Here is a 43942-nt window from a genome sequence, read left to right on the forward strand (position 1 = left end):
TGGTTTGGGCGGGCAGGATGCCCACCCCACAAGATTTTTCAGAGTTTGAGAGAGATTTTTTTGGGACTCAATTCTGGTTTGGGCGGGCAAGATGCCCACCCCACAAGATTTTTCAGAGTTTGAGAGAGATTTTTTTGGGACTCAATTCTGGTTTGGGCGGGCAAGATGCCCACCCCACAAGATTTTTCAGAGTTTGAGAGAGATTTTTTTGGGACTCAATTCTGGTTTGGGCGGGCAAGATGCCCACCCCACAAGATTTTTATTTTATAATAAAGCCCGTACGTCGGCAATTTCCCCTTTTATGGCGGCGGTGGCTACCATAGCCGGACTCATGAGTAAGGTACGACCGGAGGATGATCCTTGTCTACCTTTGAAGTTGCGGTTGGAGGAGGAGGCGCTGATTTGTCTCCCTTGGAGTTTGTCGGGGTTCATGGCTAAACACATGGAACACCCTGGTTCTCTCCATTCAAAACCGGCTTTAACAAAGATTTTATCTAGTCCTTCGGCTTCGGCTTCTTTTTTGACTCTTTCTGAACCGGGGACAACAAAGGCTTTGACTCCCGCAGCAACTTGCCGACCTTGGGCGATTTTGGCGGCTTCTCTTAGGTCGCTTATACGTCCGTTGGTACAGCTACCTATGAAGCAAACATCTATTTTTGTTCCTTGGATGGGTTGTCCGGGATATAGATTCATGTAAGAATATGCTTCTTCGGCTATTAAGCGGTCTTCTTCTAGCAGTTCTGCGGCTGTGGGAATTTTTTCATCTACGCCAATTCCTTGACCGGGTGTAATTCCCCATGTGACTGTGGGGGGGATAGCTTCGGCATTAAATACTACGATATCGTCATATTCTGCATCGGGATTACTACTCAGGGATTGCCACCAATTTAGGGCTTTTTCCCAGTCTGCACCTTTAGGGGCAAAGTCTCTATTTTGTAAATAATCATAAGTAATTTCATCGGGGTTGACGTATCCGCATCGCGCCCCACCTTCGATGGCCATGTTACAAACGGTCATCCTTTCTTCCATGTTCATTTGGGCAAAGGTTGTACCAGCAAATTCATAAGCGTAGCCTACACCTCCTTTAACCCCTAGGGTACGGATAATATGTAATACTACGTCTTTGGCGTAAACTCCGGGTTTTAAGTTACCGTTAACTTCGATTTTGCGGACTTTTAATTTTGATAGTGATAGGGTTTGGGAGGCTAAAACGTCTCTAACTTGGCTTGTACCTATACCAAAAGCGATCGCTCCAAACGCGCCATGACTTGACGTATGACTATCACCGCAAGCGATGGTCATGCCCGGTTGAGTTAGTCCCAATTCGGGAGCAATGACATGAACTATACCTTGATTCCCTGAACCAATATTGTAAAATGTTATGTCATGTTCTTGACAATTCTTTTCTAATGCTTGGATCATTTCCTCGGCCATGTTATCCACGAAGGGACGGGCTTGGTTTTCGGTGGGAACAATATGATCTACTGTGGCTATGGTTCGCTGCGGAAATAATACTTTTAAATCCCTTCCTTTCAGCATGGAAAAGGCCTGGGGACTGGTAACTTCATGAATAAGATGTAGTCCAATAAATAGTTGTGTTAATCCTGATGGTAGTGTACCAACAGTATGTAAATCCCAAACTTTGTCAAATAGAGTACCCTTGCTCATAGATCAATTTATATTAAAGGAGTCGAATTTTTGATTGTATCAGAAAATAGACTGCTTCAAGATCCTATAAAATTAGATAATTTTTTAGGTAATTTTTCAGAACTTAGGGCGCGTTTACAAGCTTCAAAACATATCTGGGTAAACGCTATGATGTTTAATCAAATAGGCATTCTTGGAGGTGCTGTTTTCCACATTAAATCAATTTCTTCTGCTGTGAGTTGATAAGCTTGATTAATTAAATCAGAAAGACGCTGTTCTAATTTTACAGTTTCGTTTTTGCGGCTGTTAATTTCGGGAACATAATCATTATATGCTTGACGTAAAGCTGTAAAAGCTGGTATACTTAAAGGGTCTGAAGATTTTTTGGCGTTTTTTTGTTTGGGCATTCTTTTTCTCACTTCGTCTACAAAGTCTGGAAATTCCAAAGTAGCAAAATCTTCTAATTTATTGCCCAGTTTCTCAATTTTGTATTCTATTTGCAACCAGTCGAGAACATCTTTATAAACTTGTCTGTTGAGTTTGGTAATTTCAATTAACCGGGTGACAATTGCTTCTACTTCTGCGCGAGTTTCTTCTGTGGGTTGGGCAATAGGTAGGGTTTCCATTAAATAACCAACAGGGTTTAAAGCCTCATCTTTCATGTGTGGTAAATATCTCCAATTATGCCACCATATAAGGGGGGAATTTAGACTAGCTAATACCCATAAATCAGAGGTAGGTAATATAGAAACTGCATTATTGCTGTACATTGAATCAGTGTCAAAGCTAAACCTTGAATGAAATGCAATTCCTTGTATAAATATCTTTGCTTGTTCAAATTTTTCATAAAAAGCACATGATCGTAATTCCCACCAGTAATGACCTTTATCTGAACGCTTACAGAGTTTATCTTCAAATTGTTTTAGGTGTTCATATAAGGACGGGAAATGGAGGTTAAAATTTTCTTCTGCTGTATGTTGATCTTGACTCCATAACCATGTAAAATCACTACTAGACTTAAGTAATATAATCCATAAATTTTGATAATCTGCAACCCATCTACTAATATCCTGACCTCTTAAATAAGGCTTAATAATCTCTGCACATTTTGGGTCAGCTTGAATTAACTTGTTCCTAGTAGCATTATCTATTAAAAAAGCTTCATTAAAACCTGTTTTTATTCCACATATCGGTTTAACTCCAGCAAACTCCTTTAAGGGAACTCCTACCCGTTGAATTTTCCGCATTAAATCATCAACCGCAGGAGGTTCTAAACTCCAAGCATGAGCAGAAAACCGCGACCAAGGAATAGTAAAACTGTTTTCTGGATTTTGCACATATTGAATGAGGTTAATATTTTTCAACTCCCCACGAGGAACAGCACAAACTAAAACTGATTTATTCTCATTGTCTGTATTTGAAACTTCAGATTTCCTCGCAGCAATAATACAGGGAAATGTATCCGCGTCTTCAAAAATTGGTGCGTGTCCAAAATCAATAATTTGTTCAAACACACTGGACTGACAAAAAAACCGTCGCAAAGATTCACCATAACCAGAACGTAACCATTTATTAGTGACAATATAAGAAATAATTCCTGCTGGTTTAAGCAGATTTAAACCTTTTTCATAGAAATAAATATAAATATCTGCAACTCCGTCATAAGTTTGATAATTTTCCTGTAAATAAGGTTTAAATGGTGATAATAACTCCTGACGAATATAGGGAGGATTTCCAATAACAACATCAAAACCACCGTCAGCAAAGATTTGAGAAAATTCACTTTCCCAATTAAATGGTAAATCTGTGATTTTTGCATCATTAATGATGGAATTACCGATTTTAATATTATCATCCAAATAAGTTAGAGTTTTTCCCTGAGTTGCGGTTTTTAACCACAAAGATAACTTAGTAATTTCTACCGACTCAGGAGATAAATCAACCCCAAATAGATTATTACTAAGAATAGTCTTATCTAATTCAATATTTTCTAAAGTCTCATATTTTAAAAATCGCAAATTATCATTAACTCGTTGATATTGACCTGCAAAATAATCAAAAGCAGCAATTAAAAACGCACCAGAACCACAAGCAGGGTCAAGAACTCGCGTTTTTACTAATACCTCATCTCGGTAACTTTGCCAAAATTCAATTTCCCGTTTTTGATTTTCTGCTGTATCTATAAACTCTCCTATTTTTAACCGTTGTCTTAATTCATCTTCGCGTTTTTGTAAATATCCACCAATTGCAACTTCAACAATATATTGAGTAATATAAGCGGGAGTATAAAATACGCCTAATTTTTTCCGTTTACCCTGTTTTTTATCAAATTCCTGTTTAGCAACATCAGCTTTTAATTCTTCTAAATCTGTAATTGACTGCTCAAAAATTCGTCCTAAAATATCTACGGAAACTTCCGAATCAAAATCAAAACGGGTTAATTGTTGCAGTTGACCACACAAAGAATCAGGAATATCTAATAGTTGATCTAAAATCGGATCATGTTGAAATAAACCACCATTATAACCGGGAATTGGGGGATCTTCATTACCTTGGTCAACCCAACGAAAAACGGCCTTATAATTTTCCCAAATTGGTCGAGGATGATAAATATCTTTGTTATTATAGGCTTTGCTAATTGTCTTTTCCGGTAATAATCCCCTATCTTCACAAAAAGCAATAAATAAAATTCTGTCTAATGTTTTTTGTGCTTTCTCAATTAATACTTGATCACGGTTAGGAATATGCAATTTACTACCAAAACGAAACCGGAAATCTTTAACTATATTTAGTCTAACTTGTTTATATTCTTCATAAAGTTGTTTAGTAATGTCCTCTTGTGCTTCTTCAGAAGTTACTAACAACCTGTCAATGGTAGATATATCTTTAATTGGTAAAAAGTTTTCTCGACAAAGCAGTAAATAAAATCTTTTAAATTCTTCAAAATCCGCTAAATTAGTTAATAAAAACTGTTCATAATAAGCGGGAGTTTTATTAGTATGATATAATCGTAATTCTCGATAATTAGAAACGATAATCCAATGACAATCAGGAGTATAATTAGCATAGCGCCAACCCTGATCAACAGCGGATTCTTTTCTCCCAGATGCGGGTCTATCTAAATCATCTTTTGTCCCTTTTAATTCAATTGGTGCAACAACTTTACCCTGTAATTTTACCTTTCCTTTGTTATTTTCTGTTGCGGTAAAAAAGCCCACAGCAGCATCAGCAGAACCCCCACCGTCAGCTATAGTTTGTTCTGCGTGAATTTCCCAAACTTTACCACCACCTGTAATAATGGAAGAGTAACCTAAGACATTTTGAAAGATATCTTTGAGAAAATCACCATGTAAAGAAATCTCTTTGACTTGGTTAAGAGTACCTGAATTTAAAGCCTCAACCCATTTGATGATAATTTGGTGACGTTGTTCTAAATCTGAAGGAAATTTAAACTTAACCAAAGCATTTTTTAATGACTTTTTCTGGAATAAAGCTTTAGAAAGTTGTTGACTCATAACTTTAATTTCTCAATATATATCATCATGTAGATTCCACACTTTCAAGAATCCGGGTATTTGGGTCATCATTTTTGACAAGGGGGTAACATATCAGATAAACGAATTTGTAAATCAGGAAACTCTAAAGCTGAGACTATTCCATCTTCCCCAATAATTATCTCACTTTCATAACCATTCTGAGTTGGGTTTCTAAAAATGTGTAATTCACGTTTTACCACATCTAGTACCCAATAATCTTTAATCCCTGCTAAAGAGTAAGCTTTAGCCTTAGTTTCACAATCTAATTTTAAACTACTATCGGCAACCTCAATAATTAAATAAACTTCTGATGGTGTAGGATGATGATCTGCATAGTCCAAAGGATCAATTTTCACGACGGAAATATCCGGTTCTGGTTCAGACCTATTATTTAACTTTACAGGTTCTTGACTAGATACCCAAGCACGATTTTCTAATCTTTTTTTGAATAAATAGTCTGTTCTTACCACTGCTGAACGGTGCGCTGTTCCTTTTGCAATCATCCAAATAATTCTCCCATTTAAAAGTTCCACTCGTTCATCTGGGGCAAAAATACCCGCTTCATTCATGCGGTGATATTCTTCCACCGTCCACAAACGCAATTCTAGATTTGTTTCTGTACTTTGCATAGCGGCTTTAATCACTTTGAGGTGTTTATGTTCACTTGTATTTAATCTAATTCTATCTTTGAGAATATAAATTCGCAGCAGGTAAGCGGACTCATAAAGTCTGACTTACAAACATCTTACCGCTGTCCGATCTCCAAAATATGGCTGCTGATGATGATTAACAAAAATAAATCTATGACAAGTTGTCATATTTGGCGTTAATTGTATTTAAAATGGGATGAGAACAATAAAAATTATTTCCGAGGACAGAAGTATGAAATCTATAGCAGCAACTTTGCGACGTTTGAGCCTAGCTGTGTTGACAGTTATTGTAATTTTTGGTAGCTTTGCTGTGTTTACCCCCACTGCATCTGCGGAAACATATACAGTTAAGCTGGGTACTGATAAAGGTGCGTTGGCTTTTGAACCCAAGAAATTGACTGTTAAGCCCGGTGATACAATTGAATGGAAGAACAACAAAGTTCCTCCCCACAACGTTGTCTTTGATGCTAACAAGAATCCTGATAAAAGTGCTACTTTAGCAAAATCTTTGTCCCACAAGAAGTTATTAATGAGTCCTGGACAAACCGAAACCACGGTTATTCCTGCTGACGCTACTCCTGGTGATTATACCTTCTATTGTGAACCCCACCGTGGTGCTGGCATGGTTGGTCACATCATTGTTGAAGGCTAATATGTAGCTACAAACCATCCCTGTATATTAACGGGGATGGTAAAAGCAATCCTGATAATAGACAATCAAGACACAAAAATACTTTTATAATTATTGTAGATAAAAATTAGTTGACTTTTAGATCAAAGTTTTTTATTTAATATGAATTTAATTACACAGCCAATTTCTGAAAAAATCGGACAGCAAATTATTAGCCAAGACGATAAAAGTATTTTGGAAATAGACAGAGAAGAAATTATTAGTCTATTTAAAGAATATGGAGTTTTACTATTTAGAGGATTTACTGCTGATACTGAAATATTTAAAGAATTTAGTAATTTATTCAGCAATAATTTTTTAGATTATGCAGGTGGTGCTTTTAATAGAAGGGTAATTAATGATGATAAGACCATTTTAAGTGTTAATGATTTCCAAACAGAGATTAAATTACATGGAGAAATGTACTATCAAAAGAATATTCCCTTGATGTTGTGGTTTTTTTGTGCTAATCCCGCTGCAAAAAATGGTGAAACAACGGTTTGTGATGGTAGACAATTTTTTGCAGAACTCAGTCATTCAACTCAAGAATTATTCAGTCAAAAGCGGCTAAAGTTTACTGCGAAAATGAATAAAGAACAGTGGCAAAAAAAATATAAAATTGATGATATTAATGAATTAGAACAGATGTGTAAAACGAATGATACACACCTGACTATATATGAAGATCAATCAATTCTCTTTGAATATATTTGTCGAGTAGTTATTCCTAGCAGATGTGGAAAATATCAGGTTTTTATTAATAGCCTTTTACCAGCAATGCAGTTAAATCCTGATGTTCTGAAGTTTGATGATGATTCAGAAATTCCTGATGAACTTATGGATGAATTAAATGGAATTGCTGAGAGAATTACTACCAATATTGACTGGAAAAAAGGAGATATTTTAATGATTGATAATACAAGAATAATGCACGGTAGAAGGTCTTTTAAGGATGAAACAAGAGAGATTTATATCCGGTTATGTTCTCCAAATTTTCAATTTTAAAATAATACTCCCCTTCTGACAAAGAAGGGAAAGTTTAGGTATTACTTCATATCATAACCAAACAAGTTAGGGTCAACCTCTCCTAATTGTAAATCAGCTAAACCGTATTCTTGCCAACGTCTTTCCACCATGGCGGCTACACGAGGATCTGACTTTAAGGGTGAACCCCATTCATGTTCGGTTTCTGGAGGGATTTTTGTAGTGGCATCTATACCCATTCTCCCACCTAAACCGAGTTTTTCACTGGCAAAATCTAAGGTATCAAAGGGAGTATTAGGTAAAATAAATACATCTCTGGTAGGATCTACTTTAGAACTAATTGCCCAAACCACTTGACGAGGATCTCTAACATTGATATCCTTATCAACAACAATCACAAATTTCGTGTATGTAAATTGTGGTAACGCACTCCAAAACGCTAAAGCCGCCCGTCGTGCTTGTCCAGGATAAGCTTTGTCTATGGAGATAATCGCAGCTTTATAACTCAAGGCTTCCATGGGTAGGAAGAAATCAACTATTTCTGATACCTGTTGGCGTAAAATCGGGGTGTAAATCCGATTCAGAGCGATCGCCATCATTGCTTCTTCTTTTGGTGGCAGTCCGCTAAAGGTGGTAAGATAAACTGGGTCTTTGCGGTGTGTCATACACTGAAACCGCACCAAAGGGGAATCTTCCACACCGCCATAATATCCCATGTGGTCGCCAAATGGTCCATCAGGTAAAACTTCCCCCGGTGTAATTGTCCCTTCCAAGACAAACTCGGAATCTGCGGGAACTTCCAAATCTACAGTTTTACACCGGGCTAAATTGACCCCAGAACCGCCGTACAATCCAGCAAATAACCACTCTGATAAATCCACAGGAATGGGTGTGGCCGCAGCCATAATGATTAAAGGATCTACACCCAGAGCGATCGCTACCTCTAACTTTTTACCACGTTCTGCGGCTTTGCGCAAGTGTCTCGCCCCTCCCCGTACTGATAACCAATGTACGGTCATTGTATGATGAGATTGTAGCTGTAAACGATACACCCCTACATTGGGGATTCCCGTCTCACAATCCTTAGTAATTACCAATCCTAGCGTAATAATCTTTCCGGCATCTCCCGGATAAGGACGTATTAAAGGTAACTTATTTAAGTCTAAATCCTGGCCTTGAATTACCACCTGTTGACAAGGGGGAAAAAAGTCCCGTCCCGGTTTGGCTTTCACCACGTCAAATAACACCTTACCAAAATCTATGGCTTGGGAAATCTTTTTTGGTGGTTTGGGTTGCTGAAGCATACTCAACTTCTTTCCCAGGGTTTCCAACTCCTCTGGTTTTTCCATGTTCATAGCCCAGCATATCCTTTCCACAGTCCCCATTAAATTGACCGCAACGGGAAAAGACGCGCCTTTGACGTTTTCAAACAGTAACCCTGGACCACCTTTTTGCAGCATACGGTTGGAAATTTCCGCAATTTCCATATCTGGGTCAACTAAAGCCGAAATTCGCTTTAATTGTCCTCTTTCTTCTAGAATTTTTATGAATCCCCGTAAATCTCGCGCCATGGTTTTGTTTTTATGAAGAAGTGTAAAGCTATTTTTATCTTAGTCTTGATTTGGATAAGTTGACTTTTTAGTACAAATATACTATATTGAGGAAAAGAGGGATTTTGCTCACGCACAGACGCAAAGAGAGAAATCCGGTTTTTAATTGATAAAAGTTAGGGGGTTTTATGTTGAAGTTAAATAACAAGATTTCCCTGTTAGAACTTATCCAAATTTTATCAGCATATCGTCAAAATATCATTTTAAATTTACATAATTTAAAGGAAGATTATCAAAGAACTGGTATTAAGAGAGTCAGGGGTATAAGGGATATTAACGGTGATTTGATTACTCCTTATTTAGAAACTCAAGATATCCATGGTGGTGATTTTGTGCAAATGGGTGTATTTGCTATAAATCGCAATACTGCTACTATTAATATGTTGGTAAGGCGGAAAGTTAAGCTGGTAAAAGTTGAGGATAATAGAGATATTATCGAAGTTGGGGGGTTGCTGGCTAATGACTTGGATAATTTTAATAATTATACCATTGTTAAAGATGGAAAACTTCACGTTTCCAGTTTAAATATCAAAATCAGTAACAAGAAAGTATTTGATTTATTGCAAGCTAAAGATGTAATTACTGCTGATAAATTTGATTTCAATTGTGAGTATACAATTAGGTTAGATAATTTACCATTAGTTCCCGTTAATATCAATTTTGGTAATCTTGATGGGTTGTTTAATCAAGTAGCAGAAATCAAAGTTCTTACCAGTATTCTATCTGCTTATTTACGCCATCAATCTGATGTATTTGTCAGTGATCAAATAGAGGAATTAAAACAAAATTATTTGTCAAAAAACCTGTATTTGAACTTCCCGACAACTCAAGAATATGCAAATACAATTGAGACTCATACTAGTTATAAAATTGATTTTGGTAATCAGGATATTCTCAACTTGAGTAAATTATATGCTGCTAACCAATTTTTAGGGAGGAGATATGAAGTTTATGACCAAGAAACTGGAGAGATATTTGCTAAACCAACCTTAGAAATGGGTTTAAATCAAAATATCGCTTTCCGACAAAAAGCCATTACTAGGAGAATGAAACTAACTAAAGTTGATGATTTGATGAAACCGATTTTTGATGACTTTTTGGGAATTAAAATCAATGGGAAAATAGGGGAAATTCTCAATCAAGTCGGTGATGACAGTTTAGCCTTGTTATTATCTGCTAAACATGATGGTAAATTAGTCAATAAAGAAGACTTAATTACAGCAATGACAACAGCTTATAAAAAATTGGTAGCAGTTGTTGAGCAAATTTATCAACAAAATATTTCTTCCTTAGTATTTTATATTGGTGTCACAGGACATTTACCCAATAAAATCACAGCTAAAGCCATGACTGCTGAGGAATTAGCTGCTAAATATCCCCATTTGCAATTTTCCAAACATGAACAAAAAGGAACATTTTACGAAATTGGAAATACCATTATTAGCGTTTATCCGCAAACAGAATATTACAGTAAAAAGTCATTAGCAGTTAGTTAATTGATCTTATAGAATCTCATAGCCAACCCGAATCAGAAGGAATATAAGGTTAATATTTGTCTAATGTATGTTATCATCAATAAATATTGTGAATGTATTGTGACTGTATTGTGACTGTGAGGTTAATAAAGCAATGACACAGGAATTAATAGACCTCAGAAATAGTATTTTAGAACAGCGTTACAGTGACGCTTTAGCTATTGTAGATGAGTTAGAGGGAATGGGTAGACAAGCGATTTTCAGAAACATTCAATCTTTTTTAGTAAGATTGATGATTAATTTAATTAAAAATCATGTAGAAAACCGATTAACTAATTCCTGGTCAAATGCAATTCGCAGTTCAATTAGAGAAATCAAAAAAATCAATCTGCAAGATAATAAAACCTCTTACTATATTAAGATAAATGAGTGGCAGTTAATATTAGAAGATGAATTTGAAGAAGCTATTCGAGAAGCCAGTGATGAAGTAATGAATGGTATTTATAGTCCATTTCAACTAACAGAAATGGTTGATAAAATGCAGATTATCAATCAATCTCAAATTCTGTTAAACTTGACATATAATTACTCAATCAAGGAATTACCAGCAGTGATTGATGATTATTTAACTCAGTTACCTGGTGGTGAAGATTGGAAATTAGGGAAAAGATGATTAATATTCCCGACTTTATTATCAATTGTCAGGTATTGTCAGGTAACGTAAGTAAAGTCACCTGACATCTAAATTTACAACCTTAGCCAAGATAAGAAATTATCCCACCAAGAATTAGAGATATTTCCCATAGATAATTTCATTTTTTGGCGAATATCTTGAATATTCCAGTTGGTAAGTCTAGCTAGATTTTGAGCTTCTTGTTCAAATCTCCGTCTTAAAGAACTTTTATATCTTCTCCCTGCACTACATTTAACCTTACCTGTGAATGGGTGTTGTAAAATATAACGTCCTTGAAAAGAGTCTCTTTGAGCAGTTTCTTGAAAGATCAAATCTTCAGGAAATTTATTTCTAGTATAGCGGACGTGCAAGCGAGTAATGAAAACACTACTACTGGGAAAACGAGAACGAAAACCCGGAGCTATGGGGCTATTACTATCACTATTATCATTCAACCAAAAAACACCGGCTTGTTTTAATTCTTCATTATTGAGTGGTTCAGCAGCACAAGGATCACAAGTACTCATATCCCAAGCATATTCTAAAAATCCGACTTTTTTATCTTCTTTGGTGTAGGAATTTTGGAACATGGATTTATAAAAATCACCAAATTGATTTTTCACAAACACGGGAATATTCACATCTGAAGGAACTTTAACCGTGCGATAATTAGTAATTTCTGCCTGGCCTTTAGGTGAGAGAATATAAATGATTAAATCCTGTTCTTTGGTAGCGTTAACCATTCCTAAACGAATGGGTAACATAAATTTCCGTGATTCGTAGGAAATTTGTAAAGGACGCAGGAATTGATAACCTGATTCGGCAAATTTATCTAAATTGACTTTAGCCACAAAGAATTTCATTGCCGAACGAATGTAGGGTTTGAGTAATTCCTTTGCACCTTGAGGAATTTTATAATTATTGCGATTTAACCAAGTTTCTAAGCCACCAGATTCTTTAGCACTGAGGATAACAATATCATATTCACCAACATTAAATTTGGCTTCAACAGTTACACCCAAACTGCTATCTTTATTCGTACTACTATCTGATCTGGCTGCGTTTTGCATTGGTCGCATCTCGTTTATTTTATAAACTGGGGCGCAGGGGTCAGAATCAAAATATTCTACTAATCTTGGGGCGCTAAAAGCATCTAATCTTTCAATAATTTTTGGTTCAGCTACACGAACTTGTTCTTTTTGTAATACTGTGGGAACAGGAACAACAATCGCAAAATCTTTAACATCACCTTGAAAATCGTTAGCCATGGTTAAAACCGTGCGATTTCCGTCTCTAGCAAGTATGACTTGAGAAGCTTGGTTATAGAGTTTTGTATCGGCTTTAGCCACATAAAACCCACAAAAAGCCCAAGCTGTAGGCGCGAAACACAGCACTGCTAAAAGTGCAGATACTAAGGGCATAAATAGGCGAAGTCTTTTCATTTTGATGCCTTAATTAATTTTCAATTCTGCTTTATTCCACCAAGAAAATCTAGGGCTAAACCAAGATTTATCTAATAAAATAGTCAAGGGTGCAAGGGCAAATAAAGCCCAAAAAACAGCGGTAGAGAGAAAGAAATAATTCCGCAAAATAAACGTTAATAAAGCAATACATACCGCCCAGATTATTCTACTAATACGGGCGTTGGGAATTGAACGAGGATCTGTTACCATAAACAGAGAAAATAACACTAAAGATCCACTCATTAAATGATGAAAATAAACATCCCATGTCCAACCTAACCAAATATTTCTCACGGCTGCTAAGAGGGAATAAGCACCTAGAAAAGCAGCGGTAGTGTCCCAACGACCAACGCGCTGTAAAATCATTCCTCCAGTCCCTGCAAATAATAGCGCGTACCACCATTCTTCCCCCCATTGTCCTGGGGAAACCCAAGCATCATTAGTGAAGCTAAGAACAGCAATAATGCCAAAATTAGCAGGATTAAAAAAATGCTTTTCCCCATATTGAAAGATAAATTTACTTGCTATGGCTGCAAATCCAGCTAAGGCCATGGTTGGCCAATGATCAACCCGTAATAATAAACTTAGTCCCAAAGAGGTAATGAGGGGACTACGAATATTAATTGGTAAAATTCTGCTTTGGGATTTAGTGATCAATGAAAAGATAATTTGTGTTATTATGCAGGAAGCGATCGCTACACCAATAAATTCTGGATGTAATGTCCAGTCTCGCGTGAAAACGCCTAAAATCAGAAATAAACTCAGAAACAGAATTTGATAATCTCGAACATCTTTGAATAATATCATCTTCATTCCACTGATTACTCACAGCTTTTCTTCTAGTTTAAATCACTGTTGTCATAAATTAGGTTGTTGTTACAGTTTTTGTAACAAACGGGATTTATACAGGGGATATGGAATCAACGAACCACTCCAGGGACGCAGAACACAGAGAAATGGGGGGGAGGGATATTTTGCGTAAGTCCTGTAGAAGTCGGGAATCTAAAAATTACGGTTTTAATAATAGATAAAATAATTGTCCATTGCTGACTGTCACCCCCGCTCTTTCTCCCGCAGCTTCACCTGTTCCTAAAAAGTAATCTACCCTCCCTGCTCCTTTAATTGCGCCCCCTGTATCTTGATCTAAAACGTAACGACTCACCAGCCGATATTCGATTTTATTACTATTATTAATATAGGGAAAAGGAGCGCGAATTAATGCTAAAGCCCCTGGAGGCATTAATGATTTATCTGTAGCAATAGAACGCTCTGGAGTTAGTGGTACACTAATAGAACCTTGGGCTGGTTTTCCGTAGGTTTCTCGAAAAAATACAAAACTGCGATCGCGCGGAATATAAATATTCAAATCCTGGGGATATTTGCGGAAATAGTCGAGGATAATTGGCATATTTAACCCTTCTAAAGGTAATTTACCATCATCAACTAACGACCTTCCTAAACTTCTATAATTATAAGCTGTATCACCAGCATAGCCTATGGTTGTTTGTGTTCCATCTGTTAATTTAAGTTTGGCTGAACCTTGAATTTGAATCATATAAGGTTCAAGACGATTTCTCAACCAAAATAATTCTAATCCTTTTAATTTTCCCTTTCCACCTTGTAAACCATCTGCACCTTCTAATTCTAATCTAGTAGGATGGGGTTTAGCCCAAGATTCTAAATCAGCGGGATAGCGATAAACAGGATAACGAAACTCTTTTGTTGGTTGACGACTGGCTAAATATACAGGTTCATAATAAGCGGTAAATAAAACCGTTCCTTTATTATCTCTCCCTACAGATTGATAAAAAACAAATTCTTTTTCGATAGCTGCGTGTAGTTCTTGAGCCGATTTTGTGGAAATCAACAATTGACGAAATCTTTGCAAACTTTGATCAACTCTTTCTCTAGTAATTTCCGATTTTTGATAAGCCATAATCGCCTGTTCTGTTTGCAAATATTTCAGGCTATAATCTATAGACTGTAATAATGCTTTTTTATCATCATAAGTTGCTTGATCTAAACAGGAAATATCCTCTTGACAGCAAGTAACTGGTACTCTAGGAACAAGTACAGGTAACTTATTTGGCTCTGAATTTACTAACGGTGGTAAATTCCATTTTGCTAACCGACATTCGGGGGGACTAAGTTCTTGATTGGGGAGTGGTTTTATCCCCACAATTAAACTGGCCATAAATACAGGTAAACTAATAGTAATATTGGCAAAATGCTGGCTATTCATTCATGTTATGGTAGGTAGCAACCGCAGAAGGTGAAATTCGATTTAAATACCGGAAAATCCAATATTTGAATATAGTATCTAAAATCACGGGAAATGTGGCAATAAATAAGAAAATAAAATCACGATTAGCCGCTAATCCCCAATGTCGTGATATCCCTTCTAAAAGCACTTCCCAACCGTGGGGAGAGTGAAACCCAACAAAAACATCGGTAAATAAAATGATAATAAATGCTTTAGCACTATCACTTAAACCATAGACTACGTTATCAATAAATTCTTTGAGTACAGCAATATCAGATTTACTAATTAGTAACAACACTGTGAAACTAATTACCGCACAAATATCAGCAAATACATTTTTAATTGCATTATCACTTTCTTGACGAAATTCCTCTTTTACTTCCTCTGCTTTCTCTTTGATCTTCTTTTCTAATTCTTCAGATCCCAGAGGAGGTGCATTACTAATTAATGCTTCAAATTTAATTCTTTCTTCAAACCTTTGTAATTTTAATAATCCTTCTTCTTCCATTTCTGCATTTAAGAAAACTTCCACTTTTTCTGCATTGCGGAAATGTTCTACTAATGGTCCAACAATTACAGCTTTGGAAACTTGATGAGTCAGGAGAGGAACGATAATAAGTAGCAGTATAAAGCGAATGGAGATAATACTTCTTTTTTGTGCTTGACGAAAATTTCTAACTACGTCCTGCTCAGAACCCGGATCTAATTCTACTTGTAGTCGAGTGATAGTATTGAAAATTGAGCGGGGTAAAATTCCTGTAGTATTAGCTTTTCCTTTTCTGATATTTTGGTTAAATTTACTTGGTGTTTTGGGTGTGAATGCTTGAGAATTAACTAAATCTGCGGGGACTTTAACCGGTTGAGAATTGGGATTTTCATAATTTTTGTATATATCATTATTATTGTATTTAGAAGTAACTTGGTCAATAAATTCTAGTTTCTCTAAAATTAATGCTGGGCTAGTATATTCTATACCCACTTTCATGGCGGCTTTTTGCTTAGATTCATTAGCCAACCACTGACTCGCTTTAAACTCCGTCAGCCGCATTTGTACCGTTTTTAATAACTTTTGCAAATCTGTCTCAAAATAATCCATGACACTACTACTGTAGGTGGTAGACTCGGAATCTATTTTGTTACCATGGAAATGTTTTTCTTCAATTCCCTGGATTTTTATAGCTGCTTGATAAGCTGCTTCTAAAGAACGCTCTGGTGTCAGTAGATACCATCTGTAAGCAGCTAGTAAAAAAGGGTATATTTTTTGTTTAAACACAGTATTTTTCATTGAGACCATGATCTGGCATTATCTACTAAACTATTAAACTTAAATTAACCTAAAAGATATGGTTTCTTCTATTTGGATTTTTGGTACTAGTCGCAGTGGTAAAACTACTCGCTTGCTAAACCAGTTTAGTGCTTGGTTGCAAATGAAAGACAGTAAGTTGTCCAATTTATTTGACAACCCTATAAATCCAACTGCAAATTTACACCAAAGAGAACTAGGTATTTTATTACTAGCTGCTAATGATGACAACAGACGAGAATTAGCTGATAGAGTTACTACTTTGACCTTGGGAAAACATCCTATTCGCGTCAAAACAGCCTTGGGGTTTTTTCAAGATGAGGTAATTTTATTTTGGCCATTATTAATTGATTTATTGTCAATAAAAGCACAATTTCCGGTCAGATTACATCCAGAAACGGAACAAGAATTAGCGACAAAACTCTGGAGTTCCCATTTAAACTCAGATATTTTGCGGCGTGTCGGTATAAATGAGCATCGTTTAGTTAGACGAATACTGGATTTATGGCAATTAGCAGCTTATGGCGGTGTATCCTGTGAACATATTCCCCAAATATTGCACAGTGGTATAGCAGATAATTCTATCAATTTAGAACCGGAATTTTTGGGTTCTTTACTACTAAATTGGCGAAATTGGTGTTTGGAACGGGGTTTATTGACTTATGGGCTAATTACCGAGCTATATAACCAGAAATTATTAACTCATGGTGACTATCAGCAGCATCTCAAGCAACGTTATCAGGGTATCATAGCAGATGATGTGGATGATTATCCGGCGATCGCTGCTAATTTATTTGAATTTTTGTTAAATACTGGCACTGTGGGAGCATTTAGCTACAATTGTGACGGGGCGGTGCGCTGGGGTTTGGGGGCTGATCCTCAGTATTTATCCAGATTAACTAAATATTGTCAAGTAGAGAATTTAACTAAACCACATCCCCATAGTTTGGGATATTTTCTCACTGATCAAATGGTAGAATTGGTAACACAGCCCATGACAATGTTGAGTTTACCAAGTTCTGTACAGCCTATGCAAACCACTTCCCGCGCCCAGCTATTACGTCAAATAGCCCAGATAATAATTCATGGGGTGAAATCCGGGGAAGTAGGGGCAGATGAAGTAGCAATTATTGCACCGGGACTAGATGCGATCGCTCGTTATACCTTAGTAGAAATATTAACTAAACAAAATATTGCAGTAGAATCACTTAATGAACAACGCCCATTAATTAGTTCCTCGGTTGTGAGAGCTTTACTGACCTTAATAGCTCTAGTTTATCCTGGTTTGGGGCGTTTAGTAGATAGGGACGCTGTGGCGGAAATGTTAGTTGTTTTAAGTCAATATCAAACTCCAGACGGGGAGGAAAAAGAATTTCATCATTCTAGAATAGATCCGGTGCGGGCTGGGTTAATAGCAGATTATTGTTTTGTTCCCCACCCCCACACACCCGATTTATTATCAGTGAAAACCTTTGAACGTTGGGATAGAATTGGTTATATTGCGACTCAGGCTTATGAACAAATATTACAATGGATTGTCCAACAGCGGGAGCAATATCACCGGCGACTTCTCCTCACTCCCATTTTTCTCTTATACAAAGCCATTCAAGACTTTGTGTGTAAGGATAAAAATCCTTCATATCAGGAGTTAGCAGCATTAAGAGAACTAATAGAAACTGCTCAACATTATTGGGAAATAGATACTCGTTTAAAAGAAACCGATTCCCTATTACTTTCACTGCATACGCCAGAAACACTTAGCATGACTATTGCAGAATTTATTCAACTGCTGCAACGAGGAACAATTACTGCAAATCCTTATCCGGTGCGTTCTATCGGTAACAATAGAAAAACTGTAACTTTAGCGACTATCTTTCAATACCGCGCTAGTAAAAAAAATCACCGCTGGCATTTTTGGTTAGATATTGGTTCACCCCTGTGGGCAAAAGGTGGCGCGGCTAGTTTATTTGGTGCTAATTTATTTTTACAGCATAGACTAGGAAAACCTTGGACAGCAGCAGATGAACAATTAGCCGAAGAACAAAGATTACAAAGAATTATCGCCGATTTACTGGCGCGTGTGTCTGATAAACTCTATTTGTGTCACAGTGATTTAGCTGTAAATGGACAGGAGCAAATAGGACTTTTGTTACCTTTGATTTATGCTTGTGAAGTGGTGTAAATAATTAAAACATCACATTTTTACGATAAAATACCGAAATACTAACCTATCCTCCCCAAGTCCTATAATACCATAATTAGCGTACCAGCAACCTCTGTATTTTTAATCGTATCCTTGTTTTATACTTATTTTTGTTTTATTTGTGTATACAGAGTTTATTAGGTTTAATTTAAAAATATTGAAATATATTGAAATCAAATTTACAAGCTAAATTTTGCTGCATTATTATCCTCTAAACTGCTATCTTTACCCGCAGTCGTAGAGTTAAAATTAGCACCATGAATTAATTCTAATTCACTTAATTTCAGATTTATGAATATTTGCTAATCATTGTTTTGACATTTAGTAAGTGTTCTTCAATAATTTCGGGAATTTCGGTATTGGTTTCAATGATTGATTTACCAATGGTTTTATTAGCGATTTCATTGATAGCATCAATTAAGAGATTAGGCGTGGTAATATTAGCTTCAGCGATTTGTTTAATAGTCTCTTGGGGGTTATCTTTCTCCAATATAGCTTTTAAGACTTGGATTTCATCAGCTGGCAGATTTTCTAGTAAATTATCCCATGCTGTGGGTAAATTGTTTGGGTGATCATGTTCCGTATCAATTATATCTATATCTAATGGTTGCAGTAATTCATCAAAGGGAAATAACTCTACATTATTGTCTTGATTATCGGGTAATGTTTCCGAATTAGAATTAATTGTTTCCACTTGGATTAATTCCCAAATTTGATTTTGTAATAAATCCCTTTCCTCTTGTAATAGGGAAATTTGATTTTGCAATTGATTGATTTCAGATTGTTGTTCTAATGTCTTGATTTGTAAAGTATTGATGCTATTTTCTAGATTATTTCTGCTTGTGGTTATTTGTGTTAGTAAATCGTTTTGTTGGTTAATCTCCATCTCTCGATTTTGAAATTCTATTCGCAGTTCATAAAGTTTTTCCTCTAGTTGCGGTTTGAGTCTTTCTAGCAAAATTAGATCATTTTCTAGTTCTTTTTTTTCTTGTTTGAATGTATCAATTTGAGTTTGTATTTGGTTGATTTCCGCGCGAGATACGTTACAATTCAGTTCTAATCTTCGCTTTTCTATACTCAGATTATTGTAACTATTATTCAGTTCTATATGACTATTTTCTAAGTCATTAAATTCATTTTTAAGATTATGAACTTCAGATTCAATTTGCTTCTTTTGAGCAGCAAATGTACCTATATCTCGATGTAAACTATCCCTTTGATTACGACAATCTCCAATTTGGTTTTCTAGTTGTTGAGTTTCTGTATACAATAAAGTTTTATATTCTTCTAATTGCGCTATTTCTCTGAAAATGCGGGATTTTAATGCTTCCAAATCCCGAATACGTCTCTGCAAAGAACCAACTATCTTCAATTCATCAGTTCGTCGGCGTTTATCAACAAGAAATGCGGCTGAATATGTTGCTAAAACTGTTATTATACCGGAGAGAAAAGCTTTAGAAAAATCCCAGTTGGGGACAAGAATTAAACCAAAACTTACACTAAAAGCAGCTATTGCTAGTACGACTTGATGACTCACTATTGCTGGTGGCATTTTGCGAGGTCTTAGTGTAGTCAAATTGTGAGCATGATTAGTAATTAAAGTCATTATTCCTCTTGGTTTGTAAATATACAGTTATAATTTTGCTGAGATTGGATGATTGGAAACCTTGATCATAACTCTGTAATTAGATTTTTATTTTCACCAAATACAGCTAAATCTGCTTTTAAAAAGTCAATAAACTGTCTTGCTGTTCTACCTGAACGTCCATGATGACGAGTTGCCCATTGTAAAGCTTTATATTCTAAATCTTCGGGAGCAATACTGATGTTTTCTGCTAGGTGCTGGACAATTTGTAAATAGGTTTTTTGATCTGCTGCTTCAAAGGTTAATGTGAGACCAAAGCGATCGCTAAAAGACAACTTTTCCTCCATTGTATCCCATCCATGAACTTCATTGTTATCCTTGGGCGCTGGTCTATCCGTGAAAAATTCCCGGATTAAATGCCGACGGTTAGAGGTAGCATATACAACTACATTTTCTGGTCTAGCAGTTACATTTCCTTCTAAAACTACTTTCATCATTTTAAAGGCATCATCTTCTTCTTCGAAGGATAGATCATCGACAAAGATAATGAATTTCTGGGGAACTCCCCGCAACTGTTCGACAATTTTCGGTAAATCTGGTAATTCTGACTTAGAGACTTCTATTAACCGCAGCTTTCTATGACTATACTCATTTAATAAGGCTTTGACTAAAGAAGATTTGCCCGAACCACGACTACCATAAAGTAATACGTGCAGTGCTGTTTCTCCTGACAATAAAAACTCTGTATTTTTCACTAAAGCATCTTTTTGCCATTCGTAACCTACCAAGGTAGACAGTCTCACTGTATCCGCATAAACAATGCCCACTAGCTGACCATTTTGCCAACGAAAAGCATGGTATTGAGCAAATAAACCGCTACCATGTTGCCCATAATAAGCAGCTAAATCTTCTACAGCATCACCCCAATTTTCTAAATGGGAAATAAATGCCATTATATCCGTTTCTATGCCTACTGTTTCCGGTTCTCGATACCAGACCACAGGGGAAATGGGTAAATGAGTGGCAATTTGCACCCACTCGCTTAACACTGCACTGTTACATTCATACAAACTTTGTAATACTTGTAAATCATGACGGACAGCAGCTACTAAAGCTGGAGGTAATTTGCTAAATTCCTGCTGTTGTGCCAATTTACTAAAAGCATTATCCGCCATCAGAATTTGCTTAATTAGGTATTCTTCCCAAGTTTGATGACCGCTGGTTAAAGCTTGGAAATAAATACCGTAGGCTTGCAGGCAATCCCGCCCGTCTGCATCAGTGTAACGGATGGTTTGTAATAAGTTCAGAAAACTTTTGCCTACGTCGCCTTGTAGTACAGATTGGTACAGTAAAAGGGAGGCGGCTTGGCGTTGCAGAAATTGAACTGCTGTATAAGATGTAGTATTTGCGGTCAGCATTGCTAGATGATCCATCAATCAAATGGGTAAATTGTCTCTGACAATGAATTTAAGTATACTACGTAAATAAAATCAGGACTAAGGGAATCTCAAAAAAATAAATTATCCCATTTTGTGGCATGGGCTTCTAGTCCCCCGGTTTTAAAAGTAAGTTAAAATACTCATCAATCACGATACAAAACTTATGCTTACAGGAGGAAAAGTATAACCATTTGTATATTAAAGTAGAAAGTAGGATATTACAGTAAACTAATACTTGTTACCAGTAGGATAAATTGCTAACATATATACAGAAAATATGGACTACTAACAACTGTAAGTAACCGTTGTTTTTCCTGGATATGTATTACCAATTGTTTAGGGAATAGTCATGTTATTATTCAAGCTGCAAAGCTCTACTACAGACATTGTAAATATTTTATAGTTTCTTCCGTAGACTTGAAAGCAAAAATAGCTAATATTGCCATTTTGGCAGGTCTTTATAGCACAGATGGGATATTAGTAGATAGTAGCAATAGTTCGGACATTTTTAGTATTAACGAAAAACTGCTACAGTTATCCCAATCTTGATCGCAGGAATTCTTTGTCCATTTAAATAACTAGGAAATAATTCATGTTATCATCACTATCTTCTCAAAATGTGATCCAATACCTACAACAGGCAGGGCTATGTAGCCCTGATGATGGCAATGTAGATAAGTCTGTATTGCCAGAAAATAACCATAAAAATTGGAATTTACTGGTAATGCTGGCAGATAATCGCCAACTGCTGATTAAACAAGAACGAAAAATTAATCATGATTTTAGTTCTCATGAACTCTTTAATGAGTGGCTATTTCACCAGTTATTAGAAAAATTTCCAGTAATTGGTAATGTTGGTGCGATCGCATCATCATTACTACACTTTGATCAGGAAAATTCTATCCTTGTGCGTAGCTATTTAAGCGAATATGTGGAACTAGAAAGATTTTATCAACACAGTAGTATCTTTCCCACAGAGATTGCCAGCGCGATTGGTACTACGTTAGCAGGGTTACACCGAGCCACGTTCAATAAACTTGAGTATCGTGATTTTATGTCCACTGCTCCCGCAGGACAATTTCGCTATAATTTTTACAATCCCGTTCAAGGACTCCCATCAATAAATCCAGAAACATTTGGTATAATTCCCACTGAAGCGTTACAATTTCATCTTCTTTATCAACGTTACGAAACTTTAGAATTTGCTATTGCTGATTTAGCATATCAATGGCAATCATGTTGTTTAACTCACAACGATTTACAATTAAACAATATTTTGGTTCATTCTCGATCGCAACAACTAGATAATTGTTTAATCAGATTAATTGATTGGGAAGCTTGTGGTTGGGGAGATCCAGCTTTTGATTTAGGAACTCTATTAGCAAGTTATTTAAGAATTTGGTTATCCAGTTTAATAGTAGATCCAACATTAGAGTTAGAAGAATCTTTGAATTTAGCCATGATTCCTCTAGAGGTATTACAACCTTCAATCCTAGCTTTAATCCGGGCTTATCTTCATGCTTTCCCCATGATTTTAGAATATCATCAGGACTTTATTGTCCGGGTAATTAAGTTTGCAGGTTTAGCATTAATTCAACAAATTCAAAACATAATTCAATGCCAAAAATCCTTTGATAATAGGGACTTATGTAGGCTCGAAGTTGCTAAAAGTCTTTTGACTATTCCTGAGCAATCAGTATTAACTATTTTGGGGATATCCGAATCCGAAATTTTTAAATCTTTAGCCAGAATTCAAAAACTCCCTCAACCCCATAAGGAACAAAAATTAGTCCGTCTTTATTACGAAAAAACTCGCCTACGCGGTTGTTAGTAATATTCATCTTTTCTTTTGTTTACAGATATACTTTTCTAAAGTTTGAGGTGCAAAGACAGTTAATGCTCGATGATTCTAATAATCACAATCAAATTGTAAATTCATTATTCGATATTGCCAGTAATATCCAGATTCAACCTAATTTCTGTATTTACCACCCCAATTATCAACCTTTTGCTTTACCCGCTAATATAGCAAATAGGTTTCAACAAAACTCATCTTCTTTAAAACACAAGTATTTGAACATACTTCTCAGAAATTTTCTCTATGGTATTTATTATAATGGTTCACTGCAAACAGTTTTAGCATCTAATAATACTCATAATGATTGCCAATCTCAGCTAAATTTCTCAGAAAATAACAGTTTAGGTGTAGATATAGATTTCTATGAACAACTACATCATAGTAATCATGGTACAGGCCATTATGAACCCAATTGGCAGATTTTGAGAATCGAACCTGATGGCAGTATGGCCGTTAAAAAAGATGGTTTAACACTATATATTGAACCAGACTGTCATCTAAAATCTCCAAGGAAGTCCTCTAAAATTGGTAAATTAATATCAATATGGATGCCTAAAAATCGCCTGCAAAATGGCTGTTATGTAGCAGTAAGTAACTTGGGAATGGCAAACCAAGATAGACAAAATAATGATTTAGGAGTAGGACGAATTTACTTTAATTTTACATCAGCCGGAGCAATCATTTTCATGGAAAGCTTAACACAAGCATTAAATAATGCAGCTATTTGCTTTAGTTTTCATGTTCTTTATAATCCCGCTGTCTATGGGCGTTATGATGCAGGTGTCCTGCATTTTGCACGCCAAAATTACCCCACAATTAGGAATATTCTTCAAGAGATTTATCAAGAACATCAAGCTTATTTTCAGCCAGAAATTCCCCTATTTACTAAATTCCTAGCACCAGGATTAGGGTTAGCAGAAGAACCATATCAAAATCAAAAATTTGCCCCTCAAGAAAGTTTTGGTATGAACCGTTGTCAAATTGTCGCCAATGCTTTATTAGAATCTTGGCAAAAAGGTAAAAATGCTCTTGAGGAAAGAATAGAAATCATTAATCAACACTTTGCACAAAATTTAATTGATATGCACCATCCCTATCTTAACCCTGCTTCTGAAGATATTTATCAGCCTTTAAGCTGATTGTATCAAGAATAATTAACCGCAGATTAACGCAGATCAAGAATGATAAATTTGTGAAATTTATTATTCTCTATGGTTGATCAGGATTATAATTATTTATTGTAGCAGATTTAATTTTAGGAAATTAAACATGGCTTTTACATATTACTACACTGTAAGATTTCAAGATACTGATGCTGCTGGAGTAGTTTATTTCGCTAATGTTTTGAGAATTTGTCATGAAGCTTATGAGGCTTCATTAGCAGCTTCTAGTGTTAATCTTAAATCATTTTTTACTAATCCGTCTTTAGCTTTTCCTATTGTTCATGCTAATGTAGATTTTTTACGTCCTATGTCTTGTGGTGACAATTTAGTGATTAGTTTGTTACCAGAAAAAATAAATTTAGATAAGTTTGAAATTACCTATGAAATTATGGTAGATGAGGTAATGGTTGCTAAGGCAATTACTAGGCACGTTTGTATTAATGTTAGTAGTAGAGTTAAGCAGGAATTACCACATTATATGAATAATTGGTTGGAAATCAACCGCACAGACGCAGAGAGCGCACAGAGAAGAAGATCCAGGTTAGAGTTTATGTGATCTTAGCATATAAATCCCCGACTTCTTGGAAGAATTCGGGGTTCTTAAGTATTATGTTTTTAGAAAATCCTCAGCTATTTTTTGCAGCTGTTGACGGTTAATTTTACCTTGGTTGTTACGGGGTAATTTGGCTAAGGAAATCCAATGTTTGGGAATTTTGAATTGACTCAGTTGATTTTTTAGTTGGGTTTGGATTTCTCTATGGGAAATATTTTTATCTTTGGGAATATAAATGGCTGTTAATGCTTGTCCCCAATGTTTATCAGCTATCCCAATTACACAAACATCAATTACCATTTGAGTTTTTCTAATCGCTGTTTCAATTTCTAGAGGGTAAATATTTTCACCACCTGTAATTATTTTGTCGCTATTTCTGCCAATAATATGTAAATAGTCTTGATTGTCTAAAAAACCCATATCATCAACTACAAAATTATTTCTATTTTCCCATATTTGTGGATAATAACCTAATGCTAATGATTTACTTTGAATATTTATATTTCCTGGTTGATTATCAATGATGATTTTAGCATGAGGAAGAATTTTCCCACTATTAAATTTACCTTTTAAAAATTCATCAGGTTTCAGAGTTGCAATTTGAGAAGCGGTTTCTGTCATTCCATAGGTAGGTGCTAATCTAATTTGATGAAATCTCGCTTTTTCTAATAGTTCTTCCCAAGGTGGCGCACCCCCTAAAAAAACAGTAGCAAATTTTGATAGCCATTGGGTTAATTCTGGATTTTGCAGGAGTTTTTGTAATTGGGTGGGAACTAAAGATATAAAAAATTCTGCTGGGTTAATATTTGGTATTTCACAAGTTTCTAATTTCTTAGATGTGGTAATTACTAGTTTACCTCCCGTTGTGAAAGAACGCATAAATTGCATTAATCCACTCACATGATACAATGGTAATATACAAAATGAATTAACTGAATTTATGGCAAAATATTCTGTAAATCCTTCCACAGACGCTGTTAATGTTTCCCATGTATGAATAGCAAATTTAATCTTTCCTGATGAACCACCAGTAGGAATCATAATAGTATTATTAATTGGTAATTCATAATTAGTAATTACTGATTTTGAAAAGTTATTTTCTCTTCCTAAAAATATATCTGGTTGGACTAAATTAAAAACTTGTTCCCATTCATCTTTACCCCAATCTGGGTGACAAAGAAAAACTGGACATCTAGCCGCACAAGCAGCAATAAAACTGGCTATAAATCTCACAGGTGATCTTTCCGCAATCATGATTTTTGGAGTTGACAACTGGGTTAATTGTAAATATAATTCTGTTGCTACCCGTGGTAATTCCTGGCTATGATCACAAATTAGCAAATCATATTTTTGTATATTTTCTAAAAGGTTTTCCATAGATTTTCTAGCCAGTTTAATTCTTGTTCTTTAAAAAGGTGATTAATACCAAAACCAACAGCACGGTTATTTTTAGATAATTCTGCTGCTAATTGTAATGCGGCTTGTCTGCCAATTTCTGTTTCAAATACAGATGAAAATACAACGTCAATTTGATGTTTTTTGCAAAACTCTTTTAACCTAGATGGTGAACCAACTATTCCCGGTTTAATCACAAAAATTCCCACCCAACCTTGTTGAAAACATGATTCTAATTGTTGGAGATTGGCGATAGATTCATCTAAGGCTATAGGTATAGAATATAAATTACTTAATTCCCGCATTTCTGTAAATTTATCTGCTGGTAAAGGTTGTTCGATAAATTCAATTTTGGGTAAGAATTGATCACACTTTTTTAACCATAATTCAGCTTGTTGATAACTAAGTCCACCATTAGCATCTAAACGTAATTTGGCTGAATTTGGTAAAATGGAAATTAGTAAATCAAATATTTCTAACTCCTTATTTATATCATCAACACCAATTTTCCATTTGAATGTTTTATATCCTTGTTCCCATAAGTTATTCCATTGATTTAAAGCTAATTTTCCCGCTGATAATAAGCCGCTGTAGGTAAGATCTAAATTAGCATCCGGCGATTGGAAATCACGGCTACACAGACGAAACCCACCTGCGTGGGTTGAAGATTCAAAAGCAAATTGACAAGCTGGTAAGTTATCGGGAATAGTGAAAATCATCTCTTTGGTAATTGTTTTTGGAAGTTGATGACAAAAATCTAAAGCTTGTTCTATGGTTTCTGAACCAAACCAAGAAATGGGAGAAATTTCTCCCCAAGTAATATGATTTTTTTCATTAATTAAGCGAATAATTACACTTTCGCGGATTTCCCAAACCCCATGATTAGTAATAATAGGATTTGTGAATTTTTGGCTAAAGTAACGAAAAGAAAATTGATAAATCATTGGGTACTTGCAAATAAAAAAATCCCTGAACCTCTCATTTCTCCGTGTTCTCTGTGTCTCTGTGGTTTTTTCCTGATTCAGATAACTTATTTCCTGAAAGTTCCTTAACCAAATATAAATCCCAAACCCAAAAATAAGCAACTCAAAAAATGAACATTAATAGCGATAAATTTAGAATTACTAACTTTATCTGGTTGGTGATGGGTTTCTAAAACGTGACGACATAATTTCACCGCAAAAGGTAAACTTAAGAAACTTAATAATGTCCAAATTGGGAAAATATTCAAGATGAAAAACAGCAATATTAAAGGATAAATACTAGCAGTAAATCCCACTAAAACCTTTGCACCTGTTTGAGTTCCTAATCGCACAATTGGAGATTTTTTTCCTGCGGCTATGTCATCTGCAACTTGGTGAAAATGGGAACAAAATAGCACTAAACTGGTAATAATGCCTAAAATTATGGAAGCTGCTAAATTTGTACTAGACCAGGTTTGAGTTTGGCTATAATAGGCTGCACTCATACCCAAAGGACCAAAGGCAAAAAAGCAGAGAATTTCGCCTAAACCTTGGTATCCTAGACGAAAAGGAGGACCTTGGTACATATAGCCCAAACCGCAGCATAATAGAATTATACCGATAATTGTCGGATCTTTTTGTAAAATAGCGATCGCTATTATCCCCAACAAACCCAAACCTAAACACAAGTTTCCCAACCAAAACATTAAGGTTTTATTACCAGTTAAATTCACCAATGAATGATGTTTATTCTCATCAATTCCTGTTTCCGCATCAAATACATCATTACTAATATTTTCCCATGCTAAAATTAAAATTGACGCAGCAATAAACAGAGAAAATATTGTGAGATTAAAAATCCTTGTTTCCCTAAATGCTACAGCCGAACCTACCCAAATCGGCATAATAGCAACACTGTACATTGGCGGTTTAATTGCCGCCATCCATAGTTTACCTTGAGGTGGTGAAATTTGAGTTGAAGTCATCGGTTTTGATTATTTAAATTACCATAATTTTAGTTGTCAATTAAATCTTATAATTTTATCCGGCACTTGACCAGTCATTTTAGATTTGAGATTTGGCTTGTTTATCTGTTTATATCCTACTCTTGTCAGTGTAGTCAATCTAAAATTGTTTAACTTTGGTAAATTACCAAAAAATGCTAATTTTATGATTATAGGTTCACATCCTACAATAAAATCTGCTATCTTGCAACCAAAACAGGATAAACCCCCGAATCACCCTTAGTCTATGCTGGTTAATGGTAACTGAATTATGTTACCTATAGAAATACCATCATGACTTATGACATTTTAGGAAGATAACTTAATAAAAATTAACTTATACATCCATGACCATTTCACCATGTCGCAGCCACACCTTTGTAGACTACAAATACCTAAATCAATTACTATTAGAGGTTCAGGAAAATTGCCGTCGTCATAATAATAGTAAAATTGTGAGTATTCCCCTGGAAATTGGTTTAGTTGATCCTTTGCTGGTTTTCGATAAATTTAGTCAAAAAGATACCAAAAACTTTTATTTTGAAAATAGAAGTAATGGTGAAGCAATCGCAGCAATTGATACTGTAGATAAAATAGAAATTTTTGGTAAAAATAGATTTATAAAATCAGAAGAATTTATCAAAAATTGTCTGAAAAATATAATTTATATTTCTCTGCAAAATCAGACTTTTTCCCAACCTCATTTTTTTTGTACTTTCAGTTTTTTTGACCAGCATGAACAAGCCGATTATCCATTTCCCTCTGCTACGGTTTTCTTGCCTTGTTGGCAAATTGTATTAAAAAATAATTGCTGCACATTAATAATGAATACAATTATTAATTCTCAGGTAAATATTACCAAATTATTAGATAATTTACAAAGCCACTTAGAAATTATTAAGTCCTTGAGAAATTTATCCATAAGTATTGACAAATTTCCCTTAAATTGCTACAGAAAAATTACTAAAAACGGTGATGAATTTAAAAATTCAGTCTCATCAATTTTAGAAATCATTCAATCTCAACATTTAAGCAAAATTGTTTTAGCTGATACCTTGGATGTCAGGAAAAATCATGATTTTAACTTACTACAATCTTTAAATAATCTGCGTCAATTACATCCTAATTGTCATGTATTTTCCAGCAGTAATGGTCAAGGACAAAGCTTTATTGGTGCTAGTCCAGAACGGTTAATTAGTATTCACAAACAACAGTTAATTACTGATGCTTTGGCAGGTTCAGCCCCCAGGGGTAAAACACCTATAGAAGATGCTGCAAATGCTAACAACTTAGTTAATAATACCAAGGAAAAACACGAACATAAACTTGTTCTGGATTTTATTACTCAACATTTATCTCAACTAGGTTTAGTCCCCCAAGTTTTAGCTCCCAGACTCCGACAATTATCTAATATCCAGCATTTATGGACACCAATTACTGCCGTAGTCCCGACTAATATTCATCCCTTACAAATCATTGCTAAACTGCATCCCACACCAGCAGTTGCCGGTGCTGCTAGAGATATTGCTTGTACCGAAATTCGCCGTTATGAAAATTTTGAAAGAGGTTTATATGCAGCACCTTTAGGTTGGGTAGACGCAGAAGGAAATTGTGAATTTATTGTCGGAATTCGTTCGGCTTTAATTGATGGTAATTATGCTAGACTTTATGCAGGTGCAGGTATTGTTGCCGGTTCAGATCCTCACAAGGAATTTGCAGAAGTGCAACTTAAATTGCAAGCTTTATTAAAAGCCTTGGTTTAAAATTTTTATGATTAGCTCCTTCCTGGACTCTCCTCCCGTCACTAGCCACAGAGTCGACAATAAGCATTCCCAGTCAGAGAATGGGAACGAGATTTTAACAATAATATGATTATAAATCCTCATGACTAAATGATTTTGCATTTGCACCGGTGTAAGTTTTGACAATATGTCCATTACCAGACATTTGATATTTATATGTGATCAAACCCTCCAAACCAACAGGTCCACGAGGTGGCATTTGTTGGGTACTAATTCCCACTTCTGCACCAAAACCATAGCGGAAACCATCCGCAAATCGGGTAGAACAATTATGATACACTCCCGCTGCATTTACTAACCCCTGGAAAGTTTCTGCTGCTGTGATATCTTCCGTAATAATCGCTTCTGTATGCCGAGAACCGTAATTATTAATATGGGATATTGCTTCTGTTAAAGAATCCACAATTTTAATGGCTAAAATTAAATCACTGTATTCTGTTCTCCAGTCTATTTCCGTCGCAGCGGCAATATTAGGTAAAATTTTTAAGCTGCGTTCATCTCCTCTTAATTCTACATTTTGTGCTGCTAAAGCTGCGGCAACTTGAGGAAGAAATTCCCCAGCAATACTACTATGAATTAGCAATGTTTCAATGGCATTACAAGCAGCAGGATATTGAATTTTAGAATCTACAGTAATATTAATAGCTTTGTCAATATCCGCTTTTTCATCTACATAAATATGACAAATTCCATCAGCATGACCTAATACCGGAATTCGAGTATTATCCTGCACAAATTTCACAAAAGCATTAGAACCCCTGGGAATAATTAAATCTACATATTTATCTAATTGCAACAGTTCTAATATTTCTTCTCTGGTTGTTAACAATTGCACCGCGTCAGCATTAACTCCAGTCTGAGATAATCCTTGTTTAATAGCTTTAACTATCGCTTCACAAGAATTTAACGCTTCCTTACCACCTTTGAGAATTACACCATTACCTGATTTAATTGCTAAAGAAACAATTTGAATAGCCGCTTCAGGACGCGCTTCAAAAATAATCCCTAAAACACCCAAAGGACAAGTAATACGTTTAAGAATTAAACCACTGTCAATTTCTCGATGAATTTGCACCTGACCAATTGGATCATTTAGTTTACCAACGTCTCGCACACCCGCGATCGCATCTCTTAATTTATGTTCATCTAATTGCAACCTTTTATAAAGAGGTTTAGCGATTCCTGCCGCTGTTGCTGCTTGACAATCAGCCAAATTTGCTTGCAAAATATCATCCTTAGCTGATTCTAACCCCTGAGCGATCGCTTCAATCGCTTGATTTTTGTCTTCAGAGGAAAGAAAAGCCAGCTTACTTGCAGCTTGACGAGTTTGTTGAGCGATAGCTTCGCTGGCCGAGGACATCGCACTTAGAGGAGAAGCAATGTTGAGATTAGTCATAGCACCTAAGAGTTTTCAAATGTAGCCACAATTTCTATGTTTATTCCCATCCTATCAATTTTCCCGATGTGCATTTACTAGGTTAATGATCAATCTGATCTGTCAAATAGATTTTGAGGAAAAATTAGCTATTTCAGCTAATTTTTACCCAATTTTCGGAAATTCACCTCATCAAGTTTAGAGACTTAACCTTGTCGAACCCGACGCTCAAATTCTGCGGAAGTTTTTCCAACCACATCCAATGCTAAGGGATATATATCATTATGCTCCTGTTTCAGCCAGCCTAAGAGATTGGCAATCTGAGCATTCCGTAAATCTAAATCAGTCTGAAAAATGATTGAAGTTGCCATCGCTTCAGCATATTGACGTGGATGACCTTTCTGTACAAAAGTATCCACTAAAGCAGTTAAAGCTTCCTGTGGTACATTAGCAGGATTTCCTTCTGTAGACATAATTTTTGAAAAAATAAACTTAATAAATTAGAGTAATTTATCTAAACAAGTAGATGCCATTAGTAACATTACTTAATTTTCTATATGTCAGGCTAAGGACACTTACGTAAGCTTACTGAAAATAAGCTCAACCTATTGACAAAATACATGAAATATGAATTATGCGATCAAAGCATTTAAAGGTGATTTTTCAATAATTTATTAGCCAAGCCTTTGTTGCTTTACCCATAAGCTGTTTATCCCAACTTAATTTCCAAAAGCCTTGTCAAACCTAGCATTATTAATCATTACTATCCTTTATTTATACAAATAGAACATGATAATACTTGATTTTCTGGATCGGAATTAATAATATAATTCAAATAAAATCAGAAATATTATCCAGATTTTCCCAGTAGTACGGATTCGGTAATCATGTGTTTTTAATAGCTTTTTAACTCATAAACTTTACATTTCTTTACAGAAAAGTTCTTTACATCTTCAGAAATCAGTGATATTTATATAAATGTGGGTCGAGCGAAATGCTCAACCAAAAATCAAAACAACAACAAGGACTTAAAACAATGGCAGTTGAAAAAACCAATTCTTCCTCCAGCTTGGCAGAAGTTATTGACAGAATTTTAGACAAAGGTATCGTCATTGATGCTTGGGTTCGTGTTTCCTTAGTTGGTATCGAATTACTAGCAATTGAAGCTCGTATCGTTATCGCTTCTGTTGAAACCTACTTGAAATATGCTGAAGCAGTTGGTTTAACCCAATCCGCAGCAGTACCTGCTTAATTTTAATAACCAGATTTCTCAATTTGGAATAACTATCAAGGTGTAGTTTTAATAGTTATTCCCCTTACTCACAACAACAACAAGGACTTAAAACAATGGCAGTTGAAAAAACCAATTCTTCCTCCAGCTTGGCAGAAGTTATTGACAGAATTTTAGACAAAGGTATCGTCATTGATGCTTGGGTTCGTGTTTCCTTAGTTGGTATCGAATTACTAGCAATTGAAGCTCGTATCGTTATCGCTTCTGTTGAAACCTACTTGAAATATGCTGAAGCAGTTGGTTTAACCCAATCCGCAGCAGTACCTGCTTAATTTTAATAACGAATATTCAGAATTAAACATCAATTTAATTCTGATATTGATTCTACTTTTTTTAATTATCTATAGATTTGGAAATCAAGATCTTTCAAAGGATATTACAAAAAAGTATGAATCCTTAAAACATATTCGCTGAAAAAATTGCCAGTGAATGTATTCGATGCCAGTTTACTATTTTATTTTCTGGAGAATTTCATGACTTCTTTAATGGCAAGAATCCAACAAGAGCATCAGTCAATAGCTAAGAAAGTGGCTCAACTAGCTCTAGAAACTAATGAGTTCTTGTCCGCTACCGCAGCGCAAAGACAAGCACAAGCTCAAAAACAAGCTCAAGAATTGCTAGACTTCCACAAAGAACTTCAAGCAACAACTGAGCAGTTCTTATCAGAAACAGCCCAAGCAAGACAAGCACAAGCTCAAAAACAAGCTCAAGAATTGCTAGACTTCCATAAAGACCTTCAGGCAACAACTGAGCAGTTCTTATCAGAAACAGCTAAAGCCAGACTTGCTCAAGCCGAAAAACAAGCTCAAGAACTGTTAGCATTCTATCAAGAACTTCAAGCAACAACTGAGCAGTTCTTATCAGAAACAGCTAAAGCCAGATTTGCTCAAGCTCAAAAACAAGCTCAAGAACTGTTAGCATTCTATCAAGAACTTCGAGCAACAACTGAGCAGTTCTTATCAGAAACAGCTAAAGCCAGATTTGCTCAAGCTCAAAAACAAGCTCAAGAACTGTTAGACTTCCACAAAGAACTTCAAGCAACAACTGAGCAGTTCTTATCAGAAACAGCTAAAGCCAGATTTGCTCAAGCTAAAGAACAGAAGGAATCTCTCGTTAAGTTCCGTCAGGATTTGTTTGTAAGTATCTTTGGTTAATCTATACTCTCAATAATTCAATTTATTGGAGAATAGGGTTACATAATAAAACCCCCAATCTTACAGTTAAAAAACTGGTAAGATGAGGGGGTGATTAATAAAATTCAACAACAACAAGTTTTGGTGTGAGAGTTAGGTAGCCTATATTTATACTGTTTTTCTGTCAGAGTAAACAATTAGTTAGCATTAATGCTCCTAATTTTATAAAAATAGGCATCCTACCTCATCAAACCAATGATATGATATTAGCGCATAAATTTTAAAAAAGCATTATATCATTCTTTTTTTCCCACCCATCTTAATTTTTTCTTAACTGTTTACCATATTCAACTTATGAGCATCACCAAAGTTAATCATAAAAGAGCCGTTCTTCGTCTTCGTCCAGGTCAGTTTGTAGTCACACCTGCTATTGAGCGAGTAGTAATTCGGGCGCTGCGTTATCTCAGATCAGGGTTTCCTATTCACCTACGGGGACCTGCAGGGACAGGAAAAACAACTTTGGGTATGCACTTGGCTAACTGTCTTGACAGACCAGTGATGTTACTGTTTGGAGATGACCAATTTAAAAGTTCCGACTTAATTGGTAGTGAATCCGGTTATACCCACAAAAAATTACTGGATAACTATATACACAGCGTTGTTAAAGTCGAAGATGAATTTAAGCAAAATTGGGTTGATTCCCGTTTAACTTTAGCTTGTCGTGAAGGCTTTACTTTAGTATATGACGAATTTAACCGTTCACGTCCTGAAGTTAATAACGTCCTGCTGTCAGCATTAGAAGAAAAAATTCTCAGTCTTCCTCCCAGCAGTAATCAGCCAGAATACCTGAGTGTTAATCCCCAGTTTCGGGTAATTTTTACATCAAATCCAGAAGAATATTGCGGAGTTCACTCCACGCAAGATGCTTTAATGGATAGATTGGTTACCATTAATATGCCAGAACCGGATGAGATCACTCAGACAGAGATATTAATTCAGAAAACAAACATAGGCCGAGAATCTGCTAACCTAATAGTTAGGTTGGTCAAATCATTTCGTCTGGCCACGGGGGCAGAAAAAACTTCCGGTTTACGGTCTTGTTTAATGATTGCTAAAGTCTGTGCGGATCATGATATTCCGGCTTCAATAGAAGATTTAGATTTTCGAGAAATCGCTATGGATATTCTGTTTAACCGCGCTCAGTTGTCTATTAGCGAGTCCACTGATATTTTTGTGGGGTTGCTTGAGCAATTCTCAGCAGAAGAAATTCAAGTATTAAATGATACTCTTCCTTCTACCGATGAACTTTTGATTAACAATTCCCAGTTTACATCTCAAGAATTAGTTATTCAACCAAATACAGAATTGGCAAATGATATTCCCCAGGAGTTACGCAAAACAGAACAAAATTAGGGTATTAACCTTAGGCAAGAATAGGGTTTTCACTCATATCTTGTTTAAGTCCTGTTCCTTGTAAAAATTAAGTTTGCAACTACCTGGTTAAGCAAAAAAGTGAAGGATGAACGGGAATTCAAAAAGCCTTAAACATAGAGCGCGACATGAGCATAAAAGCTCTATGTTCTTTGCATAAAAATTTTTAGCTTGCAAAGTCAATCGTGTTTATACCATTCAAGAGTTTAATCATTTGTGAATTCTAATCCAACACTGCCTACACGTCATCAAACAAACTCAAGTCGAACTATTAATACATCTACCCAAGGTTCGACTTTAGCGGACATTCTCGAAAGAGTTTTAGATAAAGGGATTGTGATTGCTGGGGATATTTCTATATCTATCGCGTCCACCGAACTGATAAATATTCGGATTCGCTTGTTGATTTCCTCCGTGGATAAAGCCAAGGAAATGGGTATTAATTGGTGGGAAAACGATCCTTATCTCAGCGCTAAGGCTCAAGGTTTGGTTGCAGAAAATGAACAACTTCGGCATCGTTTAGAAACTCTAGAATCCAAACTAAATTTGCTAACATCTTCTAGTAGTCTCAATGAGGAAATTCCCCTACCAACCGATACTAAAGATGATTTTTTCCAAGAGAAGGAAGATAATCTATCACCTTTAGATGCACCGATTGAAGTTCTAGATTTTCAAGCTCAAACCAGTCAAGAAGATTCATCACCTGTAGATACACAAGTGGAAATTATGGATATCCAAGTTGAAGGGAATCAAGAAACTCCATTATCTTTAAACCCAACAATAGAAATTACAGATTTCCAATCAGAAACTAGTGAAGAAACTTCACCGATAGATCTGCAAGTTGAAAGTAATCAAGAAACTCCATTATCGTTAAACCCAACCATAGAAATTACAGATTTTCAACCAGAAAATAGTGAAGAAACTTCACCGATAGAACCAACGATTGACCTTTAACCTCAACTGAAAATGTAGGAGTTATGAGTTATCCACATCTAATTAATCAAAGCTGAGACTTTTAAAACTTTAATAGTCAACTTGTATCAAAGACATTTAAAACTTTAGGTTGCATCATCAAAATGCTTTGCACTCCAGCTGATAACTTCGACGATTCACTGACTACCGTTTCTAAATCTAAGAATGAAGCCGGTTTAGCCCCTTTGCTTTTAACTGTATTAGAATTGCTGCGTCAGTTGATGGAAGCTCAAGTAATTCGGCGTATGGAAGAGAATTTACTCAGTGAAACTGACTTAGAACGGGCAGCAGACAGTATTCAAAAGTTAGAAGCACAAATATTACATTTGTGTCAGACTTTTGAAGTTGACCCAGCAGAGTTGAATGTAAATTTGGGAGATTTTGGTACTCTTTTACCACAATCTGGCTCTTATTATCCAGGAGAAACTGGTAGTCGCCCTTCCGTACTGGAATTACTAGATAGGCTTTTAAATACCGGAGTTGTTCTAGACGGTGAGATAGATCTAGGTCTAGCTCAACTTGATCTTATTCACGCTAAATTACGATTAGTTCTGACATCAAAACCAATTTAATACTAGTTTATCAGTCCTAATTTTAGGTTTAATTTATTTAAAACTTATGAACACAGATTTGGCTCATAAAAATTTTGGTCTTTATTTGTATGGCATTTTCCCAGACATAATTCCTGAAACTCTTGAGATTAAAGGATTGGATGGAAAACCTGTTCATAGCCAAGTAGTTGATGGGTTTACTTTTTTATATTCACAGGCCTGTCAAGAAAAATATTTGGCTTCTCGCCGTAATTTGTTAGCTCATGAAAGAGTTTTAGAACAAACAATGCATGAAGGTTTTCATGTTCTTTTGCCTTTGCGGTTTGGATTAGTTGTTAAAGATTGGGAAACAATCATGAGCCAACTAATTAATCCTCATAAAGAACAATTACATAAATTGTTTGAAAAATTGGCAGGACAAAGAGAGGTAAGCATTAAAATTCTGTGGGATGCTAAGGCTGAATTGCAAGCCATGATGGAGTCTAATCATGAGTTGAGGCAGCAGCGCGACAACATGGAAGGTAAAAAGCTAAGTATGGAGGAAGTGATTCAAATAGGACAATTAATTGAAAGTAATTTGCAAGCCCGCAAACAAGCTGTAATTGAAGTCTTCACTACAGAGCTAAATCCTTTGGCTCGAGAGATTGTAGTCAGTGACCCCATGACGGAAGAAATGATTTACAATGCGGCCTTTCTGATTCCCTGGGATAGCGAACCTCTCTTTAGCGAACGCGTCGAAGCAATTGACAAGAAATTTGGTACTCGCTTGCGTATTCGCTACAACAATTTTACTGCCCCCTATACATTTGCCCTGCTTGATTCATAGGAGTTATGACGATGCTGACGCAACTTTTACTATTGCCAATCATGGGTCCACTTAATGGAGTTGTCTGGATTGCAGAGCAAATCCAAGAACGGACTAATACTGAATTTGATGCTCAAGAAAATTTGCATAAACAATTATTAAGTTTACAACTTTCTTTTGACATTGGCGAAATTTCTGAAGAGGATTTTGAGATTCAAGAAGAAGAGATTCTTTTGAAAATTCAAGCCTTGGAAGAGGAAGCACGCTTGGAACTAGAAGCTGAACAAGAGGAAGCACGCTTGGAACTAGAAGCTGAAATTTATACCAATAATTGACACATATAAGCATCTTGTTACACTATAAGTGACGGGACGGGAAATATATCTCCCCCTCTACCGGATTTAATCCCCTAAAGATACGGTAATTACGAATTGGGAATTATACTATAACTAGTACAATATTCAAGTAGAGTTTAAGGTGATCATAAAAAAACCCGCATTAGCGGGTAAGTTGTTGAAGATGTATTCATATTTTGCCAAATTGATCAAGATTTCGGATTTTAATATTCAATCTCAAAGGTTTGGTAATTATTCGATTCAACAAAGGTGTTTGGACTCACTATGTTTTGAGTAGCACTAGGCTGAGGTTGACGCAATTTTTTAATCGTTTTCTCTGTATCCTCTATCTGGCCATTAAGGATGTCCAACCGCTGTTGCAATACATTAGTCCGTTCCTTGATATAACATAGTTCTCTCTGAATACGTTGCTTTTCCGTCACCATTTTATAAAGCTCTAATTGACTTGAAGCATCAGATTGATTTCTGGGCATGGTACTAACTTTAGCTCTGATAATACCGGGATTGCGAACATTTCTCATGAAAAATACCTGAATATTTCCTAGCATTATAACTAAGTTTTTGTTATTGTAAATCCCTAAATTATCGAGGTATAGATGAAAAAATTTATTCGGTATGGCAATGAATATGAATCTTAGGTAATTAATACCAGCAAATATTTTTATCTAGGTAAAATATATGGAATTAGAAAATTTCTACACTTATGCTTTTTTAGAAATACCCAGATTTCCCTTGGTTTTGCCACAAGGTGCTGCTAGTCAAGTAATACTGATTAATGGTTCGGGAATGTCGGCTATTGTTGAGCGAGGAATATCCTTAGAATCATTTCAAAATAATGATGAAAAAATTATCCAGATGGCTTTATCTCATGATCGAGTGATTTGTGAACTTTTTCAACAGGTTACGGTTTTACCCTTGCGTTTTGGAACTTGTTTTACTTCCACAAACAACTTACTAAATTATTTAGAATCCCATAGACAAGAATATCAAGACAAACTAGAAAAAATCAATGGTAAAATTGAATTTACTTTAAAATTAATCCCGCGGACGATGGAAGAACCAGCAGTATTGGAAAAAGGAGGTAGGGATTATTTTTTGGCTAAAAAACAACGCTATCAAGACAAAAATAACTTTAGCATTGCTCAAGCTACAGAAAAACAAAATCTGATTGATTCAATCACTAAAGTCAATCAATTACCACTTGTTATTCAGGAAAAAGAAGAAGAAGTAAATATTTACCTATTGGTTAATTCCCAAGATAAAACTTTGCTTTTAGAACAATTTTTAAATTGGCAAAGAGCCTGTCCACGTTGGGATTTACTTTTGGGAGACTCTCTTCCTCCGTACCACTTTATTTAATGATTATTTATTAGTCTTTTAGTGATTTATTAAGTTTATTATGAACCAGTACGACTCATTTCATTTAATCATGTTTAGTGGTAAGGGTGGAGTTGGCAAAACTACCACTTCTTGCACTTTTGCTCGTTATTGGGCAAAACAGTTCCCGGAAGAAACAATTTTGTTACTTTCTACAGATCCGGCACATTCTTTAGGAGATGTATTACTGACAGAAGTGAAAGATTATGCTTCACCATTAACAGATTTGCCTAATTTAAGTGTTCAGGCTTTAGATGCTGAAAAACTGCTATTAGAATTTAAGGCCAAATATAGCAAATTTTTAGAAATACTGGTTGAGCGAGGAAGTCTAGCTGACGGACAAGATTTAGCCCCAGTTTGGGATTTGGACTGGCCTGGTTTAAACGAATTAATGGGATTACTAGAAATCCAACGTCTACTATCTGAAAAAAAAGTAGACCGCATAGTAGTTGATATGGCTCCTTCTGGTCATACCTTAAACCTGTTGCGATTGGAAGATTTTTTAGATGTGATTTTAAACTCATTAGAGTTATTCCAAAAAAAGCATCAGGTGATCACAGAAACTTTAACCGGACGTTATACTCTTGATGAAGTTGATGACTTTTTAGCCGATCTAAAATTTCAATTAGCGGAAGGTAGACGACTACTACAAGATGATCAATTTACAGGTTGTATAGTTGTTGCGGTTTCTGAACCTATGTGTTTTGCGGAAACTGAGCGATTTATCGAAAGTTTAAAAACCTTAAATGTTCCCTATGGTGGCATAGTAATAAATCGAATTGTCAGTGATTCATCTATAGAGCCAGATCGCTATGCCGAACAGCAAAGCTTTATCAATAAATTCTTGAAAATTTCTCAAAATAAACCCGTTTTCATAGTACCACAACAGCAATTCGCACCATTAGGGGGGTTAGCATTAGATAATCTAGCAGCACAAATTCAATATATTGATCATGTGGAACTCGCTGCTCCACCACCAATTCAATGGCCGACTAAAATTCCACCTAGCTTTACTGACTTTGTAGCCGAAGGCTGTCAACTAATTGTTGTCGGTGGCAAAGGAGGAGTTGGTAAAACCACGGTGTCAGCAGCCATGGCCTGGGCTTTTGCTAATCGTTATCCTGATCAAAAAATTCGCGTAATTTCCATAGATCCTGCTCATTCCTTGGGAGATGCTTTTGGTGAAAAATTAGGACATGAACCAAAATTATTAGCTCCTAATTTAACTGGACAGGAAATTAATGCTGAGAAAATATTAGATCAATTTCGTGCCGATTACCTTTGGGAATTGGCGGATATGATTAGTGGTGAAGGAACAGAAGCAGACGCAACAATAAATATTGCCTATCTTCCAGAAGCTTGGCGGCAAATTATGTCTCAAGCTTTACCAGGTATTGATGAGATGCTATCCCTAATCACCATTATGGATTTATTAGACAGCAACCAGCAAGATTTGATTATTCTAGATACAGCACCCACAGGTCATCTTCTGCAATTTTTGTCAATGCCAACTGCATTAGGAGATTGGTTATCTTGGATATTTAAGCTGTGGATGAAATATCAGAATGTCCTGGGTCGAGTTGATTTCATTGGCCGGTTGCGAAGTCTGCGCCAACAAGTTGTTAAAGCTCAAAAGAAATTAAAAGACCCAAAGCACACCCAATTTGTGGGTGTAATTCAGGCAGAATCTGCAATTATAGCTGAACACATCCGCTTAACGGAATCTCTCAAAACTATAGGAATTCAACAGCGTTATGTGGTACAAAATCGCTACACTCAAGATGTAGAGATTGAGAGCAGTTTGTTTTCACAGCAAACAATTATTCGCTTACCTAACTTACCCAGATCCGTCGAACCCATTGCCAGAATTAAAGCTGCTGCCGATCTTTTATTTTAAGTGGATAATATAGTCAAGAAAAAATGGTTTTTTTAGAGTCAATTTTTGGAGGAATGTGATGAGTGATTTATTCAAGGGATTCGAGCAGTTATTAGAACTGGTAAAAACTCTCGAAGAAAAATCAGAAAACGGAGAAATCAAAACCAATGTCCAGTTTAACTCCCGCCCATTAAGCAGTATTCCCAGAACAGGAAATATCCCCCGTAGCAGTAATATGGGGGGTAATATGGGTAATATGGGGGGTAATATGGGTAATGACGTGGGTACAAGTCGGATGAACACTCAATCCCCCCCGGCTTCTGGTGCAGGTCCCTCAGATCCAGTTGTTCCTCCCGATCCTACTTCAGGTATTGCTCTTAAAGATATCGGTGGACTGAGCGAAATTCTTAAAGAACTCAAAGAACTGGTTGCTATTCCGTTAAAACGCCCTGACCTATTGGCTAAATTAGGACTAGAACCCACCCACGGCGTATTATTAGTTGGTCCTCCAGGCACCGGTAAAACTCTCACAGCCCGGGCTTTGGCTGAAGAACTGGGCGTTAACTACATTGCTATTGTTGGTCCTGAAGTCATCAGTAAATATTATGGTGAAGCGGAACAAAGATTGCGCGGTATTTTTGAAAAAGCCGCCAAAAATGCTCCCTGTATTATTTTTATTGATGAAATTGATAGCCTCGCTCCAGACCGCAGTGCAGTAGAAGGGGAAGTTGAAAAGCGCCTCGTTGCCCAATTATTAGGCTTAATGGATGGTTTTTCCCATAGCCCAGGGGTGATTGTTCTCGCAGCTACCAACCGCCCTGACCATCTTGACCCAGCCTTGCGAAGACCAGGACGATTTGACAGGGAAGTTCAGTTTCGCATTCCTGATATCAACGGACGTAAAGAAATTCTGCAAATTCTCACCCGTTCTATGCCTTTGGATAACACCGTTGACCTCGATTTTATCGCCGAGCGGGCGGTGGGATTTGTGGGGGCTGATTTGAAGGCTGTTTGTCAAAAGGCGGCTTATAGCGCCCTCCGTCGTCAAGTTCCTTCTATAGAGGTGCAAGCTCCTGAAAACATGACGGTTACTCAAACTGATTTTTTACAGGGACTAAAGGAAATCAAACCGGCTGTGCTTCGTAGTGTGGAAGTTGAAGTTCCCCAAGTTGCTTGGGATGATATTGGTGGTTTAGAGAATATTAAGCAAACCCTGCGAGAATCTGTAGAAGGGGCGCTACTTTATCCAGAACTTTACCTACAAACTAAGGCTATTGCTCCCAAGGGGATTTTGCTATGGGGTCCTCCGGGAACTGGTAAAACTTTATTAGCCAAAGCTGTGGCTTCCCAGGCCAGGGCTAATTTTATTGGTGTCAATGGACCGGAATTACTAACCCGTTGGGTGGGTGCGAGTGAACAAGCAGTGCGGGAATTATTTGCTAAGGCTCGACAAGCAGAACCCTGTGTTATATTCATTGATGAAATTGATACATTAGCTCCAGCAAGGGGAAGTTACAGCGGTGATTCAGGCGTGAGTAACCGGGTAGTAGGGCAATTATTAACTGAATTGGATGGTGTAGAGGCGGGTGCAAGTATTCTGGTTATTGGGGCTACAAACCGTCCTGATGCTCTGGACTCAGCGTTATTACGGGCAGGTAGGTTAGATTTACAACTTAAAGTAGATTTGCCTGATTTAGCTAGTCGTTTAGATATTTTGCAGGTCTATACTGAGGGACGACCATTGTTAGATGTGAATTTAACATATTGGTCTGAAGTCACAGAAGGTTGGAATGGCGCTGATTTAGTATTGCTGTGTAATCAAGCTGCTGTGGAAGCTATTCGCCGTTTCCGAGCGCAAGGACAGACAGATCCTGCTGATATCAGAATTACTAATGATGATTTTCAATATTCTCATCAGGTTTTAGTCAGTCAACGTCATGCTTAGTTAGATTCTCGCTGTTACCCCTGGCTGCAAGGAATTTGTCCGGGGGTCGGAAAGCATAGAAAAGTAAGTACAAGGGACATACTACTGGTAATTGTTTTCAGCGTCGCTACAACTGGATAGAATTGTTATGAGTTGATTTAGCGATCGCTTTACAGCAGTTTCGGATATTATAAGTTACAGATATTAATGATAAAAATCTTGTGGTGCGGGCATCTTGCCCGCCAAAGTGTACCTCACCCTTATGGTAATCCGCTTTATTGAATTTAGTTATTGATTGTGCTTTTGAGTAGCAACTAGCAAGTAATTTGCAAAATCAGCATTAGACACCTCCAAAATATAGAGACGTTCCATAGAACGTCTCTACAAGGTTTCTGAATAACGCATATTTAACCCACATTCCGCACCCTGAACTGTCACAGATCAAAAAAGCAGAGATAGTAGTACATAATAACTAACGATCAATTAAAGAGAAATAAGCTTAATGAGAATACATATCATTAAAAGGGGGGTGGTGTGAGAAAGTAAAGTTTCCTAAGGAGTCCGAATTCAAGATGATTAAAAAATTTATTATTCAGAAAGCAAGAAATGAGAG

The 43942-nt window shown here is 36.2% G+C and carries 36 protein-coding genes; 20 read left to right on the forward strand and 16 right to left on the reverse strand.

All coding sequences use genetic code 11. The annotated features are described in order from the left end of the window. Positions 1 to 264: 264 nt before the first annotated feature. The 3 genes from leuC to H6F39_RS14915 all read right to left on the reverse strand — a co-directional run bounded on the left by leuC (position 265) and on the right by H6F39_RS14915 (position 5812). Positions 265 to 1668 carry a 3-isopropylmalate dehydratase large subunit gene (gene leuC / locus H6F39_RS14905; protein WP_190396940.1) on the reverse strand — a complete coding sequence of 468 codons (1404 nt, stop codon included), beginning with the start codon at positions 1666 to 1668 and terminating at the stop codon, positions 265 to 267. 158 nt (positions 1669 to 1826) lie between these two features. Continuing rightward, entirely contained in the window at positions 1827 to 5162 is a 3336-nt protein-coding gene (locus H6F39_RS14910; RefSeq protein ID WP_190396941.1) for an Eco57I restriction-modification methylase domain-containing protein, read from the reverse strand. Between the two features lie 68 nt (positions 5163 to 5230). Beyond that, positions 5231 to 5812 (reverse strand): Uma2 family endonuclease, encoded by a 582-nt coding sequence (locus tag H6F39_RS14915; protein ID WP_190396942.1) that lies wholly within the window; start codon positions 5810 to 5812, stop codon positions 5231 to 5233. Positions 5813 to 6065: 253 nt separating this feature from the next. On the opposite strand from H6F39_RS14915, the gene petE reads away from it, so the two are divergent. Both petE and H6F39_RS14925 read left to right on the forward strand, forming a co-directional pair. Further along, entirely contained in the window at positions 6066 to 6485 is a 420-nt protein-coding gene (petE, locus tag H6F39_RS14920; protein ID WP_137908679.1) for a plastocyanin, read from the forward strand. 141 nt (positions 6486 to 6626) lie between these two features. Beyond that, complete coding sequence (locus tag H6F39_RS14925) at positions 6627 to 7508, forward strand: TauD/TfdA family dioxygenase (RefSeq protein ID WP_190372184.1); 882 nt, start codon at positions 6627 to 6629, stop codon at positions 7506 to 7508. 41 nt (positions 7509 to 7549) lie between these two features. On the opposite strand, the gene H6F39_RS14930 is transcribed toward H6F39_RS14925, so the two are convergent. After that, positions 7550 to 9058 carry a UbiD family decarboxylase gene (locus H6F39_RS14930; RefSeq protein WP_137908681.1) on the reverse strand — a complete coding sequence of 503 codons (1509 nt, stop codon included), beginning with the start codon at positions 9056 to 9058 and terminating at the stop codon, positions 7550 to 7552. Between the two features lie 167 nt (positions 9059 to 9225). Between H6F39_RS14930 and H6F39_RS14935 the strand changes: the two genes are divergently transcribed. Both H6F39_RS14935 and H6F39_RS14940 read left to right on the forward strand, forming a co-directional pair. Then, positions 9226 to 10593 (forward strand): hypothetical protein, encoded by a 1368-nt coding sequence (locus H6F39_RS14935; RefSeq protein ID WP_190396943.1) that lies wholly within the window; start codon positions 9226 to 9228, stop codon positions 10591 to 10593. Positions 10594 to 10726: 133 nt separating this feature from the next. Continuing rightward, positions 10727 to 11245, forward strand: coding sequence for a DUF29 family protein (locus H6F39_RS14940; protein ID WP_190396944.1), 519 nt, complete (start codon positions 10727 to 10729; stop codon positions 11243 to 11245). 74 nt (positions 11246 to 11319) lie between these two features. On the opposite strand, the gene H6F39_RS14945 is transcribed toward H6F39_RS14940, so the two are convergent. The 4 genes from H6F39_RS14945 to H6F39_RS14960 form a co-directional block, all read right to left on the reverse strand. Continuing rightward, positions 11320 to 12687 carry a DUF2330 domain-containing protein gene (locus H6F39_RS14945; RefSeq protein WP_137908684.1) on the reverse strand — a complete coding sequence of 456 codons (1368 nt, stop codon included), beginning with the start codon at positions 12685 to 12687 and terminating at the stop codon, positions 11320 to 11322. Positions 12688 to 12696: 9 nt separating this feature from the next. After that, positions 12697 to 13512 carry an RnfABCDGE type electron transport complex subunit D gene (locus H6F39_RS14950; RefSeq protein ID WP_137908701.1) on the reverse strand — a complete coding sequence of 272 codons (816 nt, stop codon included), beginning with the start codon at positions 13510 to 13512 and terminating at the stop codon, positions 12697 to 12699. Positions 13513 to 13717: 205 nt separating this feature from the next. Further along, a complete protein-coding gene (locus H6F39_RS14955; RefSeq protein ID WP_190396945.1) occupies positions 13718 to 14950 on the reverse strand; it encodes a murein transglycosylase A in 1233 nt (410 codons plus the stop codon). Further along, on the reverse strand, positions 14943 to 16256 hold the full coding sequence (locus H6F39_RS14960; RefSeq protein WP_190372188.1) for a proton extrusion protein PcxA: 1314 nt from the start codon (positions 16254 to 16256) through the stop codon (positions 14943 to 14945). The genes H6F39_RS14955 and H6F39_RS14960 overlap by 8 nt, the downstream gene beginning before the upstream one ends. A gap of 58 nt (positions 16257 to 16314) precedes the next feature. On the opposite strand from H6F39_RS14960, the gene H6F39_RS14965 reads away from it, so the two are divergent. Continuing rightward, entirely contained in the window at positions 16315 to 18456 is a 2142-nt protein-coding gene (locus tag H6F39_RS14965) for a recombinase family protein (protein WP_190396946.1), read from the forward strand. Between the two features lie 310 nt (positions 18457 to 18766). On the opposite strand, the gene H6F39_RS14970 is transcribed toward H6F39_RS14965, so the two are convergent. Further along, positions 18767 to 20083, reverse strand: coding sequence for a tellurite resistance TerB C-terminal domain-containing protein (locus tag H6F39_RS14970; protein WP_137908687.1), 1317 nt, complete (start codon positions 20081 to 20083; stop codon positions 18767 to 18769). A gap of 65 nt (positions 20084 to 20148) precedes the next feature. Continuing rightward, the gene (locus H6F39_RS14975) at positions 20149 to 21480 is read right to left on the reverse strand and encodes an ATP-binding protein (RefSeq protein ID WP_370539397.1); all 1332 of its coding nucleotides are present in this window, start codon (positions 21478 to 21480) and stop codon (positions 20149 to 20151) included. 613 nt (positions 21481 to 22093) lie between these two features. Here H6F39_RS14975 and H6F39_RS14980 point away from each other — a divergent pair. The 3 genes from H6F39_RS14980 (at position 22094) to H6F39_RS14990 (ending at position 25078) form a co-directional block, all read left to right on the forward strand. Continuing rightward, complete coding sequence (locus H6F39_RS14980; protein WP_137908689.1) at positions 22094 to 23332, forward strand: phosphotransferase; 1239 nt, start codon at positions 22094 to 22096, stop codon at positions 23330 to 23332. A 65-nt stretch (positions 23333 to 23397) separates the two neighbouring features. Continuing rightward, on the forward strand, positions 23398 to 24498 hold the full coding sequence (locus H6F39_RS14985; RefSeq protein WP_137908690.1) for a T3SS effector HopA1 family protein: 1101 nt from the start codon (positions 23398 to 23400) through the stop codon (positions 24496 to 24498). Positions 24499 to 24628: 130 nt separating this feature from the next. Then, positions 24629 to 25078, forward strand: coding sequence for a thioesterase family protein (locus H6F39_RS14990; protein ID WP_137908691.1), 450 nt, complete (start codon positions 24629 to 24631; stop codon positions 25076 to 25078). Positions 25079 to 25129: 51 nt separating this feature from the next. On the opposite strand, the gene H6F39_RS14995 is transcribed toward H6F39_RS14990, so the two are convergent. The 3 genes from H6F39_RS14995 to menA all read right to left on the reverse strand — a co-directional run bounded on the left by H6F39_RS14995 (position 25130) and on the right by menA (position 28418). Next, positions 25130 to 26452 (reverse strand): 2-succinylbenzoate--CoA ligase, encoded by a 1323-nt coding sequence (locus H6F39_RS14995; protein ID WP_137908692.1) that lies wholly within the window; start codon positions 26450 to 26452, stop codon positions 25130 to 25132. Continuing rightward, positions 26437 to 27414, reverse strand: a complete 978-nt coding sequence (locus H6F39_RS15000; RefSeq protein WP_190396948.1) for an o-succinylbenzoate synthase — start codon at positions 27412 to 27414, stop codon at positions 26437 to 26439. Before H6F39_RS15000 ends, H6F39_RS14995 begins: the two co-directional genes overlap by 16 nt. A gap of 104 nt (positions 27415 to 27518) precedes the next feature. Next, positions 27519 to 28418, reverse strand: coding sequence for a 2-carboxy-1,4-naphthoquinone phytyltransferase (gene menA / locus H6F39_RS15005; protein WP_190372192.1), 900 nt, complete (start codon positions 28416 to 28418; stop codon positions 27519 to 27521). Positions 28419 to 28783: 365 nt separating this feature from the next. Here menA and H6F39_RS15010 point away from each other — a divergent pair, with 365 nt between their 5' ends. Further along, positions 28784 to 30199 (forward strand): isochorismate synthase MenF, encoded by a 1416-nt coding sequence (locus H6F39_RS15010; RefSeq protein WP_137908695.1) that lies wholly within the window; start codon positions 28784 to 28786, stop codon positions 30197 to 30199. A gap of 109 nt (positions 30200 to 30308) precedes the next feature. Here the strand turns inward: H6F39_RS15010 and H6F39_RS15015 are convergent, their stop codons facing one another. Together H6F39_RS15015 and H6F39_RS15020 are read right to left on the reverse strand one after the other, a co-directional pair. After that, positions 30309 to 31634 (reverse strand): glutamate-5-semialdehyde dehydrogenase, encoded by a 1326-nt coding sequence (locus tag H6F39_RS15015; RefSeq protein WP_190396949.1) that lies wholly within the window; start codon positions 31632 to 31634, stop codon positions 30309 to 30311. A 185-nt stretch (positions 31635 to 31819) separates the two neighbouring features. After that, entirely contained in the window at positions 31820 to 32086 is a 267-nt protein-coding gene (locus H6F39_RS15020; protein WP_137908697.1) for a hypothetical protein, read from the reverse strand. 563 nt (positions 32087 to 32649) lie between these two features. Between H6F39_RS15020 and gvpA (H6F39_RS15025) the strand changes: the two genes are divergently transcribed. The 8 genes from gvpA (H6F39_RS15025) (at position 32650) to H6F39_RS15060 (ending at position 38131) form a co-directional block, all read left to right on the forward strand. Further along, the gene (gene gvpA, locus H6F39_RS15025; protein WP_015080752.1) at positions 32650 to 32865 is read left to right on the forward strand and encodes a gas vesicle structural protein GvpA; all 216 of its coding nucleotides are present in this window, start codon (positions 32650 to 32652) and stop codon (positions 32863 to 32865) included. Positions 32866 to 32960: 95 nt separating this feature from the next. Further along, the gene (gene gvpA, locus H6F39_RS15030) at positions 32961 to 33176 is read left to right on the forward strand and encodes a gas vesicle structural protein GvpA (protein WP_015080752.1); all 216 of its coding nucleotides are present in this window, start codon (positions 32961 to 32963) and stop codon (positions 33174 to 33176) included. A gap of 201 nt (positions 33177 to 33377) precedes the next feature. Continuing rightward, the gene (gene gvpC / locus H6F39_RS15035) at positions 33378 to 34058 is read left to right on the forward strand and encodes a gas vesicle protein GvpC (RefSeq protein ID WP_137907518.1); all 681 of its coding nucleotides are present in this window, start codon (positions 33378 to 33380) and stop codon (positions 34056 to 34058) included. A 333-nt stretch (positions 34059 to 34391) separates the two neighbouring features. Further along, on the forward strand, positions 34392 to 35450 hold the full coding sequence (gene gvpN, locus H6F39_RS15040; RefSeq protein ID WP_137907519.1) for a gas vesicle protein GvpN: 1059 nt from the start codon (positions 34392 to 34394) through the stop codon (positions 35448 to 35450). Positions 35451 to 35684: 234 nt separating this feature from the next. Then, complete coding sequence (locus tag H6F39_RS20805) at positions 35685 to 36422, forward strand: gas vesicle protein (protein ID WP_236097093.1); 738 nt, start codon at positions 35685 to 35687, stop codon at positions 36420 to 36422. A 122-nt stretch (positions 36423 to 36544) separates the two neighbouring features. Then, entirely contained in the window at positions 36545 to 37012 is a 468-nt protein-coding gene (locus H6F39_RS15050; protein WP_190396950.1) for a gas vesicle protein K, read from the forward strand. Between the two features lie 46 nt (positions 37013 to 37058). Further along, positions 37059 to 37817 (forward strand): GvpL/GvpF family gas vesicle protein, encoded by a 759-nt coding sequence (locus tag H6F39_RS15055; protein ID WP_190396951.1) that lies wholly within the window; start codon positions 37059 to 37061, stop codon positions 37815 to 37817. Positions 37818 to 37828: 11 nt separating this feature from the next. Further along, positions 37829 to 38131, forward strand: a complete 303-nt coding sequence (locus tag H6F39_RS15060; RefSeq protein WP_137907522.1) for a gas vesicle protein GvpG — start codon at positions 37829 to 37831, stop codon at positions 38129 to 38131. 224 nt (positions 38132 to 38355) lie between these two features. Here the strand turns inward: H6F39_RS15060 and H6F39_RS15065 are convergent, their stop codons facing one another. Beyond that, a complete protein-coding gene (locus H6F39_RS15065; RefSeq protein ID WP_137907523.1) occupies positions 38356 to 38673 on the reverse strand; it encodes a gas vesicle protein in 318 nt (105 codons plus the stop codon). Positions 38674 to 38830: 157 nt separating this feature from the next. Here H6F39_RS15065 and H6F39_RS15070 point away from each other — a divergent pair, with 157 nt between their 5' ends. From H6F39_RS15070 to H6F39_RS15080, 3 genes are read left to right on the forward strand one after another with little or no spacing between them, the layout of a single operon-like run. Further along, positions 38831 to 39511 carry a GvpL/GvpF family gas vesicle protein gene (locus H6F39_RS15070; protein ID WP_168360193.1) on the forward strand — a complete coding sequence of 227 codons (681 nt, stop codon included), beginning with the start codon at positions 38831 to 38833 and terminating at the stop codon, positions 39509 to 39511. 40 nt (positions 39512 to 39551) lie between these two features. Beyond that, positions 39552 to 41426 carry an ArsA family ATPase gene (locus H6F39_RS15075; protein ID WP_174782814.1) on the forward strand — a complete coding sequence of 625 codons (1875 nt, stop codon included), beginning with the start codon at positions 39552 to 39554 and terminating at the stop codon, positions 41424 to 41426. A gap of 58 nt (positions 41427 to 41484) precedes the next feature. Further along, positions 41485 to 43350, forward strand: coding sequence for an AAA family ATPase (locus H6F39_RS15080; RefSeq protein WP_137907525.1), 1866 nt, complete (start codon positions 41485 to 41487; stop codon positions 43348 to 43350). The last annotated feature ends 592 nt before the right edge of the window (positions 43351 to 43942 follow it).

The sequence above is a fragment of the Dolichospermum sp. FACHB-1250 genome, assembly GCF_014696335.1.
Classification (GTDB): Bacteria; Cyanobacteriota; Cyanobacteriia; order Cyanobacteriales; family Nostocaceae; genus Dolichospermum; species Dolichospermum planctonicum.

Bases quoted from the DNA above. Each gene is read 5' to 3' on its own strand.
- leuC (WP_190396940.1), bottom strand. From the start codon at position 1,668: ATGAGCAAGGGTACTCTATTTGACAAAGTTTGGGATTTACATACTGTT.
- H6F39_RS14910 (WP_190396941.1), bottom strand. From the start codon at position 5,162: ATGAGTCAACAACTTTCTAAAGCTTTATTCCAGAAAAAGTCATTAAAA.
- H6F39_RS14915 (WP_190396942.1), bottom strand. From the start codon at position 5,812: ATGCAAAGTACAGAAACAAATCTAGAATTGCGTTTGTGGACGGTGGAA.
- petE (WP_137908679.1), top strand. From the start codon at position 6,066: ATGAAATCTATAGCAGCAACTTTGCGACGTTTGAGCCTAGCTGTGTTG.
- H6F39_RS14925 (WP_190372184.1), top strand. From the start codon at position 6,627: ATGAATTTAATTACACAGCCAATTTCTGAAAAAATCGGACAGCAAATT.
- H6F39_RS14930 (WP_137908681.1), bottom strand. From the start codon at position 9,058: ATGGCGCGAGATTTACGGGGATTCATAAAAATTCTAGAAGAAAGAGGA.
- H6F39_RS14935 (WP_190396943.1), top strand. From the start codon at position 9,226: ATGTTGAAGTTAAATAACAAGATTTCCCTGTTAGAACTTATCCAAATT.
- H6F39_RS14940 (WP_190396944.1), top strand. From the start codon at position 10,727: ATGACACAGGAATTAATAGACCTCAGAAATAGTATTTTAGAACAGCGT.
- H6F39_RS14945 (WP_137908684.1), bottom strand. From the start codon at position 12,687: ATGAAAAGACTTCGCCTATTTATGCCCTTAGTATCTGCACTTTTAGCA.
- H6F39_RS14955 (WP_190396945.1), bottom strand. From the start codon at position 14,950: ATGAATAGCCAGCATTTTGCCAATATTACTATTAGTTTACCTGTATTT.
- H6F39_RS14960 (WP_190372188.1), bottom strand. From the start codon at position 16,256: ATGAAAAATACTGTGTTTAAACAAAAAATATACCCTTTTTTACTAGCT.
- H6F39_RS14965 (WP_190396946.1), top strand. From the start codon at position 16,315: ATGGTTTCTTCTATTTGGATTTTTGGTACTAGTCGCAGTGGTAAAACT.
- H6F39_RS14970 (WP_137908687.1), bottom strand. From the start codon at position 20,083: ATGACTTTAATTACTAATCATGCTCACAATTTGACTACACTAAGACCT.
- H6F39_RS14975 (WP_370539397.1), bottom strand. From the start codon at position 21,480: ATGCTGACCGCAAATACTACATCTTATACAGCAGTTCAATTTCTGCAA.
- H6F39_RS14980 (WP_137908689.1), top strand. From the start codon at position 22,094: ATGTTATCATCACTATCTTCTCAAAATGTGATCCAATACCTACAACAG.
- H6F39_RS14985 (WP_137908690.1), top strand. From the start codon at position 23,398: ATGCTCGATGATTCTAATAATCACAATCAAATTGTAAATTCATTATTC.
- H6F39_RS14990 (WP_137908691.1), top strand. From the start codon at position 24,629: ATGGCTTTTACATATTACTACACTGTAAGATTTCAAGATACTGATGCT.
- H6F39_RS14995 (WP_137908692.1), bottom strand. From the start codon at position 26,452: ATGGAAAACCTTTTAGAAAATATACAAAAATATGATTTGCTAATTTGT.
- H6F39_RS15000 (WP_190396948.1), bottom strand. From the start codon at position 27,414: ATGATTTATCAATTTTCTTTTCGTTACTTTAGCCAAAAATTCACAAAT.
- menA (WP_190372192.1), bottom strand. From the start codon at position 28,418: ATGACTTCAACTCAAATTTCACCACCTCAAGGTAAACTATGGATGGCG.
- H6F39_RS15010 (WP_137908695.1), top strand. From the start codon at position 28,784: ATGACCATTTCACCATGTCGCAGCCACACCTTTGTAGACTACAAATAC.
- H6F39_RS15015 (WP_190396949.1), bottom strand. From the start codon at position 31,634: ATGACTAATCTCAACATTGCTTCTCCTCTAAGTGCGATGTCCTCGGCC.
- H6F39_RS15020 (WP_137908697.1), bottom strand. From the start codon at position 32,086: ATGTCTACAGAAGGAAATCCTGCTAATGTACCACAGGAAGCTTTAACT.
- gvpA (WP_015080752.1), top strand. From the start codon at position 32,650: ATGGCAGTTGAAAAAACCAATTCTTCCTCCAGCTTGGCAGAAGTTATT.
- gvpA (WP_015080752.1), top strand. From the start codon at position 32,961: ATGGCAGTTGAAAAAACCAATTCTTCCTCCAGCTTGGCAGAAGTTATT.
- gvpC (WP_137907518.1), top strand. From the start codon at position 33,378: ATGACTTCTTTAATGGCAAGAATCCAACAAGAGCATCAGTCAATAGCT.
- gvpN (WP_137907519.1), top strand. From the start codon at position 34,392: ATGAGCATCACCAAAGTTAATCATAAAAGAGCCGTTCTTCGTCTTCGT.
- H6F39_RS15050 (WP_190396950.1), top strand. From the start codon at position 36,545: ATGCTTTGCACTCCAGCTGATAACTTCGACGATTCACTGACTACCGTT.
- H6F39_RS15055 (WP_190396951.1), top strand. From the start codon at position 37,059: ATGAACACAGATTTGGCTCATAAAAATTTTGGTCTTTATTTGTATGGC.
- H6F39_RS15060 (WP_137907522.1), top strand. From the start codon at position 37,829: ATGCTGACGCAACTTTTACTATTGCCAATCATGGGTCCACTTAATGGA.
- H6F39_RS15065 (WP_137907523.1), bottom strand. From the start codon at position 38,673: ATGAGAAATGTTCGCAATCCCGGTATTATCAGAGCTAAAGTTAGTACC.
- H6F39_RS15070 (WP_168360193.1), top strand. From the start codon at position 38,831: ATGGAATTAGAAAATTTCTACACTTATGCTTTTTTAGAAATACCCAGA.
- H6F39_RS15075 (WP_174782814.1), top strand. From the start codon at position 39,552: ATGAACCAGTACGACTCATTTCATTTAATCATGTTTAGTGGTAAGGGT.
- H6F39_RS15080 (WP_137907525.1), top strand. From the start codon at position 41,485: ATGAGTGATTTATTCAAGGGATTCGAGCAGTTATTAGAACTGGTAAAA.